The organism is Kutzneria sp. 744 (genome assembly GCF_000568255.1).
In the GTDB taxonomy this organism is placed as follows: domain Bacteria; phylum Actinomycetota; class Actinomycetes; order Mycobacteriales; family Pseudonocardiaceae; genus Kutzneria.
The window spans coordinates 11,065,401-11,121,713 of sequence record NZ_KK037166.1 but is presented as its reverse complement, the minus strand read 5'-3'; the positions used below and the strand labels follow the sequence as shown (position 1 = coordinate 11,121,713).

The 56,313-nt window shown below is 70.3% G+C and carries 57 protein-coding genes and 1 pseudogene (1 of these 58 cut by a window edge); 37 read left to right on the top strand and 21 right to left on the bottom strand.

Features of this window, described 5'->3' with window-relative positions:
- Both KUTG_RS50395 and KUTG_RS50390 read left to right on the top strand, forming a co-directional pair.
- Positions 1–3,481, top strand: partial view of an ATP-binding protein gene (locus KUTG_RS50395; RefSeq protein WP_043727129.1) — the 3' portion only. 1,958 nt of this gene lie to the left of the window's left edge; 3,481 of the gene's 5,439 nt are visible here — the last part of the coding sequence; its start codon lies beyond the left edge, outside the window; it ends in the stop codon at positions 3,479–3,481.
- A gap of 133 nt (positions 3,482–3,614) precedes the next feature.
- Positions 3,615–3,881 (top strand): DUF6247 family protein, encoded by a 267-nt coding sequence (locus KUTG_RS50390; RefSeq protein ID WP_043727127.1) that lies wholly within the window; start codon positions 3,615–3,617, stop codon positions 3,879–3,881.
- A 201-nt stretch (positions 3,882–4,082) separates the two neighbouring features.
- On the opposite strand, the gene KUTG_RS50385 is transcribed toward KUTG_RS50390, so the two are convergent.
- Positions 4,083–4,919: an SDR family NAD(P)-dependent oxidoreductase gene (locus KUTG_RS50385; protein ID WP_043727124.1), complete on the bottom strand. Its 837-nt coding sequence runs from the start codon at positions 4,917–4,919 to the stop codon at positions 4,083–4,085.
- Positions 4,920–4,956: 37 nt separating this feature from the next.
- Here KUTG_RS50385 and KUTG_RS50380 point away from each other — a divergent pair, with 37 nt between their 5' ends.
- The 5 genes from KUTG_RS50380 to KUTG_RS50365 all read left to right on the top strand — a co-directional run bounded on the left by KUTG_RS50380 (position 4,957) and on the right by KUTG_RS50365 (position 8,258).
- The gene (locus KUTG_RS50380) at positions 4,957–5,394 is read left to right on the top strand and encodes a MarR family winged helix-turn-helix transcriptional regulator (RefSeq protein ID WP_052396407.1); all 438 of its coding nucleotides are present in this window, start codon (positions 4,957–4,959) and stop codon (positions 5,392–5,394) included.
- Positions 5,395–5,514: 120 nt separating this feature from the next.
- On the top strand, positions 5,515–5,961 hold the full coding sequence (locus KUTG_RS50375; RefSeq protein WP_043727123.1) for a VOC family protein: 447 nt from the start codon (positions 5,515–5,517) through the stop codon (positions 5,959–5,961).
- A gap of 2 nt (positions 5,962–5,963) precedes the next feature.
- Positions 5,964–6,116: a hypothetical protein gene (locus KUTG_RS62730; RefSeq protein WP_198047650.1), complete on the top strand. Its 153-nt coding sequence runs from the start codon at positions 5,964–5,966 to the stop codon at positions 6,114–6,116.
- Positions 6,113–7,465 carry a dihydrolipoyl dehydrogenase family protein gene (locus tag KUTG_RS50370; protein ID WP_232241376.1) on the top strand — a complete coding sequence of 451 codons (1,353 nt, stop codon included), beginning with the start codon at positions 6,113–6,115 and terminating at the stop codon, positions 7,463–7,465. The genes KUTG_RS62730 and KUTG_RS50370 overlap by 4 nt, the downstream gene beginning before the upstream one ends.
- A 43-nt stretch (positions 7,466–7,508) precedes the next feature.
- Positions 7,509–8,258, top strand: a complete 750-nt coding sequence (locus KUTG_RS50365; RefSeq protein ID WP_043727122.1) for an SGNH/GDSL hydrolase family protein — start codon at positions 7,509–7,511, stop codon at positions 8,256–8,258.
- Here KUTG_RS50365 and KUTG_RS50360 read toward each other — a convergent pair.
- Positions 8,244–8,657, bottom strand: coding sequence for a low temperature requirement protein A (locus KUTG_RS50360; RefSeq protein WP_198047649.1), 414 nt, complete (start codon positions 8,655–8,657; stop codon positions 8,244–8,246). The genes KUTG_RS50365 and KUTG_RS50360 overlap by 15 nt on opposite strands.
- Positions 8,658–9,021: 364 nt before the next feature.
- The gene (locus KUTG_RS50355; protein ID WP_043727117.1) at positions 9,022–9,654 is read right to left on the bottom strand and encodes a DUF4360 domain-containing protein; all 633 of its coding nucleotides are present in this window, start codon (positions 9,652–9,654) and stop codon (positions 9,022–9,024) included.
- Between the two features lie 408 nt (positions 9,655–10,062).
- Between KUTG_RS50355 and KUTG_RS50350 the strand changes: the two genes are divergently transcribed.
- The 3 genes from KUTG_RS50350 to KUTG_RS50340 all read left to right on the top strand — a co-directional run bounded on the left by KUTG_RS50350 (position 10,063) and on the right by KUTG_RS50340 (position 14,210).
- Entirely contained in the window at positions 10,063–10,494 is a 432-nt protein-coding gene (locus tag KUTG_RS50350) for a Fur family transcriptional regulator (RefSeq protein ID WP_043733642.1), read from the top strand.
- A 30-nt stretch (positions 10,495–10,524) separates the two neighbouring features.
- The gene (gene katG, locus KUTG_RS50345; RefSeq protein ID WP_043727115.1) at positions 10,525–12,729 is read left to right on the top strand and encodes a catalase/peroxidase HPI; all 2,205 of its coding nucleotides are present in this window, start codon (positions 10,525–10,527) and stop codon (positions 12,727–12,729) included.
- Positions 12,730–12,809: 80 nt separating this feature from the next.
- On the top strand, positions 12,810–14,210 hold the full coding sequence (locus tag KUTG_RS50340; protein WP_369794607.1) for an amidase family protein: 1,401 nt from the start codon (positions 12,810–12,812) through the stop codon (positions 14,208–14,210).
- Here KUTG_RS50340 and KUTG_RS50335 read toward each other — a convergent pair.
- Positions 14,201–14,848 (bottom strand): hypothetical protein, encoded by a 648-nt coding sequence (locus KUTG_RS50335; protein ID WP_043733641.1) that lies wholly within the window; start codon positions 14,846–14,848, stop codon positions 14,201–14,203. The two genes, KUTG_RS50340 and KUTG_RS50335, sit on opposite strands and share 10 nt — an antisense overlap.
- A complete protein-coding gene (locus KUTG_RS50330; RefSeq protein ID WP_043727113.1) occupies positions 14,845–15,633 on the bottom strand; it encodes a class I SAM-dependent methyltransferase in 789 nt (262 codons plus the stop codon). The genes KUTG_RS50335 and KUTG_RS50330 overlap by 4 nt, the downstream gene beginning before the upstream one ends.
- A 331-nt stretch (positions 15,634–15,964) precedes the next feature.
- On the opposite strand from KUTG_RS50330, the gene KUTG_RS50325 reads away from it, so the two are divergent.
- Positions 15,965–16,954 (top strand): LacI family DNA-binding transcriptional regulator, encoded by a 990-nt coding sequence (locus KUTG_RS50325; protein ID WP_043733639.1) that lies wholly within the window; start codon positions 15,965–15,967, stop codon positions 16,952–16,954.
- A gap of 75 nt (positions 16,955–17,029) precedes the next feature.
- Positions 17,030–18,616, top strand: coding sequence for a Na+/H+ antiporter (locus KUTG_RS50320; RefSeq protein WP_043727111.1), 1,587 nt, complete (start codon positions 17,030–17,032; stop codon positions 18,614–18,616).
- 97 nt (positions 18,617–18,713) lie between these two features.
- Here KUTG_RS50320 and KUTG_RS50315 read toward each other — a convergent pair whose 3' ends face one another.
- Together KUTG_RS50315 and KUTG_RS60115 are read right to left on the bottom strand one after the other, a co-directional pair.
- Positions 18,714–19,214, bottom strand: a complete 501-nt coding sequence (locus tag KUTG_RS50315) for a PDZ domain-containing protein (protein WP_157495373.1) — start codon at positions 19,212–19,214, stop codon at positions 18,714–18,716.
- Positions 19,215–19,462: 248 nt separating this feature from the next.
- Entirely contained in the window at positions 19,463–19,630 is a 168-nt protein-coding gene (locus KUTG_RS60115; RefSeq protein ID WP_157495372.1) for a hypothetical protein, read from the bottom strand.
- 51 nt (positions 19,631–19,681) lie between these two features.
- On the opposite strand from KUTG_RS60115, the gene KUTG_RS50310 reads away from it, so the two are divergent.
- Positions 19,682–20,206, top strand: coding sequence for an alpha/beta hydrolase (locus KUTG_RS50310; RefSeq protein ID WP_157495371.1), 525 nt, complete (start codon positions 19,682–19,684; stop codon positions 20,204–20,206).
- 413 nt (positions 20,207–20,619) lie between these two features.
- On the top strand, positions 20,620–21,693 hold the full coding sequence (locus KUTG_RS50305; protein WP_052396406.1) for a GlxA family transcriptional regulator: 1,074 nt from the start codon (positions 20,620–20,622) through the stop codon (positions 21,691–21,693).
- A 96-nt stretch (positions 21,694–21,789) separates the two neighbouring features.
- On the opposite strand, the gene KUTG_RS50300 is transcribed toward KUTG_RS50305, so the two are convergent.
- Positions 21,790–22,596, bottom strand: coding sequence for an SAM-dependent methyltransferase (locus KUTG_RS50300; RefSeq protein ID WP_043727107.1), 807 nt, complete (start codon positions 22,594–22,596; stop codon positions 21,790–21,792).
- 110 nt (positions 22,597–22,706) lie between these two features.
- Here KUTG_RS50300 and KUTG_RS50295 point away from each other — a divergent pair, with 110 nt between their 5' ends.
- The 4 genes from KUTG_RS50295 (at position 22,707) to KUTG_RS50280 (ending at position 28,004) form a co-directional block, all read left to right on the top strand.
- Positions 22,707–23,576, top strand: coding sequence for a LysR family transcriptional regulator (locus tag KUTG_RS50295; protein WP_043727105.1), 870 nt, complete (start codon positions 22,707–22,709; stop codon positions 23,574–23,576).
- Positions 23,577–23,646: 70 nt separating this feature from the next.
- Positions 23,647–24,702: a tartrate dehydrogenase gene (locus KUTG_RS50290; protein WP_043727103.1), complete on the top strand. Its 1,056-nt coding sequence runs from the start codon at positions 23,647–23,649 to the stop codon at positions 24,700–24,702.
- On the top strand, positions 24,699–25,583 hold the full coding sequence (locus KUTG_RS50285; protein ID WP_052396405.1) for an alpha/beta fold hydrolase: 885 nt from the start codon (positions 24,699–24,701) through the stop codon (positions 25,581–25,583). The genes KUTG_RS50290 and KUTG_RS50285 overlap by 4 nt, the downstream gene beginning before the upstream one ends.
- A 1,290-nt stretch (positions 25,584–26,873) precedes the next feature.
- Complete coding sequence (locus KUTG_RS50280) at positions 26,874–28,004, top strand: GDSL-type esterase/lipase family protein (protein WP_043727101.1); 1,131 nt, start codon at positions 26,874–26,876, stop codon at positions 28,002–28,004.
- Here KUTG_RS50280 and KUTG_RS50275 read toward each other — a convergent pair.
- Entirely contained in the window at positions 27,987–30,248 is a 2,262-nt protein-coding gene (locus KUTG_RS50275; protein ID WP_043727100.1) for an FtsX-like permease family protein, read from the bottom strand. The genes KUTG_RS50280 and KUTG_RS50275 overlap by 18 nt on opposite strands.
- Positions 30,248–30,949, bottom strand: a complete 702-nt coding sequence (locus KUTG_RS50270) for an ABC transporter ATP-binding protein (protein ID WP_052396859.1) — start codon at positions 30,947–30,949, stop codon at positions 30,248–30,250. The genes KUTG_RS50275 and KUTG_RS50270 overlap by 1 nt, the downstream gene beginning before the upstream one ends.
- 92 nt (positions 30,950–31,041) lie before the next feature.
- Between KUTG_RS50270 and KUTG_RS50265 the strand changes: the two genes are divergently transcribed.
- Together KUTG_RS50265 and KUTG_RS50260 are read left to right on the top strand one after the other, a co-directional pair.
- Positions 31,042–32,133, top strand: coding sequence for a sensor histidine kinase (locus KUTG_RS50265; protein WP_198047648.1), 1,092 nt, complete (start codon positions 31,042–31,044; stop codon positions 32,131–32,133).
- Positions 32,130–32,783, top strand: coding sequence for a response regulator (locus tag KUTG_RS50260; protein ID WP_043727096.1), 654 nt, complete (start codon positions 32,130–32,132; stop codon positions 32,781–32,783). Before KUTG_RS50265 ends, KUTG_RS50260 begins: the two co-directional genes overlap by 4 nt.
- On the opposite strand, the gene KUTG_RS50255 is transcribed toward KUTG_RS50260, so the two are convergent.
- Together KUTG_RS50255 and KUTG_RS66885 are read right to left on the bottom strand one after the other, a co-directional pair.
- On the bottom strand, positions 32,771–33,151 hold the full coding sequence (locus KUTG_RS50255) for a dienelactone hydrolase family protein (RefSeq protein ID WP_052396404.1): 381 nt from the start codon (positions 33,149–33,151) through the stop codon (positions 32,771–32,773). The two genes, KUTG_RS50260 and KUTG_RS50255, sit on opposite strands and share 13 nt — an antisense overlap.
- A gap of 29 nt (positions 33,152–33,180) precedes the next feature.
- Positions 33,181–33,444, bottom strand: a pseudogene (locus KUTG_RS66885) (dienelactone hydrolase family protein); the annotation flags it as partial.
- Positions 33,445–33,566: 122 nt separating this feature from the next.
- On the opposite strand from KUTG_RS66885, the gene KUTG_RS50250 reads away from it, so the two are divergent.
- Positions 33,567–34,424, top strand: a complete 858-nt coding sequence (locus KUTG_RS50250) for a helix-turn-helix domain-containing protein (RefSeq protein ID WP_063753666.1) — start codon at positions 33,567–33,569, stop codon at positions 34,422–34,424.
- Positions 34,425–34,428: 4 nt separating this feature from the next.
- Positions 34,429–35,445, top strand: coding sequence for an AAA family ATPase (locus tag KUTG_RS50245; RefSeq protein WP_043727091.1), 1,017 nt, complete (start codon positions 34,429–34,431; stop codon positions 35,443–35,445).
- Here KUTG_RS50245 and KUTG_RS50240 read toward each other — a convergent pair.
- Complete coding sequence (locus tag KUTG_RS50240; protein WP_232241560.1) at positions 35,442–35,996, bottom strand: prepilin peptidase; 555 nt, start codon at positions 35,994–35,996, stop codon at positions 35,442–35,444. The genes KUTG_RS50245 and KUTG_RS50240 overlap by 4 nt on opposite strands.
- Before the next feature lie 94 nt (positions 35,997–36,090).
- On the opposite strand from KUTG_RS50240, the gene KUTG_RS50235 reads away from it, so the two are divergent.
- From KUTG_RS50235 to KUTG_RS50215, 5 genes are all read left to right on the top strand, one after another.
- Complete coding sequence (locus KUTG_RS50235) at positions 36,091–36,726, top strand: response regulator transcription factor (protein ID WP_043727089.1); 636 nt, start codon at positions 36,091–36,093, stop codon at positions 36,724–36,726.
- Positions 36,727–37,085: 359 nt separating this feature from the next.
- Entirely contained in the window at positions 37,086–37,589 is a 504-nt protein-coding gene (locus tag KUTG_RS50230) for a hypothetical protein (RefSeq protein ID WP_052396402.1), read from the top strand.
- Between the two features lie 7 nt (positions 37,590–37,596).
- Complete coding sequence (locus KUTG_RS50225; protein WP_043727088.1) at positions 37,597–38,142, top strand: hypothetical protein; 546 nt, start codon at positions 37,597–37,599, stop codon at positions 38,140–38,142.
- Entirely contained in the window at positions 38,139–39,218 is a 1,080-nt protein-coding gene (locus KUTG_RS50220) for an MAB_1171c family putative transporter (RefSeq protein WP_052396401.1), read from the top strand. The genes KUTG_RS50225 and KUTG_RS50220 overlap by 4 nt, the downstream gene beginning before the upstream one ends.
- Positions 39,215–40,387, top strand: a complete 1,173-nt coding sequence (locus KUTG_RS50215; protein WP_043727085.1) for an FAD-dependent monooxygenase — start codon at positions 39,215–39,217, stop codon at positions 40,385–40,387. The genes KUTG_RS50220 and KUTG_RS50215 overlap by 4 nt, the downstream gene beginning before the upstream one ends.
- Here the strand turns inward: KUTG_RS50215 and KUTG_RS50210 are convergent.
- Positions 40,377–41,183 carry an oxygenase MpaB family protein gene (locus KUTG_RS50210; RefSeq protein ID WP_198047647.1) on the bottom strand — a complete coding sequence of 269 codons (807 nt, stop codon included), beginning with the start codon at positions 41,181–41,183 and terminating at the stop codon, positions 40,377–40,379. The genes KUTG_RS50215 and KUTG_RS50210 overlap by 11 nt on opposite strands.
- A 314-nt stretch (positions 41,184–41,497) precedes the next feature.
- Between KUTG_RS50210 and KUTG_RS50205 the strand changes: the two genes are divergently transcribed.
- Positions 41,498–42,670: an LLM class flavin-dependent oxidoreductase gene (locus tag KUTG_RS50205; protein WP_043727082.1), complete on the top strand. Its 1,173-nt coding sequence runs from the start codon at positions 41,498–41,500 to the stop codon at positions 42,668–42,670.
- A gap of 36 nt (positions 42,671–42,706) precedes the next feature.
- A complete protein-coding gene (locus KUTG_RS50200; protein ID WP_043727080.1) occupies positions 42,707–43,522 on the top strand; it encodes an SAM-dependent methyltransferase in 816 nt (271 codons plus the stop codon).
- Here the strand turns inward: KUTG_RS50200 and KUTG_RS50195 are convergent.
- Positions 43,495–44,526: an FAD-dependent monooxygenase gene (locus tag KUTG_RS50195; protein WP_043727079.1), complete on the bottom strand. Its 1,032-nt coding sequence runs from the start codon at positions 44,524–44,526 to the stop codon at positions 43,495–43,497. The two genes, KUTG_RS50200 and KUTG_RS50195, sit on opposite strands and share 28 nt — an antisense overlap.
- 85 nt (positions 44,527–44,611) lie before the next feature.
- Between KUTG_RS50195 and KUTG_RS50190 the strand changes: the two genes are divergently transcribed.
- Complete coding sequence (locus tag KUTG_RS50190; protein WP_043727077.1) at positions 44,612–45,097, top strand: TetR/AcrR family transcriptional regulator; 486 nt, start codon at positions 44,612–44,614, stop codon at positions 45,095–45,097.
- On the opposite strand, the gene KUTG_RS50185 is transcribed toward KUTG_RS50190, so the two are convergent.
- Positions 45,087–45,920: an alpha/beta fold hydrolase gene (locus KUTG_RS50185; protein WP_043727076.1), complete on the bottom strand. Its 834-nt coding sequence runs from the start codon at positions 45,918–45,920 to the stop codon at positions 45,087–45,089. The genes KUTG_RS50190 and KUTG_RS50185 overlap by 11 nt on opposite strands.
- Here KUTG_RS50185 and KUTG_RS50180 point away from each other — a divergent pair, their 5' ends adjacent.
- The gene (locus KUTG_RS50180; protein ID WP_052396400.1) at positions 45,921–47,882 is read left to right on the top strand and encodes an AfsR/SARP family transcriptional regulator; all 1,962 of its coding nucleotides are present in this window, start codon (positions 45,921–45,923) and stop codon (positions 47,880–47,882) included. It begins immediately after the preceding gene.
- On the opposite strand, the gene KUTG_RS50175 is transcribed toward KUTG_RS50180, so the two are convergent.
- The gene (locus KUTG_RS50175) at positions 47,870–48,262 is read right to left on the bottom strand and encodes a helix-turn-helix domain-containing protein (protein ID WP_043727075.1); all 393 of its coding nucleotides are present in this window, start codon (positions 48,260–48,262) and stop codon (positions 47,870–47,872) included. The two genes, KUTG_RS50180 and KUTG_RS50175, sit on opposite strands and share 13 nt — an antisense overlap.
- A 249-nt stretch (positions 48,263–48,511) precedes the next feature.
- Positions 48,512–48,859: a hypothetical protein gene (locus tag KUTG_RS50170; RefSeq protein ID WP_043727074.1), complete on the bottom strand. Its 348-nt coding sequence runs from the start codon at positions 48,857–48,859 to the stop codon at positions 48,512–48,514.
- A 79-nt stretch (positions 48,860–48,938) separates the two neighbouring features.
- Between KUTG_RS50170 and KUTG_RS50165 the strand changes: the two genes are divergently transcribed.
- Positions 48,939–49,604, top strand: coding sequence for a TetR/AcrR family transcriptional regulator (locus tag KUTG_RS50165; protein WP_043727073.1), 666 nt, complete (start codon positions 48,939–48,941; stop codon positions 49,602–49,604).
- Here the strand turns inward: KUTG_RS50165 and KUTG_RS50160 are convergent.
- Positions 49,552–49,839 carry a GNAT family N-acetyltransferase gene (locus KUTG_RS50160; RefSeq protein WP_052396399.1) on the bottom strand — a complete coding sequence of 96 codons (288 nt, stop codon included), beginning with the start codon at positions 49,837–49,839 and terminating at the stop codon, positions 49,552–49,554. The two genes, KUTG_RS50165 and KUTG_RS50160, sit on opposite strands and share 53 nt — an antisense overlap.
- Positions 49,840–49,970: 131 nt before the next feature.
- On the opposite strand from KUTG_RS50160, the gene KUTG_RS50155 reads away from it, so the two are divergent.
- Together KUTG_RS50155 and KUTG_RS50150 are read left to right on the top strand one after the other, a co-directional pair.
- Positions 49,971–50,201, top strand: a complete 231-nt coding sequence (locus KUTG_RS50155; protein ID WP_043727072.1) for a hypothetical protein — start codon at positions 49,971–49,973, stop codon at positions 50,199–50,201.
- Positions 50,202–50,208: 7 nt separating this feature from the next.
- Positions 50,209–51,276 carry a Gfo/Idh/MocA family protein gene (locus tag KUTG_RS50150; protein WP_043727066.1) on the top strand — a complete coding sequence of 356 codons (1,068 nt, stop codon included), beginning with the start codon at positions 50,209–50,211 and terminating at the stop codon, positions 51,274–51,276.
- On the opposite strand, the gene KUTG_RS50145 is transcribed toward KUTG_RS50150, so the two are convergent.
- Complete coding sequence (locus tag KUTG_RS50145; RefSeq protein ID WP_043715403.1) at positions 51,273–52,313, bottom strand: IS630 family transposase; 1,041 nt, start codon at positions 52,311–52,313, stop codon at positions 51,273–51,275. The genes KUTG_RS50150 and KUTG_RS50145 overlap by 4 nt on opposite strands.
- Before the next feature lie 204 nt (positions 52,314–52,517).
- On the opposite strand from KUTG_RS50145, the gene KUTG_RS64945 reads away from it, so the two are divergent.
- Positions 52,518–52,622 (top strand): hypothetical protein, encoded by a 105-nt coding sequence (locus KUTG_RS64945; RefSeq protein WP_369794606.1) that lies wholly within the window; start codon positions 52,518–52,520, stop codon positions 52,620–52,622.
- A 14-nt stretch (positions 52,623–52,636) separates the two neighbouring features.
- On the opposite strand, the gene KUTG_RS50140 is transcribed toward KUTG_RS64945, so the two are convergent.
- Positions 52,637–53,830 (bottom strand): alpha/beta hydrolase family protein, encoded by a 1,194-nt coding sequence (locus KUTG_RS50140; RefSeq protein WP_043727065.1) that lies wholly within the window; start codon positions 53,828–53,830, stop codon positions 52,637–52,639.
- A gap of 98 nt (positions 53,831–53,928) precedes the next feature.
- On the opposite strand from KUTG_RS50140, the gene KUTG_RS50135 reads away from it, so the two are divergent.
- Entirely contained in the window at positions 53,929–54,501 is a 573-nt protein-coding gene (locus KUTG_RS50135; RefSeq protein WP_043727064.1) for a TetR/AcrR family transcriptional regulator, read from the top strand.
- Between the two features lie 282 nt (positions 54,502–54,783).
- The coding region (locus KUTG_RS50130) for a substrate-binding domain-containing protein (protein ID WP_043727063.1) at positions 54,784–56,313 on the top strand (1,530 nt) is incomplete at its 3' end.

Genomic DNA, 56,313 nt, shown 5'->3' with positions numbered 1-56,313 from the left:
GGAGCCCATCGCCGACGACGAGGCCGAGCAGGCCGCCGAGGTCCAGGCAGTCGAGCTGGACCTGCCCGCGGCCGCCATGACCGAGCCGGCGCTGGACCGCCTCGCCCGTGGCCAGGAAGACCTCCGCAACCTGCTGCTGGGCTTCGACGTCGACCCGCTCGACGAGCGCCGCGTGCTGGCCGACTACATGGCCGCGCGCACCGAGGCCACCGAGGACGGCCACCGGCCGCTGGCCGACGAGCTGGCGCTGCTGGACGTCTTCGCCGACCTGGCCGAGCTGACCCGCAACCGCCCCACCGGCGAAGCTGACGGTCACTCCTACAGCGCCCGCGAGTACTTCCACACCTACCTGCAGAGCCTGGACGTGGAGCGCGCCGGCCTGCCGGAAGCGTTCCAGGCCAAGCTGTCCAAGGTGCTGGCCCACTACGGCGTCACCGAGCTGGACCGCACGCCGGAGCTGGAGACGGCGGTCTTCCGCATCTTCCTGGCCCAGCAGCGCGCGTCCTCCGACGCAGGCGTCGTCACGACGCTGCTGCGCTCGTGGCTGCGGGAGCTGCCGCCGGACGAGGCGCTGCGTGAGCCCACCGGTCTGGCCCTGGAGCGGCTCGTCGCCGCCACCCAGGTCCGCTTCCCGGCGGTCTCCGACCTGGCCCGCGGCGTCGTGTTCGCGTGGTTCGGCCAGCCGCTGCTGCGCCGCAACCGGGCCCGCGTGTACGCCGCCGTGCGCAACCACCTGCGGCACCTCGACGCCCACCCGGACTCGCCGGACCGCGCCGAGCGCGTGGCCGAGATGGTCGCCAGCACCGAGCCGCTGGTCCGGCTGCTCGGGCAGCGCCTGATCCGCGCCGATCTCGACAACGCCACCATGCTCGAAGTGCTGATCCGCCGCTACTACGGCAACAAGGGCACCACCGACGTGCGCCGCAGCGAGGTCGCCGGCTGCACGTTCGTGGTCGCTTCCCGTGCCGGGGCGCGGATCGCGTCGGCCGCGGTCAGCTTCGACGCCCTCGGCGGGGCGCTGCGGGGCCTGGCCGAGCTGGCCGCCGGCGACGAGGCCGTCGACGCCGACATCTACCTGGCGTGGGAGAAGCAGCCCGAGGACCACGACGCCATGGCCGCGGAGCTGCTGGAGGTCATCAGCGCCCACCCGCTGCCCACACAGGTCCGCCGGGTCACCGCGACCGTGGCCGGCCGCGGCGGCGCCGTGATGCACCACCACTTCACGTTCCGGCCGTCCACCGCGGGCCTGACCGAGGAGCGGCTGATCCGCGGCCTGCACCCGTACATCGCGCAGCGCATGCAGCTGGAGCGGCTGCGCAAGTTCGAGCTGACCCGCCTGCCGTCCTCCGACGAGGAGGTGTACCTGTTCCAAGCCGTCGCCCGGGAGAACCCGGCCGACGACCGGCTGGTCGCCTTCGCGCAGGTGCGGGACCTGACCGAGCTGCGTGAGCACGACGGCCGCCTGGTCGCCCTGCCCACCGCCGAGGACGCGGTCGCCACCTGCCTCGACTCGATCCGCCGCGCGCAGTCCCGCCGCCCGTCGAAGAACCGGTTCACCACCAACCGGATCGTCATCTACGTGTGGCCGGCCAGCGAGATGACCCGGGCCGAGCTGGAGATGATCGCCGGGCGCGTGCTGCCGACCACGGCCGGCGCGGGCCTGGAGGAGATCCTGCTCATCGCCCGGCGGCGCGACCGGGAGACCGGCGCGCTGACCAAGATCGCGGTGCGGATCGCCTTCGACGCCACCGGCGGCACCACGCTGGACGTCGTCGAGCCCCCCGTCGACGTGGTCGAGCCGCTGGACGACTACCGCCTGAAGGTGATGCGGGCCAGCAGCCGCAACACCGTCTACCCGTACGAGCTGACCGGCCTGCTGGGCGAGTTCACCGAGCACGACCTCAACGCCGACAACGCGTTGGTCCCGGTGGACCGGCCCAAGGGACAGAACAAGGCGGCCATGGTCGCCGGTGTGGTGAGCACGCCGACCGAGCGCTACCCCGAGGGCGTCAAGCGCGTGGTGCTGCTCGGCGACCCCACCAAGTCGCTGGGCGCGCTGTCCGAGCCGGAGTGCCGCCGCGTGATCGCCGCGCTGGACCTGGCCGAGCAGATGCGGGTGCCGGTGGAGTGGTTCGCGCTGTCCTCGGGCGCGCGGATCTCGATGGACTCCGGCACCGAGAACATGGACTGGGTGGCGGCCGCGCTCAAGCGGATCGTCGAGTTCACCCAGGACGGCGGCGAGATCAACATCGTGGTCACCGGCATCAACGTCGGCGCGCAGCCGTACTGGAACGCCGAGGCGACGATGCTCATGCACACCAAGGGCATTCTCGTCATGACGCCGGACTCGGCGATGGTGCTGACCGGCAAGCAGGCGCTGGACTTCTCCGGCGGCGTGTCGGCCGAGGACAACTTCGGCATCGGCGGCTACGACCGGGTCATGGGCCCCAACGGGCAGGCGCAGTACTGGGCCCCGAGCCTGAGCGGCGCCCGTGACGTGCTGATGGCCCACTACGAGCACACCTACGTCGCGCCGGGCGAGGCCACCCCGCGGGCGGCCGGCAGCACCGACCCGGTGGACCGGGACATCTCGTCGTTCCCGCACACCTTCGGCACCGACTTCGCCACCGTCGGCGAGATCTTCTCGGCGGCGGCCAACCCGGACCGCAAGAAGCCGTTCGACATCCGCACGGTGATGCGGGCCGTGGCCGACCAGGACCACGCCGTGCTGGAGCGCTGGGCCGGCATGGCCGACGCCGACACCGCCGTGGTGCAGGACGTGCACCTGGGCGGGCAGCCGGTGTGTCTGCTCGGGATCGAGTCGAAGTCCGTGCAGCGGCGCGGTTTCCCTCCCACCGACGGCCCCGACACCTACACCGCCGGCACGCTGTTCCCGCAGTCGTCGCGCAAGGCGGCCCGGGCCATCAACTCGGCCAGTGGGAACCGGCCACTGGTGGTGCTGGCCAACCTGTCCGGCTTCGACGGCTCCCCGGAGTCGATGCGCAAGCTCCAGCTGGAGTACGGTGCCGAGATCGGCCGCGCGATCGTCAACTTCCAGGGCCCGATCGTGTTCAGCGTGATCTCCCGTTACCACGGCGGCGCGTTCGTGGTGTTCTCCAAGGCGTTGAACCCCAACATGACCGTGCTGGCCGTGGAGGGCTCCTTCGCCTCGGTCATCGGCGGCGCGCCGGCCGCGGCCGTGGTGTTCACCGCTGACGTCAACCGCCGCACCTCCACCGACACCCGGGTGGCCGACCTGGAGGCCCGCATCGCCGAGACCTCCGGCGCCGAGCGGGCCGAGCTCAGCGCCAAGCTGGCCGAGGTCCGGTCGTCGGTGCGGACCGAGAAGCTGGGCGAGGTCGCCACCGAGTTCGACCGGGTGCACAGCGTGCACCGGGCCGTCGAGGTCGGCTCCGTCGACGCCGTCGTGAGCGCCGCCGAGCTGCGGCCGCGCATCATCGAGGCCATTCGCAAGGGCTAGAGTCCGTTTCGGTCGAAAGGCCCGGGAGGCTCCGTCTCCCGGGCCTTTCCCGTCCGACCGTCCGTGCCCTTTCCGTTGCCTCCCGACACCGGTCAGCTAGCGCCACTTTTCCTTGCCCGTTACCGTCCTTGGCATGCTTCCGTCCACCGTGGACATGACGGCCGCCGACCTCTCGGCCGAGCTCTCCGCCCTCGGTCCCGCGCTGCCGCCTCTGCTCCGTCCCGAGTTCGAGAACGAGCTCGCGGTCGTCCGCCGCGAGGCCGCCCGCTCCGGTGACCTCACCAGCACCCGCGTCCTGCTGGCCAAGTGGCGCGGCGTCGCCGCCGCCGAGCAGAAGGACCCCGGCATCTCCCACCGGGTGTTGGCCGAAGCCGCCCAGTTCCTGAACCGCGAGTCCTAGAGCGGCTTCGCCCTGCCGTTGTCTCCCCGCCGGCATTGTCCTAGGCCGACTTCATCCGTCCCGCCGGTCCCTCAACATCGCCAGCGCGCCAAGCACTTCCGCCCTTTCCGCCAATTCCCCACACGTCACCCGCCGTGTCCACGAACGGACGACAACCCGACGGAGGGCGTGCCGCCGCCGGCACGCCCTCCCCCGCAACACTCACGACACCCAAGCAGCCGTCATGTTCTGGACGGCGGAGCCGTCGAGGTCGGAGAGCTTGGTGGCGCTGAAGGTCCTGGCGTGATCCGAGGTCTGGACGCGGAAGGGAGGCTTGTCGGCGGTGAGAGTGGAGACGATGGATGCGGCGGCGTCGTCGGAGGACTGGGCGGCGGCGAAGGCGCCGCCGATGTGGTCGAGGACGTTGCGGAGCTGGGGAGCGTAGGGGCCGAAGGACTCCAGCTGCGCGGGGTCGAAGGCGACGTTGGTGACGAACTCGCTGGCGACGGCGCCGGGCTCGACGACGGTGACGCGGACGCCGTGGGCGCCGACGGTGGGCGCGAGGGATTCCATGTAGCCCTCGACGGCGAACTTGGCGGCGCAGTAGGACTCGCTGAAGGGCTGCCCGACGACACCGCCGACGCTGGTGACGGTGAGCAGGCGGCCGGCGGAGGCGCGCAGGTGGGGCAGGGCGGGCTTGGTCACGTTGAGCACGCCGAAGAAGTTGACCTCGAACACGGTGCGGACGTCGTCGACGGTCTCCTGCTCCAACGTGCCGAGGTGGCCGACGCCGGCATTGTTGATCACGGCGTCGAGACGGCCGTGGTCCCGGACGATGCCCTCGACACAGGCGGAGGCGGCCGCGGCGTCGACGACGTCCAAGGGACGGATGTCGATCAGGTCGACGACGCCGGCCGAGAAGGCGGCGGCGCGCAGTGCCTCGGCCTTGCCGGTGTCGCGCATGGTGGCGACGACCCGCCAGCCGGCCTTGGCGGCGGCGATCGCGGTGGTCAGCCCGATGCCGGAGGATGTGCCGGTGATGAGAACGGTGTCGGTCATGTCGCCCTACTCTCGTTAGTTATCTACCATAACCATTATGCTTCATAACGACCTGGAGGGAGACGTGGCCCTGGACACAACCGCCGAAGTGGTCGGCCTCATCGCCGCCATCACCCGCCGCTACACGGTGGAAGCCCAGGCCGCGGCCGCTCGGCACGGGCTGACCCCGATGCAGGCCAAGGCCCTGCTGGCGGCCCGGACGCCGGTGCCGATGCGCCGCATCGCCGAGGTGCTGCACGCCGAGCCGTCCAACGTCACGCCGATCGTGGACAAGCTGGCCGAGTCCGGGCTGCTGGAGCGCCGCCCCAACCCCGAGGACCGCCGCGGCAGGCTCGTGGCGGCCACGGACGAGGGCCTGGCGGTCATCGCCGACCTCGACGACAACATGCCGTTCGCCCGCGATCCCCTGGCCACCCTGCCCGTCGACCAGCGGCGGGAGCTGCGCGACCTGCTCAAGCGCGTGCTCGACGACTAGGGCCCAGGGACCCTGGGGTCCCCGGGACCAGGGTGTTACACGGGTGCGAGGGCCCTCGCCGGGGGCGCAGCCTTGGGCCAGCGGTCATCACGGGATGGCCCCGAAACAGGGAGTCCGACCATGGACATGAAGCTTGAGGTCGTGGTTCTGCCCGTCTCCGACGTCGACCGGGCCAAGGCCTTCTACACCCGGCTGGGCTGGCGCGAGGACGCCGACTTCCCCGGCAAGGACGGCTTCCGCGTGATCCAGCTGACGCCGCCCGGGTCGAAGGCCTCGGTGATCTTCGGGGCCAAGATCAGCAGCGCGCGGCCGGGCTCCGCCCAGGGCCTGCACCTGGTCGTGGACGACATCGAGAAGGCCTACGCCGAGCTGACCGGCCGGGGCATCGAGGTCAGCGAGGTGTTCCACGACGCCGACGGCGTCTTCCACCACGCCAACGGGGAGAAGGACGTCGCCGGCCCGGACCCGGAGCGCCGCACTTACTCCTCGTTCGCCCGCTTCAGCGACCCCGACGGCAACGAGTGGGTCCTGCAGGAGATCACCAGCCGCCTGCCCGGTCGGGAGTGACGATGAGCGCGACGTACGAGGACTCGACGGAGCTGGCCGAGGCGCTGCGGCGGGCCGCCGCGGCGCACGGCGAGCACGAGAAGCAACTCGGCCATGAGGACGCCGACTGGCCGTCGTGGTATGCCCAGTACCTGGTTCAGGCGCAGCAGAAGTGAACGCCGGCAGCCGATTCGACGCGATGGTCCTCGGGGGTGGTGCGCCCGGAGAGCACTGCGCGGCCGCCATCGCCGAGGGCGGTCTGCGGGTGGCCATCGTGGAGCGGGAGCTGCTCGGCGGCGAATGCTCGTACTGGGCCTGCATCCCGTCCAAGACACTGCTGCGCCCCGGCGAGGCCGTCGCCGGGACGCGGCACGTGCCGGGCGCGCGGGAGGCGGTGACCGGTCCCGTCGACGCGGCCGCCGTGTTGGCGTGGCGGGACTTCATGGTCTCCTCCTACGACGATGCCGGCCAGCAGAAGTGGGCCGAGGGCGCCGGCATCGAGGTGCTGCGCGACACGAACCGGCTGGCCGGCCCGCATACGGTGGCGGTCGGCGACCGCACGTTCACGGCCGAACATATCGTCATCGCCACCGGCTCGGACCCCGTGATCCCGCCCGTTCCCGGCCTTCGTGAACTGCACGGAGTGTGGACCAACCGCGAGGCCACCGGGACCAAGGAGATCCCGCGCCGTCTGCTGGTGCTGGGCGGCGGCCCGACCGGCGTGGAGCTGGCCCAGGCGTTCCACCGCCTCGGTTCGCAGGTGACGCTGGTCGACGGGGCCGACCGGGTGCTCCCTCGCGAGCCCAAGGCGCTGGGCGAGGCCCTGGCCGAGGCGTTGATCGCCGACGGTGTTGAGCTGGTGCTGGGCCAGCACGCCAGCGGGGCTCGCATGGAGGGCGACGAGTATGTGCTGGACCTGCCCGACGACACCCAGCTCCGCGCGGACAAGCTGCTGGTCGCCACCGGCCGCAAGCCTAGGGTGGCGGGCATCGGCCTGGAAACCGTTGGCGTGGAAGCGAATCCGCACGGCATCCCCGTCGATGACCGGATGTCGGCCGGCGACGGGCTGTGGGCCATCGGCGACGTCACCGGGCAGTGGAACCTCACGCACGTCGGCGAGTACCACGGGCGGATCGTGGCCTCGAACATCCATGGACGCCCGCGGACGATCAACTACGACGCCGTGCCGCGCGTGGTGTTCACCGACCCGCAGGCCGCCGCCGTCGGAGCCGCCGAGGGGACGTTCACGTCGACCATCCAGCTCTCCGGCGTGCCACGAACCTCCACCTACACGCGGGCCTACGACACGACTCCCGGGTTCCTCACGCTGGTTTCCGACGGCTCGGTGCTCACCGGCGCCTACGCCCTCGGCCCGGAGGCCGGGGAATGGCTCCAGCAGGCCACCGTGGCCATCCGGGCCAAGGTGCCGCTGGAGGTCATGCTCGACGTGATCCAGCCGTTCCCGACGTTCTCGGAGGTGTTCCTGCACGCGCTGCGGGACCTCGATCGGCAGCTGCGGGCCTGAGATTCACCGGTCCGGGTGACATGGTGTGTGGTACTCACATTCCATGCCTGGACTCACGGCGTTGCTGATCGGATCGTTGATCATGACCGGCCCGCACGGGTCGTTCGCGCCGGAGTACGTGGCGCTGGGCGACTCCTACGCGGCGGGGGTGGGCACCTCCGGCTCCACCGGCCAGTGTGGACGGAGCCCGGAGGCCTACCCCAGCCTGTACGCGGCACAGCAGCACCTGGTCAACGCCCACCTCGCGGCGTGCAGCGGGGCCGGCACCGCCGACGTCGTCAACGACCAGCTCGGGGATCTGACTCCGGCCACGTCGCTGGTGAGCATCACCGTCGGCGGCACCGATGTCGGGTTCTCGGACGTGATGACGACGTGCGTGCTCAGCGGCGACGAGGCCTGCGTCGACAAGGTGCGGCAGGCCGAGGTGGTCATCGACGGGCCGCTAGGCGACAGCCTGTCGTCGACGTTCCAGGCGATTCACGCCAAGGCTCCCAATGCCCGGCTGGTGGTGTTGGGATATCCGCATGTTGTAGAGGACAACGGCCCGTGTCCGCTGAGCACGGACAAGCGACGGGCGTTGAACGAGGGCGCCGATCGGCTCGCGGACGTGATGCGGGACCGGGCCGTGAAAGCCGGGGCCGTTTTTGTCGACGCGCGGCCGGCCTTTGCCGGGCACGGCTATTGCGGCCGCGAGGAGTGGATCAACGGCGTGCTGTTCCCGGACGTGTCGGGGTCGTTCCACCCCAACGCGGCCGGGCAGCGCGACGGGTATCTGCCGCTATTGGCCGGCTGACGCGTGGGCGGTGCGCCTGGCCCGCGGCAGGGTCTCGGCGGTCAGCACGAGCGTGATCAGCAACAGCGCGGCGGCCGGCGGCAGTTCGTCGGCGAACACCGTGAGCAGCACCAACACGACGATGTTGGGCGTGAGCCAGCCCAGCACGCGCCGGATCGACCAACGCATGGCCGTCCGCCCGATGACGGCATTGTCGATCAGATAGACGGCCAGCGTGGCCGCGCACAGCCGGAGGAGCTCGCCGGCGTCATGGCCCTCCGCCCCGGCGGCGACCAGGCCGTTGAGGCCGGCGGCGAAGGCGACCAGGGTCACCACCGGCAGGAAGTGCCCGACCACGAAGATCTGCACGGTGAGCCGGTACGACTCGTCGCGGCGGGCGCTCATGGTCTTCTCGGCCACCCAGCCACGGCACATAGGCCAGCGGCGGTTCGAGGAAGATCGGGCCGACCCACAGGACCGCCGAGACCAGCAGCGGCCAGTTCGCCCCGCCGGCCGGCCACTTCCGCCCGGCCACGATCCGGAATACGATCACCGCCAACCGGCACGCGGTGTACGCGCCGGCGAACAGCGCCGGATCCTCGACGACGTAATGGGCCAGCTGGGCGATGAGCACCACGAACGGCAGGTCGTAGAACAGCTCCAGCCAGCCGGCGTGCCGCTCGGAATTCTCCGCCAGGGCGGGATTATGGCCAGCGACCGTGCCCGCCGCGGAACTGAGGGCGGATCCCCGCCGGGAATCCGCCCCCGAGACATGCGGCTCCGGTCAGCACTCCTTCCAGGCGAACTGGTAGATGGTGCTGACGCTGGCGTGCGAGGTGTCCATCTCGATGAAGCTGCCGGCACTGCGGTCCGAGGTGCCGACGCCGGCCCGCAACTCGGCGTTGATGTTCAGATTCCGGTCGACGCCACAGGGGGCGTAGACGAGGGCGGCCACATCGGTGACGTCCTTGGTCTGCCACTGGCCGTCGAACGGGCCGGTCAGCGTGTGCGGAACCCGGGCCGTCGCCGCGGTGCCGGCGAAGTAGTAGTTGGCCTGTTCCAGCGCCGTCGCGCCGGCGGCGAGATGGGCGAATCCGGAGTAGTCGGCCTCCGCGATCGCATAGGTGAAGCCCTGCGGAACGTGGACGAGCACGTTGATCTGGCAATTCTTGCGTTGGTCGATCGCCGAGGCGCCGCCACCCGTGCGGGCGACGAAGTTGTTGTAGGTGACGGTGAACGACGTGTTGTCGGACGAGACCACGGCGGCGGCGTCCGCGGTGCCGGCCGGGCAGCCGGAACCGTTGATGGTCTTGATATCGAGCGTGATCTTTCCGGGCGGCGGCGACGAAGTCTGCGAATCGGTCACGGGTGTGAACAACGACAGGACGAGGCCGGCGATGGCCAACGCACCACGCATAATTCCCTCCGAAATGCGCGACAATTCGGTCGCACTGCGGAGATGAGGCTATATCATTGCCGGAGAATCCGAGCCGACTGAACGGAGTAAAAGGTCGGCGTGCTGCCGCGAAGGGCTCATCGGATGACGGGAGGATGGGCAGTGCCCGCTTATTGACGGTTGCTCGTCGAGACGAATTAACCGCATTCGGCGAGATCGAATTCCCGATCGGGCCGACACCCCGCGGCGGCCGCTGCCGGCCGCTGCGCTAGGTTCAAGATCGACTGGACGGGTCAACCCCGCCGTCGGACGCGATACCCGTCCGATGCGGACGCACTACCCCGTCCGGCCCACTGGCGACACGCCTGTCCACCTGCTAGAAGCCCACAAAAACTTGATTGATTCCAGAAAGTGGGCCAGACTGCCGGCGTGCCCACCTCCTCGGACTACGAGCGGATGCTGCGCCGGGCCGCGCTGCGGGTGACGCGGCCCCGGGTGGCGGTGCTGACCGCGGTGCACGCCCATCCCCACGCCGACACCGACACGATTCTCGGCGCCGTGCGCACGGATGCGGGCGAGGTGTCCCACCAGGCCATCTACGACGTGCTCAAGGTCCTCACCAACGCGCGGCTGATCCGGCGCATCCAGCCGGCCGGCCACGTGGCCCGCTACGAGTCCCGGGTCGGGGACAACCACCACCATGTCGTGTGCCGGGCCTGCGGAGTCATCGCCGACGCGGACTGCGCCGTCGGCTCCGCACCCTGCCTGACCGCCTCCGACGAGCACGGTTTCGTGATCGACGAGGCCGAAGTCATCTACTGGGGCCAGTGCTCCGACTGCGCCGCGGCGCCCATCTCGTAACGCCGTACCTCAAGTTCCGGAAGGATTCCCGTGTCTGACAAGCCCGACGCCGTTGTTGGAGAGATGAACGACCCCAGCGCTGGCGGGTGCCCGGTCACCGGGCGCTTCAAGCACCCCACCGAGGGCGGCGTGAACAGCGACTGGTGGCCCAACCAGCTCAACCTGAAGATCCTGCGCAAGCACCCCGCGGTCGCCAACCCGCTGGGCGAGGAGTTCGACTACGCGGCCGCGTTCGCCTCCGTCGACCTGGACGAGCTGGCCCGCGACGTGGACGCGGTCATCACCACCTCGCAGGACTGGTGGCCGGCGGACTTCGGCCACTACGGCGGCCTGATGATCCGCATGGCCTGGCACAGCGCCGGCACGTACCGCACGCACGACGGCCGCGGCGGCGCGGGCGCCGGCATGCAGCGCTTCGCCCCGCTCAACAGCTGGCCGGACAACGCCAACCTGGACAAGGCCCGCCGTCTGCTGTGGCCGGTCAAGCAGAAGTACGGCCAGTCGATCTCCTGGGCCGACCTGATGGTCTTCGCCGGCAACCGCGCGCTGGAGACCATGGGCTTCAAGACCTTCGGCTTCGCCGGCGGCCGCGCCGACGTGTGGGAGCCGGACGAGGACGTGTACTGGGGCCCGGAGACCACCTGGCTGGGCGACGACCGCTACACCGGCGACCGCGACCTGGAGGCGCCGCTCGCCGCCGTGCAGATGGGCCTGATCTACGTCAACCCCGAGGGCCCCAACGGCAACCCGGACCCGCTGGCCTCGGCCCGCGACATCCGTGAGACGTTCGGCCGGATGGCCATGAACGACGAGGAGACCGTCGCGCTGATCGCCGGCGGCCACACCTTCGGCAAGACACACGGCGCGGCCGACGCGGATGCCAACGTCGGCCCCGAGCCGGAGGGCGCGCCGCTGGAGGAGCAGGGCCTGGGCTGGCGCAACGCCTTCGGCTCCGGCAAGGGCCGCGACACCATCACCTCCGGCCTGGAGGTCACCTGGACCGCCACGCCGGCCCAGTGGGACAACGGCTTCTTCGACAACCTCTTCGGCTACGAGTGGGAGCTGACCAAGTCCCCCGCCGGCGCCAACCAGTGGAAGCCGAAGGACGGCGCGGGCGCGAACACCTTCCCCGACCCGGAGACCGGTGAGCTCAACCGCACGCCCACGATGCTCACCACCGACCTGGCGCTGCGCTTCGACCCGATCTACGAGCCCATCTCGCGCCGGTTCCACGAGAACCCCGACCAGTTCGCGGACGCGTTCGCCCGCGCCTGGTTCAAGCTGACCCACCGCGACATGGGCCCGATCCAGCGCTACCTCGGCCCGCTGGTGCCGCAGGAGGAGCTGATCTGGCAGGACCGCGTGCCGGCCGTCGACGGCGAGCTGATCAACGACGCCGACATCGCCGCCCTCAAGGCGCAGATCCTCGGCACCGGCCTGTCGGTGTCGCAGCTGGTGTCCGTGGCGTGGGCGTCGGCGTCCACGTTCCGTGGCAGCGACAAGCGCGGCGGCGCCAACGGCGCCCGCATCCGCCTTGAGCCGCAGCGCAGCTGGGACGTCAACGAGCCCGACAACCTGGCGCAGGTCCTGCGGGCGCTGGAGGGCGTGCAGTCCTCCTTCGGCAAGAAGGTCTCGCTGGCCGACCTGATCGTGCTCGGTGGCGTCGCCGCCGTCGAGGCCGCGGCCAAGGCCGCCGGTCACGACGTCACGGTGCCGTTCACGCCGGGCCGCACCGACGCGACGGCCGAGCAGACCGACGCCGAGTCGTTCGCCGCCCTGGAGCCCACCGCCGACGGTTTCCGCAACTACCGCGGCAAGGGCAACCGGCTGCCGTCCGAGTACCTGCTGGTCGACCGGGCCAACCTGCTCACGCTGAGCGCGCCCGAGATGACCGTGCTGGTCGGTGGCCTGCGGGTGCTGGGCGCCAACTTCCAGCAGTCCCCGCTGGGCGTGTTCACGTCGAACGTCGGGTCGCTGACCAACGACTTCTTCGTGAACCTGCTCGACATGGGCGTGCAGTGGCGCAAGGGCTCCGACGAGGAGACCTACGAGGGCGTCGACGCCGCCGGCGACGTCAAGTGGACCGGCAGCCGCGTGGACCTGCTGTTCGGCTCCAACTCCGAGCTGCGGGCCGTCGCCGAGGTGTACGCCAGCGACGACGCCAAGGCCAAGTTCGTGGCCGACTTCGTGCAGGCGTGGGCCAAGGTCATGGACCTGGACCGCTTCGACGTCTGAGTGTGACGGTTTTTCGGTCCGGGCCGGCCGCCGCTGCGGCGGCCCGGACCGCTTTGCGCGGGATTCCCTAGGCTGGGCCGGTGAATCTCGACGCGGCGACGATCCCCGACCTGCAGGCTCGGATGGCCGACGGGGCCTTGACCTCGGTGCGGCTGACTGAGGCGTACCTGGAGCGCATCCGGGAGCTGGAGCCGAAGGTGAGCTCCATCGTCTTCCTGGACCCGACCGCGCTCGCCCAGGCCGAGGCTGGCGACGAGCGGCGGCGGTCCGGCCGCGCGCTGGGGCCGCTGGACGGGATTCCCTTGCTGCTCAAGGACAACATCGACACCCACGACATGCCGACGACCGCCGGGTCACGGGCGCTGCTCGGCATGAATCCGCAGCAGGATGCGCCGTTGGTGCGGCGGCTGCGGGAGGCGGGGGCGGTGATCCTGGGCAAGGCGAATCTGTCGGAGTGGGCCAACTTCCGCTCCACGAAGTCGACGTCCGGCTGGTCGGCGGTGGGCGGCCAGACGAACAATCCCCATGTGCTGGACCGGAATCCGAGCGGTTCCTCGTCGGGGTCGGCGGTCGCGGTGGCGGCGGCGCTGGCCCAGGTGTCGATCGGTACGGAGACCGACGGCTCCATCGTGTCCCCGGCCGGCGCCAACGGGATCGTCGGCATCAAGCCGAGCCTGGGCGTGGTCAGCGGGGAGGGCATCGTGCCCGTCTCGCACGAGCAGGACACCGCCGGCCCGTTCGCCCGGCACGTCGTCGACGCCGCCATCACCCTGTCGGTGCTGGCCGGCCGCGACTACGTGCCGGCGTCAATGTCGTTGCAGGGCAGGCGGATCGGCGTGTGGACCATCGCCGGCGTCGAGGAGGTTTGGCAGCACACCTTGGACACCCTTCGCGGCGCCGAGGCCGTTCTCGTCGACGTGGCGGTGCCCAACCTGGACAAGCTCGGCGGCTTCGAATGGTCGGCGCTGGTCGCGGAGTTCAAGCACGACCTCGACGCCTATCTGGCGACCCGGCCGGGCGGACCGCAGACCCTGGACGAGGTGATCGCGTTCAACGAGGACGACCCGGTCGAGCTGTCCGAGTTCGGGCAGGAGCTGTTCTACCAGGCGCAGACCGCCCCGCCGCTCACCGATGCCACGTACCGCCAACAACGGGCCACCGCAAGCGATCTGGCGCGGCACCTCATCGACGATCTGGTCGCCGCCCACCAGCTGGACGCGATCATCGCTCCGACCAACGGCCCCGCCTGGCCCACCGACTACGTTCGTGGCGACGGGTACGAGATCAGCTCGTCCACGCCCGCCGCCGTCGCCGGCTACCCGAGCATCACCGTGCCGGCCGGTTTCGACGGCCCGCTGCCTGTCGGCGTGTCATTCATGGCCGGCAAGGACAAGGACGCGGAGGTCATCGCCCTCGCCACCGCGTTCGAACGCCTCGCCGCGGCCCGGCGGGCACCGCGTTTCCTGCCCACTCACCAATGATCGGTGCAGCACACGACATGCAGTAGTTCCGGCGCGTTTCGACGCTCGACCGGCGAGCCGCTGCCGGACCATATGCCGACGACGATCTCCGCGCAGGTATGGAAGTCCGGGGTCACGTCGAGCAGCTCCGACATCCCGTGGCCTTCGAGTTCGAACGCGTGCCGGCTGCCGGTCAGGAACAGCGTGTCGGCGGCGAGCTTGTGGTGGAGGTGGTCCCGGAACTCGCGGTGGTGCATGCGCAGGTAGTCGGGGCGGCCGAAGGCGGGGAACGGCTTCTTCGGCAGCGTGACCTTCTGCAGGCCGGTCGGCGTGAGGCGGCCCCGGACGTCCTTCCAGCGGGCGGGCCGGAAACCGAGGCTGTGGTGCATCAGCACCAGGTCCAGCTTCCGCTCCAGATAGTCGGGGGCCGCCTGGCAGCCGCTGGCCCGCAGGGGCAGGTACACCAGCGTCCGCGGCGAGCGAGCGGCCAGCCACCAGGCCACCGTGAGGTCGACGACGCCGGCCCGGCTCACCAGCATCTCCGTGCCCGACCAGGCCTCGTACAGCGGGCCGTGGGCGACCGGTTTCGCCGGGTGCATCACCCGGAACGTGTCGGGGCCGAGGCGGACCTCGTTGACGTAGTACTGCCGTTGTCTCATGGCCGCCACACGTCGAGCGCGATGTCGCCGAACCGCTCGTGGAACGGCTGTGGGCCAAGGAGTTCACGCAGCGCCGCCTCGAACTCCTGTGCCCGCTCGCCGAACAGGTGCGGGGCCGAGCTGGACGTCGAGAAGACGGCCGCCACGATGTCGTCGGCGTCGCGCGTGACGGCCGGGCCCGGGAGCTCGATGCGGTGCGGCCCTTGGAATCCCGCCGCCCGGTAGAACTCGCTCTCGCCGCCTGGGGTGCCGTTCGGCAGCGTCCCCTGGCCCGCGCGCTGCACCGGCCCGAGGAAGCTTCGCACCAGCTCACCGATCTCGTCATACGGCACACCACCGTCGATGCCACGATGCGTCGTGGCGTGGACGTGCACCAGGGCCCCGTCCGCGGTCAGCATGCCGTGGGCCGCGGCGGCGACGAGGGCGCGATCCATCCAGTGGAACGACTGGGCGAAGGTGATCAGCCGGAACTCCCCCAGCCCGGCCGGCAGCTCCTCGGCCCGCATCAGCCGCCACTCCACGTTCGCGACGCCGGAACGGGAGGCCTCCTCGATCATCTCCCGGTCGGCGTCGATCCCCACCGCCCGCTCGAACCGGTCGGCCAGGTGCGGCGTGAGCGTTCCCGGCCCGCAGCCGACGTCCAACCACCGGCCCGTTCCGTCCAGACCGAGCTCGTCGGCCAGCGCCGTGCCGAGCGCCGTCGGGTAGGGCGTTCTTCCGCGCGCGTAGTAGGCGGCGCTGCCCGCGAACAGCGTCGCGTCCCACTTCCAGCTCGTGTCGACCACCCGATCAGCCTAGGAACGACCGCCACCGAATTTCGGGCGAACGGGCGCGCCGCGACTCGACTGAACCGGTTCGAACGCCCACGCCAGCGACTGCGAATTGAATGGGGCGGGTAACACAGAGCAATTGTGCAGACCTGGGCCGACAAACGCGCATTTCAGTATCGATTCAGATGTCCTCTACATGCCCGTTCGACGGATTCGACAACCATTTTCAGTGGCCGTTCATCGAATGTTTCGAACGTGTCGAATTGCTTCTTGCACAGGCGGGATCGCGTGTTCTAGCGTGAATAGAACGTCGATGCGCTCCAACCTGTGCGAGGGGACCAATTCCGTGGTGACCATCATCGATGTCGCACGGGCGGCGGGCGTCGCGCCGAGCACGGTGTCCTACGTGCTCAGCGGCAAGCGGTCGATCTCCCCGCAGACCCGCCGGGTGGTGGAGCAGAGCATCCGCAAGCTGGGCTACCACCCGCACGCCGGCGCGAGATCCCTGGCCACCAGCCGCACGAACGTGCTGGCGCTGGTCGCGCCGCTGCGCGAGGACCTGACCGTGATGGACTTCGTGGCCGCGGTGGCCACGTCCGCCCGCGACCGCGACCAGGACCTGTTGCTGCTGACCAAGGACGAGGGCCCGACCGCGCTGCGCCGGGTGATCTCCTCGGCCATCGCGGACGCCCTGATCGTGCTGGACGTGGAGTCGGCCGACCCGCGCCTGCCGACTCTGCTGTCGCTGGGCCGTCCGGTGGTGCTGATCGGCGCCCCGGACCAGACCGCCGGGTTGACCTGCGTGGACCTGGACTACGAGACCGCCGGCGCCCGTTGTGTCGAGCACCTCGCCGACCTCGGGCACCGGTCGATCGCGCTGGTGGGCCCGTCTCCCGCGGCCTACCAGCGCGGCGCCAGCTCCGCCGGCCGATTCCTGCGAGGCATCACCAACGCCGCCAACAGCCACGGCACGCACCTGCGGGCCCGGCCGTGTGCGCCGAACTACGACGCCGTCCGCGACTGCCTGGACACCCTGCTCGCCGGCGAGCCGACCGCGCTCGTCGTGCACAACGAGGCCGTGCTGCCGATCGCGATGGCCGAGCTGCACCGGCGGTGGCTGCGCGTGCCGGACGACCTCTCGGTGGTGGCGGTGTGTTCGGACACCGCGGCCATCAGCGGCGCCGTGCCGCTGACGACCGTCCCCGTCCCGGCGGCGGAGCTGGGCGGGATGGCGGTGGAGATGGTCCTCCGCCAGGTGGCCGGCCACACGCAGCCGGAAATCCGGCTGCTGCCGCCCCGGCTGACGCCCCGGGCGAGCACGGGTCCACGCCTCTGAACCTCCCCGTAACCCTCCACAGTGCACCGAGTGCGTCGACAGGCGGCATGATTACCGCGGTCGAAGGAGGTCGACGTGCTCGGTCTTGAACTCGTGGTGGCGCTGGGCGTGGCGGTGCTGGTGTCCGGTGTGGTCGCGCAGCGCTTCCGGGTCGCGCCGCCGGTGGTGTTGCTGGCCTGCGGGGTGTTGCTGGGGTTCGTGCCGGACGTGCTGAGCGTGCAGCTGCCGTCCGAAGTGGTGCTGCTGCTGTTCCTGCCGGCGTTGCTGTACTGGGAAAGCCTGTCCACTTCGCTCCGCGAGATCCGTAGCAACCTGCGCGGCATCGTGCTCGTCAGCACGGTGCTGGTGGTCGTGACGGCCGGAGCGGTGGCCGCGGCCGCGCACTGGCTGGGCATGGAGTGGGGGCCGGCGTGGGTGCTCGGCGCGGCGGTCGCGCCGACCGACGCCACGACCGTGGGCGTGCTGGCCCGAATGCTGCCGCGCCGGTTGATCACCACGTTGCGGGCGGAGAGCCTGGTCAACGACGGCACCGCTTTGGTGATCTTCGCGCTGGCCGTGGGCATCACCGTCGGCCGGGAGGAATTCACCGTCCCGCACGTGGGCGGGCTGTTCGTGCTGGCCTACGTCGGCGGCATCGCGGCCGGTGTCGTCACGGCGGCGGTGACGATCCCGATCCGCCGGCGGATCGAGGACCCGCTGCTGGGCAACGTGGCGATGATCCTCACCCCGTTCCTGGCCTTCCTGCTGGCCGAGGCCGTCCACGCGTCCGGGGTGCTGGCCGTGGTCACCGTCGGGCTGATCATGAGCCAGGTCATGCCACGCATCGGCCGGGCCGAGACCCGCCAGCTGTCACAGGGTTTCTGGGGCCTGGCCACGTTCCTGCTCAACGGGGCGCTGTTCGTGCTGGTCGGACTGCAGTCGCACGCCGCCGTGCGCGGGCTGGCCAGCGGCAGCCTGCTGCGCGGCCTGCTCACCGTGGCCGTGGTGTGCGTGGTGTTGGTGGCCGTGCGGATCGTGTTCCTGTTCGTCAGCGTCTACATCATCCGGGCCGTCGACCGACGGCCGTCGCAGCGGCTGCGCCGGGTCAGCCATCGCAGCCGCATCGTCAGCGGCCTGTCCGGGTTCCGTGGGGCGGTGTCGCTGGCGGCCGCCCTGGCCGTGCCGGACACCGTCGTGTCCGGGGCGCCCTTCCCCGGCCGGGACATGATCGTGTTCGTCACGGCCGGCGTCATCATCGTGACGCTGGTCGGGCAGGGACTGGTGCTGCCCGGTGTCGTGCGCTGGGCCCACCTGCCCGACGACAACGCCGTGGCCGAGGAACGCCGGCTGGCCCAGCGGATCGCCACCGAGGAGGCGCTGGCCGCCATGCCGATCGTGGCCGACGAGCTCGGCACCGACCCGGACGTCGTCGATCGGCTGAACCGCGAGTTCGAGAAGCATCTTCACGTCCTCCACGACGGCGACGAGGACGAGGCCGACGCCCCCGCGCTGCGTCATGACCAGCACTACACCGCCCTGCGGCTGGCGCTGCTGGCCCGCAAGCGCGCCACCGTCGTGCGGCTGCGGGACGAGAGCCGCATCGACGACACCGTGCTCCGTCAGCTCCAGGCCCGCCTCGACATCGAGGAGGTCCGCCTCTCACAGCGTGAACTGGTGGACTAATTCCCGCGCGGTTGGTGGTTTGAGCCGCCCGGGAGGGGCTATCCTGATCGTGCGGTCCCTGGCCTCCCTCCCCCCTGAGGTCAGGGACCGCCCTGTGTCAGCCGGCGGGGCCGAGGGTCAGCGAACAGACCTCGTACTTGCCCGCTTCGTTGCTGTAGACGTACAGCCGCAGCTTCTCGCCCTCCTTGTGCTCGGCCAGCTCGGCGATGAGCGCGTCGGGGTCGGTCAGCAGCGCGGAGGCGTCGTTGCCCTTGGTGTTGGCCAGGCCGAGGATGGTGTCGTGCTTGCGCAGACCCTCCTTGTAGCCGAGGCCGTTCTTGCCGATCCTGTCGATGATGGTGCCGCCGCCGTGCTCACAGCTGTCGCAGGGCGGGCGCTCCTCCGAGGTCTCGGTGAGGCCGAGCCGAGGGATCGCGCACAGCCCGGACAGGGGGTCGTCGGGGTCGCCGAGCGGGGCCTTCCGCACGCAGGAGTCGGCGGCCGGGCCGTCGTCGCCGCCCGTCGGGGGCGGTGTGATGTCGGCGTGCGCCGACGCGGCGAACACTCCGGTGAGTACGATGGATGCCGCGAGCATCGCGACGGTGCGTCTGGTGGACACACAGGCTCCTATGCAGAGTCGAATGTGGACGGCGCGACGCACCGGGAGCGTTGGCACATCCCCGTTTGCGCCGTGGTTCGCTGCTGATCTGACCATCGGCCACATCGGACACCGGCTCAAGCCGGTTCACCTGTACGTGAGAGCGACTCGCTTTCGGCCACGCCGCCGCTGCGCCGAACGGGTCGCACCTTCAGGCGTGCCAGCGATGCCGCGCGGATGCGTGAGGTGTGCGCCGGGGCGGCGGCGATCTACGAGGCGATCCGGGCGCTGGTCGCGGCGGCCGGGGCCAACGACGCGATGCCGGCCTTCGCGGACGACACCTGGATGCACGGCCGCGTGTCGGGACCGATGACCGAGAACACGCCGGCGCGGCCCTCGCACGCTTGGCGGGCCCTGCGGGTGTACACAGTGGACACTTGCGACCTTCTTCGGGTGTCACCCGAGGGCATGAACTGTTGGGAGGCCGGGTGGTCCGGTTCGGACGCCGTCGTGGCCGTCAGCTGGAGTTGCCCGTCGGTTCTCCCGACGGCCGTCATGTCGCTGTGGTGCAGGCCGGCTCTATCTCCGTCCCCCATGGCACGGTCACCGAGCTGTTGGCCGCATCGTCCGACTGCGGCGGCAATTCCTTCTACCCCCATGGGGCTTTCACCGCGGACGGCGGGTTCTTGACCATCCGGGACGACTACGAGTTGCCGCAGCAGGTGATGCTCGGCGACGAGGTGTTGGCGTCCATCGCCCACCCCGGCACCGACTTCCCGCGTTCCGCCGCCGGCTCCACGGCGGCCCGATCTGGGCGTTCCCGCAACCAGTGGGCCATGTGGCTCAGTTGGGCGCCTCTCCTGGTGTCACGGGGCAATGCCGTGCTGAACCCCAACTGTCGCGGTAGCAGCGGCCGCGGCCAGGCCTTCGCCGAGCACGTGTACGGCGACCCCGCCGTCACCGACTTCCTCAGCCGCGTCGTCGGCTGGTTCGAGCGCCACATGCCCAGTTAGCCGCCCCGACCGCACGGGCGATCGCACACATCCGGCCAGATCACACGCCGACGCCACGAAGAAGGCGGGATTCGCTCTGGCCGGACGCTTATCCCGCCTTTATGCTACGGGAAGTTGAAATGCGAACGTTCTCCTTCACGGCGACCTCACAACGCCGGGCGGAACGGCATTCAACACGGGGTGTTCGATCGCCCAGCGTGCGCCACATGCGCCACGGACACCGCCAATTCGCCGGATGACGTAATGGCCTACCTACACATCCACCGTCGGATGACTGATGCTCATTCCCCGCCCGGATGGGTAGGTTCTCGACAACCCCCGCAAACCCCGTAGGAGCGTGCGCCGATGCGCGACGGTGCGAGAGCGGCCGACGCCGTGCGAGCCTGCGTCGACACCTCGAAAGGACGGCGACCATGGCGACGCCGATGCAGGTGTATCCGGCCTACACCACCTTCGCGACCAGTCACGGCAAGGTATGGCGGGCCAGTCCGCACGGGCAGCAGGCCGTCGTGATGCGCACCGACGCCGGCCGGCCGGCGCTGTCCCGTGGCCGCTACCGGCACGTCATCGCGCTCGTGGCGCCGAACGACGCCGTTTCGCTCGATATCGACGTCGTGCGCCAGGTGTTCGGCCCGAGAGCCAGCGCCGAGTCCGATGTCGCCGGGCAGTACGAAGTCGTGCTGTGCGGCGAGCAGAACGGCGGGGGCGAGTTGGCCCCGCTGGAGACATTGGTTACCGCCGACACCGTCATCGTGCCCGGCGTCGAGAATCCGCTCACGCCGCGCAGCCCGGCGCTCATCGACGCTTTGCGGGCCGCCTATGCAGCCGGCGCGCGAATGGCCGGCTTCGGCACCGGCGCATTCCTGCTCGGCCAGGCGAGAGTGCTCGACGGCCGCCGGGCAACCACACATTGGAAGTACGCCCGCGAATTCCACGAGCTCTTCCCTTCCGTTCGCCTCGACGGCGACCACTCGTACGTCGACGACGAGCGGGTGCACACCGGCGGAGGCATGCTCTCCGGCATCGACCTGGCCCTGCACCTGCTGGCCATGGACGTCGGACGGCCCCGGGCCGAGGCGGTGGGCCGGGCGGTCATCGCCGCCCCCTGGCGCGGCGACGCCCGTTCACGCCGCGACGACGACCGGGAACCCATGGCCACGGTCATGGCCTGGCTGCGTGAGCACCTGCACGAGCCGCTGTCCCTGGCCAAGGTGGCCGAGCAGTCCTACATCAGCGAGCGCAGCCTGGTCCGCAAGTTCCGCGCCGCCACCGGGACCACCATCTTCGACTGGGTCAACCGGGAGCGCATCGACCGGGCCAAGCTGCTGCTGGAGACCACCGACCACCCGGTGGCCGAGATCGCCGCCATGGTCGGCTTCGGCTCGCCGGAGACGCTGCGCCGCAACTTCCAGCGCCACGTCGGCACCACCGCCCGCTCCTACCGGCACAAGTTCCGCCACGCCGCCGCCCGGGCCGACCGCGACTGACCACGGTGCTGCGCCAACACCCCGCAGGCGCAGCACTCCAAAGTGTCTATCGGCTTTCCCGATGGATTAAGCCGTCGTCGCCGATGCCCCGGCGGCCTAGGGCTTGCGGCCGACCCCGACGAAGGCGCCGCTGCGGTCGGGCCGCTCGCCGACGTCCTCGGGCGACTCGGGATGCCACAGGGGCGTGAACACGACGCCGGGGTCGACCACGTCGAAACCCTCGAACAGGCCGGTGATGTCGTCCTTGCTGCGCGGGGTGATGGGGTTCTGGGACTGGGCGTAGAGCCGCATGATCTGGTCCACCTGATCACTGCCCACGTCGCGGGTGAGGTGCGACAGGGCGAAGTAGCTGCCGGCCGGCAGGGCCCGGCGGTACTCGGCCAGCACTGCGTTGGGGTCGACGCCGGCCGGCAGGAAATGCAGCACGGCCACGGCCAGCAGGCCGATCGGGCGGCTGAAGTCCAGCAGCCCCCGGGTCTTCTCGTGGCCGAGGACCGTGGCGTGGTCCTGCAGCTCGGCCTCGATGGCCACCGCGTTGGGGTTGTCCTCCAGGATGAGGTCCGCGTGCGCGACCGCCACCGGCTCGTTGTCCACGTAGACGACGCGGGCGTCCGGGTTGGCGTTCTGGGCGATCTCGTGCACGTTGCCCGCGGTCGGGATGCCCGAGCCGAGGTCGAGGAACTGGTCGATGCCCTGCGCCAGCATGTAGCGCACGGCCCGCCGCAGGTAGGCGCGGTTGAGGAAGGCGAACTCCGGCACGCCCGGCGCCGCCTGCTCGATCTGACGCCCGAGCGCCCGGTCGACCTCGAAGTTGTAGCTGCCGCCGAGGAAGTAGTCGTACAGCCGCGCGGCGCTGGCCTTCTCGATGTCGACGTCCTTGGGGGCCCAGTCCGGTCGCTCCACCCGTTGCCACCTCTTCCTCGAAGTCGCCGACCAGCCTAGTGATCACCGCTGGTGCGTCGACATACCCCGGAACGGGTGATAGGTCACGCTCAGGTGAAATACTGGCCACTGTGGACGCTCGGCAGCTGGAGTACTTCCTGGCAGTGGTCGACCACGGCGGCGTCGGCCGGGCCGCGGCGGTGCTCTACGTGGCGCAGCCGTCGCTGTCGCAGGCGCTGAGGACACTGGAGAAGGACCTGGGGCAGCCGCTGTTCCACCGGATCGGCCGAAGGCTCATGCTCAACGACGCCGGCCGGGCGCTGGTGGAGCCGGCGCGGCAGGTGGTCCGGGGGCTGGCGGCGGCGCGGGCCAGCGTCGAGTCGGTGTCGGGGCTGGCGGTGGGCCGGGTGGAGATGGCGGCGACGCCGTCACAGGCGGTGGAGCCGCTGCCCAGCCTGATCGGGGCGTTCACGGCGAAGCATCCGGGCATGTCGGTCGCGGTGCGGGCGGCCTTCACGGCGTCTTCGGTCATCGACATGGTGCGGGCCGGCGCGGTGGAGGTGGGCCTGCTGGCCTCGACGGAGGAGCCGAGGGCCGCCGGCGTGCACTTCACGTCGCTGGGGCGCCAGCGGTTCGTGCTGGTCACGCCGCCGGACGGCCCGTTCCCGGCCGGGCACGTCGTTCGGCACGAGGAGCTGGCCGGCCACCGGCTGATCGTGGGCCAGGTCGGCAGCGGCATGCGGCGGCTGGTGGACCGGATCCGGGACAGCGGCGTCGACCTCGCGGCCGTGGTGGACACCGAGCACCGGGAGGCGATCCTGCCGCTGGTGCTCAACGGCACCGGCATGGCCGTGCTGTCGGACGCCTGGGCCGGGCTGGCCCTGCGCAGCGGGGCGCGGGTGCACGACCTGGAGCCCGAGGCGTACCTGCACATCTCGCTGGCCACGAGGTCGGCCGGGCTGAGCCCGGCGGCCGCGGCGTTCATGGCCATGCTCTCATAGGCAACGCCTATCACGCGGGCTGGGATCCGGTCTTGGACCGCGCGTCGGCAGTGGTGCTGTGATCGGACGTATGGTCACCCATCGGATCGCGCTCATCCCCGGCGACGGCATCGGCCACGAGGTCACGCCGGCGGCCCGGCACGTGCTGGACACCGTCGGCGCGCGGCACGGCGTCACCTTCGCCTACGACGAGTTCGACTGGTCCTGCGCCCGCTATCACGAGACCGGCGCCATGATGCCGGCCGACGGTCTGGACCAGATCCGCCACCATGACGCCGTTTTCCTCGGCGCGGTGGGCGATCCGTCGGTGCCGGACCACGTTTCCCTGTGGGGGCTGCTGATCCCGATCCGCCGCGGCTTCCGCCAGTACGTGAACCTGCGGCCGGTCAAGGTGTTCGAGGGCCTGCCGAGCCCGGTCCGCACGGCGCTGCCGGGCCAGGTCGACCTGGTGGTGGTGCGCGAGAACGTCGAGGGCGAGTACGGCGAGATCGGCGGCCGGCTGCACCGGGGCTTCCCGGAGGAGATGGCGGTGCAGGAGGCGGTGTTCACGCGGGCCGGCATCTCCCGGGTCGCCGAGTACGCGTTCACGCTGGCTGACAACCGCCGCGGGGTGCTGACCTCGGCCACCAAGTCGAACGGGATCGTGCACACCATGCCGTTCTGGGACGAGGTGGTGGCCGAGGTCGCCGCCAGCCACCCCGACGTGTCGTGGCGGTCCGAGCACGTGGACGCGTTGGCGGCCAAGCTGGTGCTGGACCCGACCCGTTTCGACGTGATCGTCGGCTCCAACCTGTTCGGCGACATCCTCAGCGACCTGACGGCCGCGGTGGCCGGCGGCATCGGCATCGCGCCGGCGGCCAACCTCAACCCGGAGCGGGACTTCCCGTCGATGTTCGAGCCGGTGCACGGTTCCGCGCCGGACATCGCCGGCCGCGGCATCGCGAATCCGTTGGGGGCCATCTGGACCGCATCGCTGCTGCTTGACCACCTCGGTCACGCCGAGGCGGCGGCCCAGGTCGAGAACGCCATCGCCGCCTGCCTGGCCAAGTCGCCGGTGCGCACGCCGGATCTCGGCGGGACCGCGTCGACCGTGGAGTTCACCAAGACCGTGTTGGAGTTCGCGTGAGCCTGTTGGCGGATTCCTTTACCTACCAGGACATCGACACCGGTGACGCCCGGATCCACTGCGCGGTCGGGGGCGAGGGCCCGCCATTGCTTCTGCTGCACGGGTATCCGCAGACGCATCTGATCTGGCACCGCGTGGCGCCTTTGCTGACCGCCGGCCACACCGTGGTTCTGGCCGATCTGCGCGGTTACGGCGACAGCGACAAGCCCGCGCCGACCGAGGGCGACCCCGAGTACACCAAGCGGGCCATGGCCGCCGACCAGGTTTCCCTGATGCGCCAACTGGGTTTCGACCGTTTCGGCGTGGTCGGGCACGACCGTGGCGGGCGGGTCGGGCATCGCATGGCCCTGGACGCGCCCGATGCCGTGGAACGCCTGGCCGTGCTGGACATCGTGCCGACCCGATACGCCTTCGAGCATGTTGACGCGGCGGTAGGGCTGGGCTACTTCCACTGGTTCTTCCTGGCCGCCGGCCACGGGATTCCCGAGCGGCTGCTGGGCGCCGAGCCCGAGTTCTGGATCCGCTCGCGGATGAACTCCCGGCACAGCGGCGGCACCGCCTTCGACCCGGCCGCCGTCGACGAGTACGTACGTTGCTTCTCCGATCCGGCGTCGATCGCCGCTTCCTGCGCCGACTACCGGGCCGCCGCCGGCGCGGATCTGGTGCACGACAACGCCGACGTCGACCGGCGGATCGAGTGCCCACTGCTGGTGCTGTGGGGAGAGCACAGCTTCGTCGGCGCCACCTACGACGTGCCCGATGTCTGGCAGGGATACGGCGTCGACGTGACGGGGCGGGCGTTGCCCAGCGACCACTACCTGCCGGAGGAGCAGCCGGAGCTGGTCGCGGCGGCGGTGCGGGAGTTCTTCAAGCCGACGTGATCCCCCCGCTCGGGGGTGACAGGGGGACCACGCGGCACCGGGTGGAGACTTGGGAATCCCGGCACGAGGCTAATTCGCGGCGGCGACGCTGATCGTTAGCCTTTCGGGCACGACTTCTGCCCAACGGCTCCTTTCCGCCGCTCAGCGGCGGCTCGACGGCGGCAAGCGGTCGCTTTTGTCCTACGTGAGTGGCTCGGCAACGTATCTGAGTCAGTGAGGACTAGAAAGGAGTTCTGTTCTCAACTTTTCCAGAACAACGGGACCGCTCAAACCAGATGTATTTATAAACTGTTAACCAGCAGGCGACCGCGGACGACGAGCGGCGGGTGCATTGAGTGTCTCTTGCTTATGCGAGAGCACGAACTATGGTTCATCTAAGAAAGGAAGTCGATTACGAAATTTAAGCTTGCTGGCAGGGCTCCTACAGGAGCACCAATTTCAGTGATCGCGCGAAGCAATCGACAGCACATGACCTCAATCGCAGCGAGTTTCAACGCCTCACCGGATGATTTATCCGCTCCGGCGATTCGAGTGACGTTTGGGGGTAACTCGGTTATGACAATTGTACGTACCGTTCTTGTAACATCTCCACGTAAGACCTCGCTCACCATAAACATGACAAGGATGGTATTCCACTAGAACACCCCCTCGTGACGTAATAAGCCGGAGAATGAATCCACTGACTGTGGTCGTTTCCGCAGGTAGTAAAACTTCAGTTACTGTGCTTTCCTTTGACCACCAGCTACCTCGCAAAGCTGAATTAGCATGACAATCATGCTTTATTAGCAACATCACGAACACCCCGCAAGTAGTTCACGACAAACCCTCGAGTCTATACAGAAAATGACAAGAATCCACTGCCGTAGGATGGAGTAGCATCACGAATGCACTGGCCGATGTGATATTGATCGTTAATTGAATAGCCTTCGCCACACCATCTCTTATTTTCATAACCCAATGCATGAATATCAAATAAGATTAGTATACTAACCAATCATCAACAAACAGCTCCCACAAGTATCCTCCAGCCGACCGTGGTCAGCTGAGACTTCGTCTCACGGATGTCGACAACCGGCTTTGTCCAATATGGACACCAGTCCGGTGATCAGGGGCTGGCCGACGTAGAGCCCCATCCCACGGCGATGGCCACGGGCAATACCTCACCGATTTCGTCGTTGAAATGATAAGTGGTGTCGTTTATCGCACGCGTTAGGACACCTGACAAGCAATTCCGTCGGCACCGGCCGATATGAGTCCACTTTTCCCGCGGCTTTGTGACAGGGTGGGGTCATGAACGACTGGATCACCACGCCGATCACCGCCGACCTGGTGCGGGGCGCGCTGGCCATGGAGCCGACCGAGCACGGCGTGCAGCCGCATCGGCTGCCGGCCCGCGCACGCGTGCAGATCCCCGACGGGCAGCTGATGATGGCCGAGGCACAGACTTCGGGCGTCCGCCTGGTATTCCGCACCTCCGCCACGGCAGTGGAGCTGGACACGCTCCGCACCAAGAACGTCTACCTCGGCGCGCCCGCGCGCCCGGACGGCCTGTACGACCTGCTGGTCGACGGAAAGCTGGTCGGCCAGGCCAGCACGACGGGCGGCAACGAGCTCCGCATCGACATGTCCACCGGCGGCGCCGAGACCGTGTCCGGCCCGGTCGGCACCGTCCGCTTCGATCTCCCGCCGGGGTCGAAGGAGGTGGTGATCTGGTTGCCGTACAACGAGATCACCGAGCTCGTCGCCCTGCGCACGGATGCGCCGGTGGAGGCCGTGACGACCGATCGCCGGATCTGGCTGCACCACGGCAGCTCGATCAGCCACGGCTCGAACGCCGCCAGCGGCAGCCAGACCTGGCCCGCCCTCGCCGCCACGGCGGCCGGCGTGGAGCTGATCAACCTCGGCTTCGGCGGCAGCGCGATGCTCGATCCCTTCACCGCGCGGGCGATCCGGGACACCGCCGCCGATGTGATCAGCCTCAAGCTGGGCATCAACCTCGTCAACGGCGACGTGATGCGGCTGCGCGTCTTCGGCCCCTCGGTGCACGGCTTCCTCGACACCATCCGCGAGGGCCACCCGGACACGCCGCTGCTCGTGGTCTCGCCGATCTTCTGCGCCATCCACGAGCAGACCCCCGGCCCGGCCATGCCCCTCATGGACGGCGACCAGGTCCGCTTCCGCGCCACTGGCGAGCCGGCCCCCGGCAAGCTCACGCTGTCGGTCATCCGCGAGGAGCTGGCCCGCATCGTCAAGCAGCGCTCGGACGACGACCCCAACCTGCACTACCTGGACGGCCGCGAGCTCTATGCCGAGGGCGACCCCGAGCTGCCCGACAACCTCCACCCCGACGCCGAGACCCATCGCCTCATGGGCGCCCGCTTCGCCAAGGCGGCCGGCGGTTTGCTAGCCGGCGATCGCTGACAGCACGTCGGTGCGGGCCGCCCGCTGCGCGGGCCAGAGGGCGGCCAGCACCCCGGCCAGGACGATGCCGACCAGCGACAGGCCGATGGCGTCGACCGGGACGGAGAAGGTCAGCAGCTCCTGCCCGAGCATGGCGTGCTGCATGACCGCCCCGACCGCGACGCCGACCAGGATGCCCAGCAGGGCCCCGAACAGCGAGATCACCAGGCTCTCCACGGTGATCATCCGCCGGATCAGACGACGGCTCGCCCCGACGGCGCGGGTGAGGCCGATCTCACGGGTGCGTTCCAGCACGGACAGCACGAGCGTGTTGACCACGCCGAACACGCCGATGACGATGGCCACGCCGAACATGGCGTCAATGACCACGAAGGCGAGGGCCTGCGCCGCGATGTCGGCGGCAACCAGGTCGTCCCGCCCGGCGACCACAACGTCGGGACGGCCGCGGAAAGCGGCCTCCACGGCGGCACGAGCGTTGGGACCGGCCGCGTAGATCAGCGACGGCCGGTCCCGCACCTCGGCCGGTGCGCGGGCGACGTCGAAGTACAGGCTGGACTGCAACTCGGTGGCCCGGTACACGCCTTCGACCACGGTCCGAACCGTCGAGGCGCCCAGCCCGAGGGTCAGGGTGTCGCCGGTTCGCACGCCCATCATGTCGGCCTGGTTCTGCGAGATCACAACGCCGCGACGCAGGTCGGCGGTGCCGGCCGTGAGCTGCGGCGTCAGCACGGTGCCCAGTGCCGACGGTTCGATGGCCGTCACCCGGAACCTGGTGGTGCCGCCCGCGTAGCCCACATCGGCGATGGCGTTGCGGGCCGCCGCGGCCTCGGTGACGCCCGGTAGTGCTCGCACGGTGCCGAGATCGGCAGCGTCCACAGTGGCCGATCTGCCCGCGGCGGGCTCAAGAATCGTGGTGGTCACGGGAATGTTGACGCGGTCCGCGGAGCCGATCAACGCCGTCAGGGTCGCGCTCAAGGTGCCGAAGGCGCAGACCAGCCCGAGGCCGACGGTGATCGCCGTGGCGGTGCCGGCCGTACGCCGGGGATCGCGGGCCGCGTTCTGCACGCCCAGCCTCATCGCCGGGCCGGCCAACCGCCGGGTCAGCGCGATCAACGGCCGCAGCGAGGCACCGGCCAGAACGGGGGCCAGCAGCAGGATTCCCACCGCGCCGACGATCGCCCCGCCGATGGCGACGATCCGTTCGGTCGTGTCGGCGCCGGGATCGAGCGTGGCCATTACGGCAATCACGCCCGCGACCAACGCGAGCAGGCCGAGAAGACCACGCCGAAGCTCGGGTCGGCCGGCGTCGAGCCGCAACGCGGCGACCGGCGGCACCGTGGCGGCCCGGCGCGCGGAACCGTAGGCCGACAAGGTGGTCACCACCAGCGCGACGGCCTCGACGAGCACGCTCCGCCGCACCTGACGGCGATACGCGCCGACCGCCCGCAGCAGCGCGTACTGGCGCGTCCGCTGCGTGATCAACATGGTGAAGGTGTTGGCGATGACGAAGGTTCCGACCAGCAACGCCACCGCGGCGAACGGCAGGAGGGTCTCGCGCAGGTCCTCGGCGTCACCGGCTGCCTGCTCCTGGGCCGCAAGCGCCAACTCATTCCCGGTGGCCGCCTTCGGATAGAGCGCCCGCACCGCAGCAACGTCAGCGCCGGTGACCTCGATCCGTGAGTAGGTCGCGCCGAGCACTGTCGACGCCGGTGAGAATGCCACCACAGGACTCGGCTCATCGGGCCCGAGCGTCCGATAGCGGAACACGCCGACCACGGTCACCGGGTTCTGCTGCCCCCTGGCCAACAGAACCCGAGTCCGGTCGCCCACCGGAACGCCGGCCTCCGAACTCACGGCGATCTCCCCGGCCCGAGCCGGCGCACGTCCGGCAACGAGCACGAACCGCCCGCTGTCGTCCCAATCCGTGCCGGCCTGCTCGGGCAGCGTGCCGACATCGACCAGCTTGCCGGTCGGGCCCACCAGCCCGGCCCGGCCGCTGACAACACTTGTTGTCCGCGTGACGCCGGGCAACGCGGCCAGCCGGCCTCGATCGACATCGTTCAGCGGCCCCGGCACCGAGATCCCGACATCCGTGCGGATATCGGCGTGGACCAACGTGGCCGCGACGGAATCGCTGACGACCCAGCTCGCCACCGTGGCCGCGACGCCCAGCGCGACGGCCACGATCGTCATGGCCACCCGCCCCTTGTGCGCGAACAGATCGCGCAGCGTGGCCTTCAACATCAGTTCCCCACCTTCACCCGGTCGGCCACGATCGTGCCGTCGGCCAGGTGCACGACCCGGTCGGCGTACGCGGCGGCGGCCGGATCATGAGTCACCATCACCACCGTCTGCCCCAGCGCGTCGACGCTGTGCCGCAGAAACCCGAGCAGCTCGGCCGACGCCACCGAGTCCAGCGCCCCGGTCGGCTCGTCGGCGAACACCACATCCGGCCGGGTCACCAGCGCCCGGGCCACCGCGACCCGCTGCTGCTGGCCACCGGAGAGCTGGCTCGGCCGGTGACCGAGGCGGTCGCCCAGCCGCACCACGTCGACGACGGCGTGCACAGCGTCCGGGTCGGCACGGCGGCCGGCCAGGTCGAACGGCAGGGTGATGTTCTCCAGCGCCGTCAGAGTCGGCAACAGGTTGAACGACTGGAACACGAAACCGATCCGGTCGCGCCGCAACGCCGTCAGCGCGTCGTCGCGCAACCCGGTGAGTTCCGTGTCCCCCAGCCAGATCCGGCCGTCGTCGGGCCGGTCGAGCCCGGCCAAGCAGTGCATGAGCGTGGACTTGCCGGAGCCGGACGGCCCCATGATCGCGGTGAAGCCGCCGCGTGCGAACGTCACATCGACGCCGTCGAGCGCGACCACCCGGGCGTCGCCGGCCCCGTAGATCTTCCTCAGTCCCGCCGCGCGCACGGCGGCGGTTGTCGTGTCGGCCATGGCAGTCATCGTCATCGCCCGACCGGGTGCGACACGTCGGCCGAAGTGCGACGGCCGGCCCCTACTTTAGTTGTAGGGCTATGGTGTTCGGCGTGACCGAAGGTCGGGGGGCGGTTTCACGGCGCACCAGGGCGATCCTGGCCGCGCTGGTGTTCGCCGGCTCACTGCTGCCGGCCGACGCCCGCTCTGCCACCTACTTCCACCTTCCCGTGCCCGATCTCGTGCCGGCCATGGTGCTCGGGATCCTGGGCGCCGGCGCGGTGTTGCTCACGCCGCGCCGGCTCTGGCCGCTGTTCGCGGTCACGGTCCTGGCGTGGCTGCTGCGGTCGACCTGGCCGACGCTGCTCGTCACGTCCTACCTGGCCGCCTCGACCTATCGCCGCTCGCCCCGCGTCCTCGGCTACGTCATCGCCGCCACCGCACTGGAATTCGCGCCGGTCACGGCGTCCCCCGATCCGTACGGCCTGCTGGGCGGGGCGGCGTTGTTCGTGTGGCTGCCTGTGGCGGTCGGCCTGTGGCTGGACGAACGAACCGCGCAGTTGACCCGTGAACAGGAGGCCAGGACCGGACGGGCCCGGGCCGAGGAGCGGGCCCGGATCGCCCGGGACATGCACGACGTCGTGGCACACCGGGTGTCGCTGATGGTGCTGCACGCGGGCGCGCTGGAGATGAACGCCAAGGACGACTACACGGCCACCGAGGCCGAGCTGATCCGGCTGACCGGCAAGGAGGCGCTTTCCCAGCTGCGCCAGGTGCTCGGCGTGCTGAAGTCGACCGATGTGGACGGTTCGCAGGCCACCATCGAGGACCTGGGCCGGCTGCTCGACCAGTCCCGGTCGGCCGGCGTCGAGGTCACGCGGCGAGACGAGGGAACGCCACGCGAGCTGTCACCCATGTCCGCCGCCACCGTGTACCGCGTCGTGCAGGAGGCATTGACCAACGTCCACAAGCATGCCGGCCCGACCCCGACGACGGTCGTCCTGCGCTACCGGCCCGGCGCCGTCGAGGTCACGGTGACCAACGGCCGCCCGCCGCACGCGCCGGATCCGTTGCCCGGCAGCGGAATGGGCCTGGTCGGACTGCGCGAGCGGGTCGAGCTGATGGGCGGGCGGTTCGAGGCGGGCCCGCGCGACGGGGGCTTCGCCGTTGTCGCCGACGTTCCGGACGAGAGGGAGGCCGAGTGATCCGCGTGGTGCTCGTGGACGACGAGGAGCTGGTCCGCGCCGGGTTCCGGATGATCCTCCAGCCGGTGGACGATATCGAGGTCGTGGCCGAGGCCGCCGACGGCGCCGAGGCGCTGACTGTCGTCCGCGCGCACCGGCCCGACGTCGTGTTGATGGACGTGCGGATGCCGGGCATGGACGGCCTCAAAGCCCTTGCCGCGCTTCAGGAACTCCCGATGCCGCCGGCGGTCGTCATGCTCACCACGTTCGACATCGACGACTACGTGCACACCGCCTTGCGCCACGGTGCCGTCGGCTTCCTACTCAAGGACACCTCGCCCCGCGACCTCGTCGCCGCCGTCCGCACCGTCGCCGCCGGCAGCGCCATGCTCGCACCGACCGTCACGAAACGGCTGATCGAGGCCTTCGCCGGGCAGCGCCGCCCCGACGCGGCCAAGGCCCGCACCAGGCTGGCCATGCTCACTCCACGCGAGGGCGACGTCGTACGGGCCGTCTCGCGCGGGCTGTCCAACGCCGAGATCGCCCGTGAGCTGGTGATGAGCGAGGCGACGGTCAAAGCGCACGTCAGCCGCTGCCTGACCAAGCTGGGCCTGACCAACCGGGTCCAGGTCGCGCTGCTGGTCCGCGACGCCGGCGATCAGCCCAGGTGATCGGCCAGCATTGACGTGACGCGGCTGAAGGCATCCGCAGCCTCCGCGGGTCGGTAGGAGTCGCGTTCGTCGCAGAAGAAGCCGTGCGGGGTGTCGGGGTAGACGACGAAGTCGTGGTCGATGCCGTCGTCACGGAGGCGGGCGGCGATCTCGTCGCGCTGGGACGGGGTGAAGAGGTTGTCGCCGTCGCCGACGAGGAAGAGCAGGCGGCCCTTGATGCCGGGCGTGAGGTCGAGGGTGGGCGTGGGGCGGCCGAGCGGGATGGTGGCGTCGGTGAGCCAGCCGGGATAGAACGTGGCCACGGCAGCGAACGGGAACCGGGCGGCGGCGTAGTAGCCGATGTGCCGCCGACGCTGAGGCCCGACCATGGCGTGCGGGCCGGGCAGCTGGTCGAGCAGGGCTTCGATGTCGCGATCGACGCCGTCCCCGGGGTGACCTCCGACAGCAGCTCGAAGCCCCGCGTTCGGCCGTCGGCGGTGGTGGGCAGCGCGATGCGGCGGCCGGAGCGGTGGTAGAAATCCGGCACGACGGCGGTGTAGCCGAGGGCGGCGACGCGGTCGGCGACGGCGCACACGTAGTCGGTCACGCCGAACAACTCGAAGCCCACCAGCACGGTCGCGCGCGGACCGGGCTCGGTGGGCTGGGCGAGGTAGGCGGACATGGGCTCGGGCTCGCCCGCCACGGGCACGTCGAGCCAGCGGTTCTCGATCTTCACACGGCGACGCTATCCGGCGGCTAGGCTGCCAACCAGCTGCTGTTCTTGCTAGTAAGACGGGTACCAGGATGAGTGAGCTGGCCGATCTGCTGCGCACCCGGAGGGAGGCGCTCCAGCCGGCGGAGGTGGGTCTGCCGCCGGTCGGTCGGCGCCGCACGCCGGGCCTGCGGCGCGAGGAAGTGGCCCAGCTGGCCGGGATCTCGACGACGTACTACACCTTCCTGGAGCAGGGTCGGGACGTCAGCCCGTCGCCGCAGATCCTCGACGCCCTCGCCCGCGCGCTGCGGCTCACGCCGGCGGAACGTGACCACATGCGAGCCCTGGTGCACGGCACGCGGGAGGATCGCCCGCCGGAGGTTCTCGTGGCGGGAGTGGCGGATCTGGTCGACAGCCTCGATCCGCATCCGGCCTACGTCAGCGGCCGGCACTGGGACGTGTTGCACGCCAACAAGTCCGCGTGTGCATTGTGGACGAACTGGCCGGCGCTGCCGCCGGCGGACCGCAACATCCTGTGGTGGACCTTCGCCGATCCCCGGGCGCGGACCGTGCTCGTCGAGTGGGAGGCGGAGGCGCGGGCGCAGCTGGCCCGGTTCCGGGTGGCGGCCGACCGGCATCCCGAGGACCCGGCGTACGAGGCGTTGCTGGCCCGGCTTCGCCTGTGCAGCAAGGAAGTCCGCGACTGGTGGCGTGACCACGACGTCGCGCCGCTCAGCTCCGGCCGGAAGGTCCTGCACCACCCGACACTGGGCCGGCTCGACCTGGCGCTGCTGGTGCTTCAGGTCGCCGACGACGCCGAGCAGAAGGTCGTCACCTTCCGCGCCGACCCCGCCGACGCCGCGCGAATCGGTGGGCTGCTGTCGGCCGTTCGGACGACACCTGTCGGGCGTTCACCCTCTGTGACGATCACCGGTGAACGCTCACGCTGAGCACATGACGCTCCTCTACGAACCCAACGCCGTGCTCGCGGTCCGCCTGCTCACGGTCATCCCGGACCCGCGCATCGCCACCCGGCGCGAGGCGGCGACCGGGGCGCTGACCAACGGCCTGGAGTCGGTGGTGGTCATCGGGCCGAGCCTGCCGATGAGCCTGGCGCTGGAGTACGCGGCGGAGGCGCGGCTGGCCCGCCCCGGGGTGGGCATCGTGTTGCTGCGCAGCGTGATCGACGACGACGTGCTGGCACGGTCGGTCCGTGGCGGAGTGCTGGTCGTCGTGGACGCGAACGACCGGACGGCCGTGGCCAACGCCTGCCAGCGGGCCCATCCGTCCGAGGTGTCGTACCGGCCGGGGCAGATCACCGTGGTGCTGGGCTCGACCGGCGGCTGCGGCAAGACCACCGTGGCCATCAACCTCGCCTCCGTGCTGCGGGCGACCGGGGCGCAGGTGTGCCTGGTCGACCTGAGCCTCGACACCAGCGGGCTGGCGGCGCAGCTGAGGCTGGACGCCGTGTCGCCGCTGGTGACGCCGTACGAGCCGGGCCTGGACTGCGCGCTGACGCAGGCCAAGCCGGGTGAGCTGTTCTCCCCCACCTTCGTCGCCGAGTTACTGGTGGCGTTGGAGGGCGAGTACGACCACGTCGTGGTGGACACGCCGACCCGCTTCACCGAGCAGGTCCTGACCGCGCTGGACTCCGCCCGCCATCACATCGTCGTCGGCACCGCCGAACGCCCGTCGCTGAAGGCCATGCGGCTGGCCCTGGACATGCTCGACCTGCTGACCTACGACCCGCGCGGGCGCCGGATCGTGCTCAACCGGGTGGATCCCGAGGTCCGGCTCAGCCCGCGCGAGGTCGACGCCCTCGTGCACAACCGCGTGGACGGCGAACTGCCGGCGACCAAGGCCGTTCCCGCGTCGATCAACCAGGGCGTGCCGCTGGCCGCCGCGATCCCGGACCACCCCTTCGCCAAGGCCCTGCGCCGGTTCACCGACACGTCCATCGACCACGTCTAGAGCAGAACCCCGAGCAGCGCGCCGGCGATGAGGAACGGCCCGTACGGCAGCGACACGTCCCGGCCCCGACCGCGGGCGGCCAGCACCAGGGCGGCGATGCCGCCCAGCAGGATCCCGGCGAAGGCCCCGACCAGCAGCGCCGTCCACGACAGGTAGCCGAGGGCGATCCCGATGAGACCGGCCAGTTTGACGTCGCCGAGGCCGATGCCGGCCGGCTGCGCGGTGGCCAGCACCAGGAAGAACACGATCAGCAGCACCCCGCCGAGGCCGGCCCGGGCCAGCGGCCAGTATTCGCCGCGCCACAGCGAGGACCCGGCCAGCAGCGCCGCGACCACGGCATACGACGGCAGCACGATGAGGTTGGGCAGCCTCCGCAGCTCGATGTCGATCACCGCGAGCAGCACGGCCACGGCCGTGAAGTAGAGGTAGGCCGGCAGCGACGGCATCGGGATCCTCAACGCGGTGGCGACCAGCAGCAGCACCCCGACCGGCGCCGCGATCCAGCGCAGACGAACGCTCATGTCGGGCTTGGGCAGCGAGCCGATGACCATGTCCAGCACCCCCAGTTCACCGTCCGGTGTAGCACAAAACGGCCGTCCGCGATGACATAGGCAGCAGGCACCACCCGACAGGACGGCACGGCCCATGGCGATCGCAGTGGCAGTCATCGAGGAACACACACTGACCCGCTACGGGCTCGCCCGTCTCGTCGACGAACAGCCGGACATGGCCTTCGCCGGCGAGGCCTGCTCGGGCGCCGAGGCGCTCCGGCTCGTCGCGACGCGGCGGCCCACCGTCGTTACGCTGGCCGTCACCCTGCCCGACATCGACGGCATCCGGCTGGCCCGCGAGCTGCGGGACCGCTACCCGGGCCTGGGCATCGTGGTGTTGACCTCACGCGGCGTGGACGACGTGCTGTTCCGGGCCATGGAGACCGGGGCCTCGGCCTTCGTGCCGAAGACCGCGCCCACCGCCGAGGTCCTCGGCGCCATCCGGCACGCCGCCGTGGCCGCTTCCTCTTTCACCGCAACGGGTTTGGCCAGCGCCTTCGCCCGTCGGCAGGAAGCCGGGGCGCGTGTCGGGCTCAGCCCCCGCGAACGGGAGACGCTCCAACTGCTCAGCCGCGGGCTGTCCGTCCCGGCCATCGCGGAGCTCATGCACGTCACCCAGTCCACTGCCAAGACGTACGTGACGCGCCTGTACGACAAGCTCGGCGTCAGCAACCGGGCCCAGGCGCTGATGACCGCCGTGCACCACGGCCTGATCCAGAGTGTCGCCTGACCCCCGCCCGATCCCCACATGTGGCGCACATGTGGGTCCGAATGCGGAGTGTGGGCCACATGTGGCAGAGAAGTGGAGTGCGTGGGGGCGGCCCCGCGCGCCTCCCTCCCCACCGAGTCGGCCAGCGGCTACCCCCCGGAGCAACCGGCCTGGTGCGCGCGGGACCGTCGGCGGGTCTACCCCCAGCCAACCCGCGCGCCGCCGGTGAAACCGGCCGGCCCCAACGCCGATCACGCTACATTATAATTAACGGGAGTCACGTGATCCGGCTCGAATCACCCTCTCGGCGCAACGGCCTGTACCCGGTGGCGCAGTTCCGGTTAACATCGGTGCGTTCCACGCAACGAGGGAGGGCTGCCGTGGACGCCACCAGCGCGGGGGCTGCCGCGGCCGAGCATGTCTTGGCGCGCCGGCTCAACCACCTGTTCAACACGACCGTGAAGGCCGTGGACAAGCGCGGTCGGCCGGTCCGGTTCTCGACCCCGGAGGTCGCGGCCGCTATCACCGAGGATCCCTCGCATGCGATCTCGATCTCCCGCGTGACGCTGTGGAAGGTCCGTGAGGGCAAGGCGAATCCGACCATGGAGAAGGTCAGGGCCATCGCCAAGTTCTTCGACGACCACCGCCCCGAGGGCGCGCCGCGGGTGACCGCCGCCTGGCTGCTGGCCGAGGGCGACGACGTGCCGGAGCAGCGCCAGGAGGCCCTACCGGTTCACGGGGCCTTGCCGGAGCGGGCCGAGCAGGTGCGGGCGATCGCCATGCGGGCCGGCCGGATGAGCCCGGAGCGGCTGCGCATGCTGCTGGAGATGATCGAAGTGATCGACCCGGGCGGCGGCCACGCGCTGCCGGGCGCCGGGAGCTGAGCCGAGAATGCGATTCGCCCGCCGCGACGCCGGGACCAGCGAGCGCGCGCTGCGCAGGCGCTGCCGGGGTCTGCTGCGCGAACTGGATGTGCAGCCGCCCCTGGACGTGCACGAGTTCTGTGCCCGCCTGGCCATGGTGCGCGGCCGGCCGATCCGGCTGGTGCCCTACCCGCTGTGGGCCGACGGGCCGTTCGGGCTGTGGTTCAAGGGCCGCAGCACCGACTTCATCGTCTACCAGGAGCACACCACCAAGCCGCACCAGCGGCACATCATCCTGCACGAGGTCGGCCACATCCTGGCCGACCACCCGTCCGACGAGGGCGCCGAGGACCTGTGCGACCTGCTGGCCGGTCCGGCCGGCGAGCTGCCCGAGCCGCCGGAGAGCCTGCGCTGCCGCACCGCCTACGAGGAACGCGAGGAGCGCGAGGCCGAGACCGTGGCCACGATCATCCTGGAGTGGGCGTCCATTTTGGACGCCATGCGGCTGCCGCAGAGCGACGACGCCGCCGAGGGTGTGGACGCGGCGCTGAGCGACCGGTTGGGGTGGCTGTGACTCTTCAGGTCTTGGCCGCGATCGGCATCGGCGTGTGGAAGGCGTCCCAGCTGGCCCGCACGCCGAAGCGGATCTCGTTGTGGTGGGTCGTGGCCTGCTTCGCGTTGTCGGCGGCGGCGTTCGGCGTGGCTCCGTCGGCCGGCGCCGGCGTGGAGGGCGGCGTGTCGGGGGCCGGGCCGATCTGGTTGATGTGGCTGGCCGAGGCGCTGCTGCTGACCATGTTGTACGCGCTGATCTGCGTGTTCGTGTTCTCGGCCGGGCAGGGTCGACCGGCCTGGCGGCAGGCGGTGCGCGAGGCCGTGCGGCTGGCGATCACGTTGCTGGTGCTGGGAATGCTCGCCGCAACGGTGCCGCAGCGTCTGGTCCCGACCGAGTACCCGCGGGCCACGCTGGACGCGTTTCGCTTCGTCGCCAACACCTACACCGTCTACGGCGTGATCACGTGCATCGTCTGGATGCGCCGACACTCGAAGATCACCCAGCGCTGGCTGGCCCGCGGCCTGGCCATCGCCTCCGCCGGGCTGGCCCTGATCGGCCTCGGCTCGGCGCTGATCGCCGTGTCGATGGTGATCCGCCTGGCCAACCCGGACACGGCGATGGCCCTGGAGCTGCCGATGCCCGTGGTGATGACGGCGAACCTGCTGGTGCTGGTCGGTTTCATCATGCCGGGCGCCCGCGTGCGGTGGGCGGCCGGCCGGGTGTGGTGGCGGCACCTGCGCGACTACCACCGACTTCGTCCACTGTGGACGATGCTGCACGAGGCGTTCCCCGAGGACGCGCTCAGCCGGGCCCCGGCCAGCGTCTGGCGGGACACGCTGAGCCTGCGCGCGGTCAATCGTCGCTTCTACCGCCGGGTCATCGAGTGCCGCGACGGCCTCGTGCGGGCCAGCGGCCGACTGCCGGCCGACTGCCCGGAAGACCCGGCGGCCATCGCGCTGTGGCTGCGCGGGGCACTGCGGACCACGCCGCACGAGGACGATGTCGTTGCGGCGCAACCGGTGGCCGTGCCGGCCGACGGCGGGCTCGAAGCCGATGTCCGCGAACTGGTGGCGCTGTCCCGGGAACTGCGCGTATGAGCCGCGTGCTGGTCGTCGGCGGGGGCATCGCCGGCCTGACGACGGCGATAGCGCTGCGCCACGCGGGCCTGGAGGCCACCGTGTCGGAGGCGCACCCGATCGGTGCCGACGGCAAGGGCGCGTTCCTGACGATCATGGCCAACGGGCTGGACGCGTTGCGCGCCATCGAGGCCGAGCATCTGGTGCTGGACCGGTCGTTCACCTCCAACGAGGTGCGCATGCGCAACGGCCACGACCGACGGCTCGGGGTGCTCAGCATTCCCAGCCCCGACCCGGAACACGGCCCGCGCACCATACGCCGCGCCGACCTGTACCGGGTTCTGGTCGAGGAGGCGCGGCGGCGGGGCGTGGAGATCCAGCACGGCAAGCGACTCGTCGGAACCCGTTACCACGGCAGCGTCACGGCGTTCTTCGGCGACGGCACGCGCCTCGGCGGCGATCTGCTGATCGGCGCGGACGGCGTGCGCTCCACCACCCGCACGCTGATCGACCCGAACGCCCCGCAGCCGGCCTACACGGGCTGGAACATCGCGATGGGCGCCGTCCGCGACGCGCTGACGGACAACCACCGGGACTGCTACTACATGTACTTCGGCCGCCGGGCCACCTGCGGGCACATCACATCGCCGGACGGTGAGACCTGGTGGTTCGTCAATGTGCCCTGCGGCGAACGGGATCTGGCCGACGCGTCGCCGGCGCAACTCAGGCAGCGCCTCGGCGACCTGTTCGCCGGCGACCGGATCGGGACCGTGCAAGCGATCCGTGCCACCGCCGACGAGAACCTCACCGCGACCGCCTGCTACCAGCTGCCGACCGTGCCGACGTGGTCCCGCGCCGGCATGACCCTCGTCGGCGACGCGCTGCACGTGGCGTCGCCGTCCACCACACAGGGCGCGTCCATGGCCATCGAGGACGCCGTCACCCTGGCACAGTGCCTGCGTGACGTGCCAGACACCACTGCGGCGCTTCAACTGTACGAACGGCTGCGCCGGGAACGGGTGGAACGTGTTGTGCGCTCAGGGTTCCGCAAGCTCGGGCCGCGCGTGCCCGGGCCGGTGCAGCGGCTGCTGCGGGACCGGGCCGTCACCCGCCGGACGCGTCATCCCGACATCGACTGGCTGCACCTGCACCATATCGACTGGGACAGCGACCTGAGCGCTACCGGCTGAGAAGCGCCAGGGGCAGCAGATCGTCCTCGGTCACCGTCGCGAGGTCGATGCGCGGGAGCTCCACCGCCGCCGACCGGTCGATGCCGAAGACCTCCGCCACCTCGGGGTCGAGCAGGCCGGCGGTCGCCGCCACCAGGTCCTCCATCGCCACGTCCTTCACGCGCAGCGACCGGTTCTCCTGGAACACCGCCACCGCCTCGGCGTTGGCGGTCAGCTCCTTGGCGATGATGCCTTCGTACTCTGTGGACAGTTCGGCGAAGGTGGCCGGCAGCGCCGGCGTGGTGCCGAAGACGTGGCCGACCGTCAGCACCGCGTCCGCACAGTAGGAGTCCCGATCGGACTCATCCAGCTGGCCGATCATCTTCTCCTGCGCGGCAAGCAGATGCCACATCAGCACGGTGTAGACCCGGGTGGTCAGGTCCGGGTCGTTGGCCGTCCACTCGCGACCGGTGGCGTCGACGCCGCGCAGCCGGGCGTGCGCCTCGTAGGCGCCCTTGCGCTGCGCCTCAACCTGTTCGGTGTCACCGAAGATGGCGACCAGCATGCCGCGGGTGAGCTGGCGGAACTCGTTGAAGTTGGGGCGCCGCTCCATGGCCATCGTTATCGACTGTCTCATGTGGTCGACCAGCACCAGCGTGGTGAACGCCGACCAGCCTCCGAGCACCATCGGCAGCCAAGGCGCGCAATACCGGCGCAGCACCGAATCGTCGCCGACCAGCCCCTCGTCGGCGCGGACACGCGGCGTGTCGAAGCCGTCACGCAGCGGACGCAGGGACTCCGGCGTCACTCTGGACATGGCGGCAGGCAGGTTGACCGGCGACAACGTTGGGCTCCTTATGGTGGGGACCTCGACCGGCGCACGGTGGTGCGCGGGCCGACACGACGATCTCCGGACACCCCTGTCCGCTAGTCGTTCCCCCAGTAGCCCGAGCTTCGCAAGTCGGCGGGGAAGACCGTACCTTCGCCACCCGCGCGGAGTCGAGTCATTCCCAGGCAACTCTGCGGGAGCGTTCCCGGATGTCCCCGCAGGTGAAACGGCTGGGTGTAACGACCACGCTCGGTCGGCAGACATCAGCGTGCAGTGACCGTCGCGACGAAGGGGCGTCCGCCGTGAAGATCGATCTGTTCAACGAGATCCAGAATCCCCGCCCGTGGCCGGCCGGTCACGAACAGCAACGCTTCCGGCGGGCCATCGAGCAGGCGAAGCTGGCCGACGAATTGGGTTACGGCTGCTGGTGGCAGGTCGAGCACCACGGGGCGGGCGAGTTCAGCCTGTCCTCGGCGCCGGAGCTGATGCTGGCGGCGATCGCCCAGCACACCGAGCGAATCCGGATCGGCCACTCGGCCGTGCTCGCGCCGGGACGCTTCAACCACCCGATCCGCGTGGCCGAGCGGGCGGCGACGCTGGACCATCTCAGCGGCGGACGCGTCGAGCTGGGCCTGACCAGGTCGACGATCCCGGAGTGGCGGCTGTTCGACATCTCCCCGGAGCAGGCCCGGGCGCAGACGCAGGAAGCGTTCGGCATGATCCCGCGGATGTGGACCACGGACGAGTTCTCGCACGACAGCGAGAACTACCAGATCCCCACCATCTCCATCGGCCCCAAGCCGTTGCAGCAGCCGCATCCGCCGCTGTGGCAGGCCGCGGCCAGCCCGACCTCGTTCGAGGACGCCGGACGGCGCGGTGTGGGCGTGTTGGGCACGACGATGTGGGAGTCGCTGGAGCGGGTCGGCCGGATGATCAAGCTGTACCGGGCGGCGGCCGAGTCCTGCACCGACCCGGTGGGCTCGTTCGTCAACAACCAGGTCGGCTACTTCACGTTCGTGCACTGCGCCGAGACCGACGAGCAGGCCATGCGCAACGGCGCCGCCGCGGCCGCCGCCTGGTACACCGTGACGGCTCTGCGGTTCTTCGAGGCCGCCACCGAATTCGCCGCCACCATGCAGCGCCACCAGGATCTGCTGGACTCCCCCGACGGCGGCGGGCTCACCGGCGAGTTCCTGCGCGGTGAGATCGACAACGCGCCGACCGACGCCCAGCTGCTGATCGGCCGGGTGCTGCAGGGCGAGGACATCCCCGAGGAGGAGGTGTTCACGGTGCTCAGCGCCCAGCAGTCGCTGATCGTCGGCAGTCCGCAGACGTGCCGCGAGAAGCTGCGCGCCTACGCCGATCTGGGGATCGACCGGCTGATGTGCCTGCACCAGATCGGCAGCATCCCCGACGAGGCGGTGACCACCAGCATCCGCCTGATCGGCGAGCTCATCCCGGAGTTCGACCGTTAGCTCGGGAACGTCCGGCGGTGTTCTAGGGTGACGGGCATGGAACGACCCGCCTGGGCGCCGCCGGACGTGGACATCGACCAGCCGAGCATCAGCCGGATCTGGGACTGGTTCCTGGACGGCTCGCACAACTTCGCGGTGGACCGCGAGGTGGCCAAGCAGATGCTCAAGCTGATGCCGGAGGGGCCGCGGATGGCCCAGGCCAGCCGCGCGTTCCTGCGCCGCGCGGTGCGGATGTGCGCCGACGCCGGGGTCACCCAGTTCCTGGACATCGGCTCCGGCATCCCGACCGTCGGCAACGTGCACGAGATCGCCCGCGCCGCCGACCCGCAGTCGCGCGTGGTCTACGTGGACACCGATCCGGTGGCTGTGAGCCACACGCGGCAGATGCTGGGCGGGGATCCGACCACCACCGTGCTGCGGGGCGACCTGCGGGAGCCGCAGGCGATCCTGGACAGCCCTGAGGTGCGCGGGACGCTGGACCTGGACCGTCCGGTGGCGGTCATGCTGATCATGATCCTGCATTTCATCCACGACGAGGACGACCCGGCCGCCGTGCTGGCCCGGTTCCGGGAGGCGCTGCCGTCGGGCAGCATGCTGGTCGTCGCGCACGGCAGCCAGCACACCGAGAACATGCCGGACGAGCACCTGCACGGGGCCCGCAAGATGTACGAGAAGTCGGTGGCCCAGGTGCGGCTGCGGACCCGGCCCGAGGTCCAGGCCCTGTTCGGCGGCTGGAGGCTCGTGCCGCCGGGCGTGGTGTGGATTCCCGACTGGCGGCCGGATCCGGCCGACGCGGTGCCGGCTTTCGACATCCCCAACGCCGGTTACGCCGGCGTGGCCGTCAAGGTCTGAGCCACCTGCCGGCCCTTCTCCTGGTTCTCGGTGACATAGGGGCGAAGTTCGGCCTCGTACGCCCGGTACGCCGCCTCGTGATCGTCGGTGGCGATCAGATGCCGGGCCAGCGACCGCGCCGCGATGAGCGCCTGCGAGGTGCCCATGCCGCTGGTCGGGGCCGCGCAGTAGCCGGCGTCGCCGAGCAGCGCCACCCGGCCCCGCGACCAGCGGTCGAGCCGGATCTGGCAGGTGGAGCCGAAGTAGTAGTCCTCGGCCGCGCTCATCGCGTCCAGCAGGCGCGGGATTTCCCAGCCGTGGCTGGTAAACGCCGCCCGGACCGCTTGTTCCTGCTCGTCACGGGGGCTGCGGTCGAGCTCGGGTGATTCGGTGGCGAACGACATGCTCACGGTCATGCGCCTCGGGTCGCCGGAGCTGTACAGGTAGATCGCTGCGCCGCCGTGCTGCCAGAGCAGTCCCTTGTGGTCGAGGCCGAGGTGGTTGGCCAGGCTGAAGCCGACGCCGGACATGCCGAGGTGGGTCAGACCCTGCTCGTCGAAGGCCAGCCGGCGCACGTTGGACCACACGCCGTCGGCCCCGATCACCAGGTCGTACTCGGCCTTGTCGCGGCGTTCGAACTCCACGTGACGACCGTCGACGGCGGTGATCGAGTCGCCGAACACGTAGTGCGCGCGGTCCTTGGTGATGTCGTGCAGGAGGCGGGTCAGGTCGGCCTTGGGCACCTCCAGCTCGCCCGAGAAGACCTCGGCCGGCAGCTCGGCGATCGTCGCGCCGGTCTCGTCGACCAGCGTGGTGCCGCGCATCTTCGTGTCGAGGGCGCGGACCCGCTCCTCGATGCCCAGCTCGGCCAGCACGTCGAAGGCCGCGCCGCGGAAGTCCACGTTGTAGCCGCCGCCACGCGGCTCGGGCGCCCGCTCCACGACGGTGACGTCGCAGTGCGCGGACAAGAAGTACGCGAGGGCGGGGCCGGCCACGCCCGCTCCGGAGATCAGCACCTTGGTCATGGCACCGACTGTAGATCCGTCTTATCCATTTGGTCAATCCAATTGGATAAACCACCTGGTTAACTCCTGCGCTAGGCTCGTGCCCATGGGCAACCGTGAGGATCTGCTGGCCGGGGCCAAGCAGTGCCTGATCGAGCGCGGCTGGGCGCGCACCACCGTCCGCGACATCGCGGCGGCGGCCGGCGTGAACCACGCGGCCATCGGCTACCACTTCGGCTCCCGCGAGGCGCTGCTCACGCAGGCCGTGATGGCGGTGATGGACGAGCTCGGCGACGAGATGGCGGCTCGGCTGGCCGACGTCGACCCGGAGCACCGGTGGCAGGTGCTGATCGACACCTTCACCACGCACCGCACGCTGTGGGTGGCCCAGCTGGAGGCGATCGTGCAGGCCGAGCACAACGAGGAGATCCGCGAGCACCTGGCCGCCGGGCAGCGCGAGGCCCGGGAGGGGCTCGGCGGCTCCGTGCCCAACGCCATCCTGACCGGCCTGATGCTGCAATGGCTGGTGGATCCGGCGACCGCGCCGTCGGGCGCGGAGGTCGTCGCCGAGATCCGCGACCTCAAGCCCTGAGCACGTCCGCGATCAGCTTCGGGTCCTCCTCGGCCATGAAGTGCCCGCAGTCGACGGTGCGGTGGTCGAGCTTCGGGACCCAGGCCCGCCACCGCTCCTCGCCGCCGAAGCCCCAGTCCTGTTGCAGCACGGTGACCGGCATGTGGAACTGCTTGCCCCGGTCCGCGGTGTCGTGCTGGACGTCGATCGTGGCTGAGGCCCGGTAGTCGGCGACGATCGAGGGCACGGCGTTTCGGCTGGCGTTCAGGTAGTGGGAGCGGACGTCCGGCGGGATGGCCTTCGGGTCGCGGGTCCAGGCGTCGAGGAAGTGGCCGAAGAACAGGTCGGGGTCGGCGGCGATCATCCGCTCCGGCAGCCCGGGTGGCTGGGCCATCAGGTACAGGTGGAAGCCGACCGCGGCGGTCGTGCCGCGCATGACGTCCCACATGTCCAGCGTGGGCAGCACATCCAGGCAGGTCAGGCGGGTCACCTTGTCGGGGTGGTCGAGGCCGGCCCGGAAGGCGACCAGGGCCCCGCGGTCGTGGCCGGCCAGCTCGAACTCCTCGTGGCCGAGATGCCGGGCGACGGCGACGATGTCGGCGGCCATCGTGCGCTTGTCGTAGCCGTGGTCCGGCTTGTCGCTGGCCCCGTAGCCGCGCAGGTCGGGGCAGATCACCGTGTGGTCGGCGGCCAGGTCCGCGGCGACGTGCCGCCACATCAGGTGGGTCTGCGGGAATCCGTGCAGCAGCACGATCGGCCGGCCGGCGCCGCCCGTCGCGACATGCAGGGCCACGCCGTCGGCGACGGGGATGCGGTGCGTCTCGAAGCCGGGAATAGTGGTCATGTGCACGAGCCTGCCGGCGGCGAATCAGCAACGGATCAGCAAGTCCGGTTCTCAGTCCTCGGCCCCGTCACCGCCGATCTCTCTGGCTCTGGTTTGCAGCTGAAGGGTCCTCGCCACCGCGCCGTACTGGCCCGCCTGCTCATCGCACGCCGCCGTGTGGTACCGGTCTCGCGGCTCGTGTCCGACCTGTGGGACTCGCCGCCGGTCGGGGCTGTCGGCGCTGTCCAGACGTTCGTCGCCGACCTGCGCCGTGCGCTCGAACCCTCGCGCCCACCACGCACTCCTCCCCGCCTGCTCGTCACCCGCGGTCCCGGCTACGCCCTGTTGGCCACGTCGGTCGACGCCTGGGAGTTCGAATCCCTTGTGCCCGAACGGATTCCCGAGGCTCTGACGTTGTGGCACGGTCCCGCCTACGCCGAGTTCGCCGACGCCTCCTGGGCTCGCGCCGAACGCTCACGCCTGGCCGAGCTCCGTTTGCAGGCCGTCGAACTCCTTGCCGCCCAACGGCTCTCCGCTGGTTCCGCCGCATCCGCCGTACCCGATCTCGACGCCCACGTCACCGCTCATCCCTGGCGCGAGGAGGGATGGCGGCTGCTGGCGCTGGCCCTCTACCGATCCGGCCGCCAGTCCGACGCCTTGGCCGTGCTCCGCCGGGCCCGAGCGATGTTGGCCGACCAGTTGGGCTTGGATCCCGGCCCTCGGCTGCGCTTGCTGGAAGCTGATGTGCTGGCCCAGGATCCCCGGCTCGACCCACCCGGACTGCGGAGCCACGCCACCGAGGTGCAGATGGGTTCGGACCCCGATTCTCGGCTCCACCGGCTGGAGGCCGATGTGCCGGCTCAGGATCCTCGGCTCGACCCATCCGGGCTGTGGACGCGGGCGGCCGAGGTGTACGACCGGACCGTCGCAGTCGGTTCTCGCGCGCGGCTGCAGTCGACGGTGGGCCTGCTCCGTACCCTGGCCGTCACCGGTGGCCTTCGGGCCGCGCAGGAACACCGCCTCTCGGCCATCACCGCCGCCGAGGAGTTCGGCGATCCCGCCCTGACGGCCCGGGTCATCGGCGCCTACGACGTGCCGGCGATCTGGACCCGTAGCGACGATCCCGTGCAGGCGCAGCAGATCGTCGCCGCCGCCACACGGACCTTGGCCGCCCTGCCCGACCTTCCCGCATCGCGGTGCCGCCTGCTGGCCACCATCGCAATGGAGATGCGTGGCACCCGATCGCCCCTCGGGCCTCAGGCCGCCGGCGAGGCCGAGGAGATCGCCCGCTCACTAGGGGATCCCGCGCTGTTGGCGTTCGCCCTCAATGCACGGTTCATGCAGTCCTGCACCCGCGCCGGCCTGTCTCCTCAGCGTGACGCCACTGGGGTGGAGCTGATCTCCCTCGGCGCCCGCCACGACTTGCCCACCTTCACCGTGTTGGGCCACCTCATCCGCGTCCAGGCCCTCGGCGCCGTCGGCGACTTCGCCGCCGCCTCCTCCCATGCCGACGCCGCCGACCTCCTTGCCGCCCAACACGAACTGCCCCTGGTCGGCGTCTTCACGACCTGGTACCGGGCCATGCTTTCCCGCTCAGAAGCCGCTTACCGCGAGGCGTTTCTGGTACTTGCCGGCACCGGAATGCCCGGTGTGGAACAGGGTTTGCTGCCACTCGCCCTGTTCTCCCTTGACCACCAGGCCGATCCCGCCGCCGACTGGGGCCCGTACCGGCCGTGGATCGAGCCGTTCCTGCTGCTGGACGACCGCTCCGCCGCCCGCGACGCCCTGCACGCCGCCCCCGAGCCGCCGGCCGACCTGATGTACGAGTTCCTGACCTGCCTCCAGATCACCGCCGGCCGCCGCCTCGATGACCAGGCCCTGCTTCCCACACTCCGCGCCCGGATCTCCGCCGCCGCCAAGGAATTCGCCGGCGCCGGAAGCGGTCTCGTACACCTGGGGCCGGTGGCCGACTACCTCAGCTGATCCCGCTGCCCCGCCATCCGGGCGATCTCGACCCGTGACAGCGCGCCGAGTTTGACCAGGATGTACGAGACATGGGTCTGAACCGTCCGCCGGGACAGGAAAAGACGGTCGGCAATGTCCGGATTGGACAGTCCGTCGGCCACCAGCACGGCGACCTTGAGCTCGGCGCCGGTGAGCGCCTCCCAGCCGGTCTCGGGCCGGCTGCGCTGGCCGCGGCGGACCCCGTGCTTGCGAACGCGGGCATCGGCCCGCATGACATCCCAGGTGGCGCCCAACGACAGGTAGACGTCGACGGCCTCGGTCAGCGTCGCCAACGCCGAGGCGGGGTCCTCATCGGCCATGAGCACGGCGGCGTCTTCGAGGCCGTTGCCCAGTTCCAACGGCCGCTTCGCGCGGCGGAAGTACTCCGCCGCCCGCAGAACCTCGCCGGATGGCGGACCGCGGTCATCGCCACCGTCGACATCCCGTCCGGCAAGCAGGTGCCGAAGGAATGGATCCTGCCCCAGCCGGTGATCGCCGAGGACACACTGACCCAGTTCATCACACCGGGAATGCCACCGTTGTTCTATTCCACCTGCGGCTGCCAGAAAATGCCCGGCTTCCCGCAGAACTGGGGCGGGAAACAACTGTCACAGTGCAACGGTGACGTTGACGCGGTTCTTCCCGACCCGCTTCGCGACGGCCTGCCCGGTCACCGGCCCACCGGGCAGGTCCAGCGTGAGCGGGCCGCCGTCGCCGGTGAAGTTCCGCCACCAGTTCTTGGCGTCGGCCACCATTACCTTGATCGTCACCACGTCGCCGGTCCGCTTGTACCCGACCGGGGTGCTGAAGGTGCGCCCGGAACGGCGGCCGGTGTAGCTGACAACGGTGATGTACCGGCCGATGAGTGGGCCGAACAGCCGAGAACCGCGCATTCGATCCATCGACCGGTTGACCACGCCGACATAACGTCCGAATGCTGTGTCCTGAAAACTCATCGGTCCTCCAGATCGGCGATTACCGGAACTCTATCACCGGAAGTGGAGCACCTAGTCCACTTGCGTTAAAGTGAGAGTCATGAGCACCGAGACGTCTCACCTGCGCTCGGACGCCGCCGAGAACCGCGACCGCATCCTCGCCGCCGCCCGCGAGCTGTTCGCCGAGCGCGGTCTCGACGTGCAGATGGCCAGCGTCGCCCGCCGGGCCGGGGTCGGCGTGGCCACCCTCTACCGCCGTTTCCCCACCAAGGAGTCGCTGGTCTCAGCCGTGTTCGCCGGTCAGTTCCGCGCGTGCGTGGCCAACATGGACGAGGCCATAGCCGATCCGGACCCGTGGCGTGGGCTGACGCGCGTGATCGAGGGCATCTGCGCCATGCAGGCTCACGACCGGGGCTTCAGCGCCGCGTTCCTGGAAGCCTTCCCCACCGGCGCCGAAGACGACCGCGCCCGTGCCGTGCACGACATCACCGTGCTGATCGAGCGGGCCAAGCAGTCCGGGCAGCTACGCGCCGACTTCGAGCCCACCGATCTGACGCTCGTGCTGATGGCCAACAACGGCATCGTCGCCGACACCCCCGAGGCCGCCGAGGCCGCGTCCCGGCGGCTGGTCGCCTACCTGCTCAACTCGTTCCGCGCCGGGCACGCCCGCCCGCTCCCGCCGCCCGCCTCGGTCGATCTGCTGGCCGCGCTGGCTAGCCCTTCTTCGCGAACTTCTCCTCAAGCCAGTCCATGGTCTCGTCCGTGACCGGATCCGTCATGTCGGCGAACCCGCCGTGCTTGCCCAGAAACGCCGCCACCGCCGGGCACACGGCCACGATCCGCCTGCCCTGCGCCTTGGTGTCGGCCAGCGCCTGCTCGATGAGCACAGTGGACAGTCCCTGGCCCCGGTAGGCGTTGTTGACCTCCGTGTGGTGGAAGACCCGCTGCTCGCCCCGGTCGAGGAAGGCGGCCAGCCCCGCGAGCTTGCCGTCGATCCGCAGCTCGTAGCGATTGTCCTAAAAAAACACCTCGGTGTCGGTCACACCCATGATCCTATGTCCGCCACGGGCCGTTCGGGTGATCCGGCGGCAATGCCGGCCCCGCCCGGCCGCGGCGGGGCGACGATGGACCGATGGCGCAGCACGTGAACAAGGGCATCCAGATGTTCGGCGGCTCCATCAACGCCGACAACATCGCGGTCGGTGACAACGCGCAGGCCGGCACCACGACCGGCGAGCCGGACCGCACCGACAACACCTTCGACGGGGACGCGCACACGGTGATCCAGGCCGGGCGGATCGATTCGGTCACCTTCGCCGGCCCCGAGCAGCAGACTGGCGGCGAGCCCCACGGCGACGCATAGTGTTCGAGTGACATCGAACAATGCGATCGGGGTCGGGATCGTCGGGCTCAGCGCCCACGGCGGCTGGGCGGCCGGGGCGCACGTGCCGGCGCTCAGGGGCGTCGAGGGTTACGAGCTGAGGGCGCTCAGCGCCAGCTCACCCGAGTCCGGGAAGGCGGCGGGCGAGGCCCACGGCGTGCCGCTGGTCCTCGACACCGCCGAGGAGCTCGCCCAGCACCCGGATGTGGACCTCGTCGTCGTGACGGTCAAGGTGCCCTTCCACGACGAACTCGTCAAACCGGCGCTACAGGCCGGAAAGATGGTGCTCAGCGAGTGGCCGCTGGCGGCCGACCGGCAACGCGCCGAGGCGCTGACCGCCGCCGCGCGGGGCGTCCGCACGGCCATCGGCCTCCAGGCCCGGTCCGCGCCGGCCGTCCGCTACCTCCACAACCTGATCGCCGACGGCTACCTCGGCACCGTGCTGTCGACCACGATGGTCGGCTCCGGCGGCGGTTGGGGCGCCACCTACGAGACGGACAGCAAGTACCTCATCGATGCCGCCAACGGCGCCACCCTGCTGTCCATCCCCACCGGCCACAGCCTCGACGCCCTGACCGCGGTGCTGGGCGACGTCACGGACATATCCGGTCACACCGCCACCCGACGCCCCGAGGTGCACCACGCCGTCACCGGCGAAGCGGCCACGATGACCTCTCCCGACCAGGTCGCGCTCACGGCGATCCTGGAATCCGGCGCGGTCGCGGTCGTGCACGTGCGGGGCGGCATGTCGCGGGCGACGAACTTCCGTTGGGAGATCAACGGAACCGACGGCGACCTCGTGATCACGGCCCCGCCCGGGCTGTGGTGGATGAACGCCGTCACCATCCGCGGCGCTCACGGCGCGGAGACCGAGCTCGCCGAGCTGCCCGTGCCCGCGCGCTACGAACGTGTACTGCCCGGCCGGGCCGCCGAGCCCGCGTACAACGTGGCCCACCTCTACGCGGACCTGCGCGACGACATCACCGCCGGCACGAACGTCGTCCCGGGCTTCGCCCACGCCACCCGCCTGCACGAGCTACTTGAGGGAATCCGCTAAGCACCTGGCCAAAAGTCTTGTCCGTAACCTTCGGGTAGCCAGGGGCTGGTCCAGGGGGCGGCGGTGATCAGGTTCTGCTCGGTGGTCCGGTGGCGGAAGTAGGCGTGTGCTTGGCGGACGCGGCCGGCCATCGTGGTTGGCGCGGTGTTGGCGATGTGGTGTTTGAGGCCGGCCCAGACGCGTTCGACGGGGTTGTCCTGCGGGCTGTATTTGGCGCCCTCGATCAGGGTCAGGCGTGGGTGCTTGGCCAGCCAGCGGCGGGTGATTGCGCTGTGGTGGGTGCTGCCGTTGTCGCAGATGACCGCGACGACGGGTGCGTGGGGGTAGGCGTTGAGTAGCTGGTGCAGGAAGTAGCAGAACACGACGGAGACGTTCTTGACGGAGACGTGGTGGTGCCAGGCGCCGGTGGCGAGGTTGACCGCGCCGTGGAGGGTGCGGCGGATGTTGCTGCCGGGGGTCAGGATGTGGTGGCGCAGGCCGGTGGGCATCCAGCACGATCGGACGCGTGGTAGCAGGTCGAGGTGGGTTTCGTCTTCGGCCAGGACGATGGATCCGGTGGGGAGTGCGGCGACGCGGGCGGCGATGGCGGCGCAGGTGGTGTCGTGGTCGGGGTCGCCTTTGGCGATCAGGCGGGGGCGTCGCCAGCTGGCGTGTTCACGGAGGCGTCGGTAGAAGGTGCGCAGGCTCATCTCGGGGCGTCGGGCGGCGTGCCAGAGTCGTGCGGTGGTCCAGGCTTTCGGGGTTTGTAGCAGGGTGTGGATGCGTTGCCCGAGGGTGGGGCTGCCGAGGCGGGGGCGTCCGCTGCGGGCTCGGTCGGGTAGTCCGCTGATGCCTTCGTTGGTGTGTCGTGTGATCCAGCGGCGCACTGTGACTGGCTCGTAGTGCAGGAGTTGCGCGATCTCGGGCGTGCTCATTCCGGACGCGGACAGCATGACGATGACGATGCGGGTGGCGACTCGGCAGGGTCCGTGCAGCGCGGCGACCAGTTCGAGGTGTTGGGCGGGGGTTATGTCGGCGTAGACATGCGCGGGGCGCATACTGGTGGTGGCCTCGTCGGGTCGGTTGTGTGTGGTAACTCAATCCAACCCGACGGGGCTCTTCGCGTTCGCGGCAAGGTCAACTCATGGGGTTACAGACACAACTTCTGGCAACCTGCTTAGGGCCAAGTCCGGATCCACCTGCGAGGCCAGGCTCTCCCCGGCCCACGCCGGCGTCCGCGGCGACCTTGAGCGTCATTTCGCGTGACGCTAGCCTTCCTGGACTGCCACCGGGTCGCGGCGTTCCGACTGTCCGCAGTGGACGGTGGCCGTTACCGGCCTTCGTGTCGCCGCGTGGGCAGTTGCTGAACCAGAGCCCGGAACTACGCGACTGCCGAGTCCAGCCAGTCGAAGATCACCTGGTGCGCGCGGGACATCGCGCCCATGTGGCAGTGCTCGCCGGCGCCCTCGGCCTCCCGCAGGGTGACCAGCGTGGTCGGCGCGTTCACCAGCGCCGCCGCCACCTTTTCCGGCTGTCCCTTGAGGAACTGGTCGTTCTCCGCGTCCAGGACGAGCGTCGCCGACGTGATCCGGTCGGCGACGCCGTCGAGGGTGTAGCGGCGGAACTCTCGCGCCAGCTCGGCGTCGTTGTCGACGCCCATCGCCCAAACCCCGTTGCGCATGGCCCACCGCACCTGGGTGTTGAACGCCCGCAGCATCGCCAGCACGGGAATCGCGGCGTCGTCGCGGCTCTCCTCGATCCAGCGGGTCAGGAACGGCGGCAGCGAGTTCTTCATGGCGGCGTAGAAGTCGAAGATGCCGTCGTCGAGGATGATCGCGGCCGGCCGCTGGTCGAACGCGGCCGCGCGGGCCACGAGGTAGCCGCCGAGGCTGTAGCCGAACAGGGCGATGCGGTCGGGCGCGACCTCCGGCCTGGTCAGCGCGAAGTCGATCACCGGCGTGACCACGGCCTCCCAGTCGGGCCGGAACACCAGCCCCTGCTTGCGCAGCGCCGCGCCCTGGCCGGGGCCGTCGAACGCCAGCACGTTGTGACCACGGGCCAGCGCGGCGCCGGCGACCGCGAAGTACGACTCCTCCAGCGTGGAGTCGTAGCCGGAGTTGTAGATCACGGTCGGCCGTGGCTTGTCGTCGACGGTGTACAGGTAGCCGGGCAGAGTCGTGTCCTCGTAGGGAATCTCGATCTGCTCGAAGCCGAAGTCGAACAGTCCGGCGGCGGTGACGAAGGTGTCGCGGGAACGCTCCGACAGCTCGGCCACCTCGGGGTCGTTCTTCGGGTCGTCGCGGCGGTAGAACTCGGCAGTGCGGAAGTAGTTGGACGCCCGCAGCAACGCCTCCCGGGCGCTGACCTCGCGGCCGGCGGCCAGCGACGCCCGGCCCAGCGCCTCCACCCGCGTGGCCGTCGCCTTCCACTCGCGATGCCAGGCGGCCTCGTCGCCCTCGGGGATGGCCCGCACGGTCGTGAGGATCTCGCCCAGGTCGGCGCCGCCGTAGTTGGCGAAGCCGGCGGCCCGCAGGGCCTCGAAGGAGAACGACTCGTCTTCGAACAGGAACATCATGACCTGCGCCTTTCACCGGAACGGATCGGTATCGTTCCATCAAGATAGCGCCGCCCCTGACGAGACGCAACCGTTCCGTTCCGTGTTAGGCTGGCGGCATGACGGTGGGCAAGGCGCTGCACGACGACGTCACGGACGCCATCAGCGCGGCCTTCTTCGAGGAGCTGGCCGCGACCGGCTACGGCCGGCTGTCCGTCGACGCCGTGGCCAAGCGGGCCGGCGTGGGCAAGGCCGCGATCTACCGCCGCTGGCCGTCCAAGCAGCGCATGGCGGTGGAGCTGACGTCATCCGTCGCCGTCTCGGCCATCGACGCCCCCGACACCGGCAGCCTCCGTGGCGACGTGCGCCAGTTCCTGGCCAACGCGCGGGCGGCACTGTCGCATCCGCTGGCGTTGGCGATCATCCCCGACCTGCTGGCCGAGGCGCGGCGCAACGTCGAGCTGGCCGAGGCCCTGCTCAGCAGTGTTCGGGATCCGCGCCGGGCCAGCTCCGGCGACATGGTGGCACGGGCGATCGAGCGCGGCGAGCTGCCGGCCGACACGGATGTCGAGCTGTGCCTGGACTTCCTGGCCGGCCCCCTCTACTGGAGGCTGACGGCGATCAACTCCGAGCCGGCCCCCGACTACCTGGACCGCCTCACCGACAAGATCGTGGCGGCGTTCCGCGCCTGAGTCACGACGCAGACCACGTTCGGCGAGGACGCGGAGACCGCCGCAGGCTGAAGCACGTCGCGGCCGGGGCCATGCTGTGGGTGCGGTCTCGGCCCTGCATGGCTTGCTGCGGCTGATGATCGCCGACTACCTCTATGACCGTTATGTCGAGGATCCACGATGGACCGTCACCGTTGACGCGGCGGCAAAGGCCCTGGCCACGCTGAGCGCCTGAACCGACTGCGGCTCCCCCGCGTAGTAGAGCGTGGAGATCCACGTCCACGCACTCGCGAGGAGAGGCACATGGCGGCCCGTCACCACTCTCGCACCCCGCAGCATCCGCTGCGGCCCTTCCTGCTTCCCCTGCTCGTCGGCACGCTGGCGGTCACGGGCCTGGTCGTCGCGAACGCCGCCGCCGCGTCGCACTGCCACGGCTCGGACATCCCGCTGCGCATCGCCGTCACGCCGGCGATGCTCGCCCCGGTTCACGCCATCGCCGACGCCTTCAACCACGACGCCGCCGACAACGACGGCCAGTGCGCCACTGTGGACGTCACCGCCGAGCCGGCCGCGCAGGTCGTGCAGGACCTTCCGGTCAACCCCGTCGACCCGCCCGCGCTGTGGATCCCCGACTCGGCGCTCTGGGTCCCGACCGCGCAGCAGCTCGAAGGTCGCGTCACCGGGCCGACGCCCCGGCTGGCCGAGCATCCCTCGATCGCCTCGTCGCCGCTCGTGATCGCCGCGTCGCCGCAGCAGGCCGGCAAGTTGACGTCCTGGCAACAGCTGGTCACCGGCAACGCCATGATCGCCGACCCCCTCAGCAACACGGAGGGCATCGCGACCCTGGCCCTCGCGCAGCGCCTCTCCCCCGCACCCACCGCCGCCCCGCCGCCGGAGCTCATTGCCGTGCTGCTGAAGCTCCGTAATGCCACTGTGGACAGCACGGCGGCGGCTTTCCAGGCGCAGCAACAACACTCGGACGCGGTGTTCACCACCACCGAGCAGTCCGTCGTCGCCCACAACGCCAATGGCGGCGCCAAGGCCGTGGCCGTCTACCCCACCGAGGGCAGCGTCCTGTTCGACTATCCCGTCGTGCGCGTCACCACGTCCACCGAGCCGGCAGGAACCGACGCCGCGGCGACGGCCTTCGAGGCCGAGCTCCACTCGGCCCGGTCCATGGGCATTCTCAGCGCCGCCGGCTTCCGCGACCCGCGCGCCGTGGCCTCGTCGTCGTGGGGCGGCAAGGACGGCGTGCGCTCCCAGACGCCGAAGCTCATCCCCGCCCCGACCGCCGACCAGGTCGCCACCGTGATGCGGGCGTGGAGCGTCGTGCACCTCGACGGCCGCACCCTGGCCGTGATCGACACCTCCGGCTCCATGAAGGACCCGATGCCCGACGGACAGTCCCGCATCCAGGTCGCCCGCGACGGGGCGCTGGCCGGGCTGTCGCTCATGCCGGACAGCACGTCCGTCGGCCTGTGGACGTTCTCGCTCACCACCTCCGAACTCGTGCCGCTGGGGCCGCTCGGCGGCCTGGACAACGGCGTTCCGCAGCGGCTTGCCCTACAACAGGCCGGCGCGACCCTGCCCGGCCGCGTCGGCGGCAGCACCGCGCTCTACGACACCGCCCTGGCCGGCTACGAGGCGTTGAAGAACGGCTTCGACCCGACCAAGGTCAACGCCGAGGTGCTCATCACCGACGGCCGCAACGAGCGGGCCGGCGGCCTCGACCTCAACGGCCTGCTGGCCCGGCTGCGCGCGGAAGCCGACCCCAGCCGCCCTATCGAGATCATCGGCATCGGGCTGGGCCCGGACGCCGACATGGGCGTGCTC

Excerpts from the sequence above, each read along its gene's own strand:
- KUTG_RS50235 (WP_043727089.1), top strand. The coding sequence starts at position 36,091 with ATGGCGATCGCAGTGGCAGTCATCGAGGAACACACACTGACCCGCTAC.
- KUTG_RS50305 (WP_052396406.1), top strand. The coding sequence starts at position 20,620 with ATGGCGACGCCGATGCAGGTGTATCCGGCCTACACCACCTTCGCGACC.
- KUTG_RS50245 (WP_043727091.1), top strand. The coding sequence starts at position 34,429 with ATGACGCTCCTCTACGAACCCAACGCCGTGCTCGCGGTCCGCCTGCTC.
- KUTG_RS50185 (WP_043727076.1), bottom strand. The coding sequence starts at position 45,920 with ATGACCACTATTCCCGGCTTCGAGACGCACCGCATCCCCGTCGCCGAC.
- KUTG_RS50210 (WP_198047647.1), bottom strand. The coding sequence starts at position 41,183 with ATGTCCAGAGTGACGCCGGAGTCCCTGCGTCCGCTGCGTGACGGCTTC.
- KUTG_RS50390 (WP_043727127.1), top strand. The coding sequence starts at position 3,615 with ATGCTTCCGTCCACCGTGGACATGACGGCCGCCGACCTCTCGGCCGAG.
- KUTG_RS50140 (WP_043727065.1), bottom strand. The coding sequence starts at position 53,830 with ATGATGTTCCTGTTCGAAGACGAGTCGTTCTCCTTCGAGGCCCTGCGG.
- KUTG_RS50145 (WP_043715403.1), bottom strand. The coding sequence starts at position 52,313 with ATGCGCCCCGCGCATGTCTACGCCGACATAACCCCCGCCCAACACCTC.
- KUTG_RS50270 (WP_052396859.1), bottom strand. The coding sequence starts at position 30,949 with ATGGCCGACACGACAACCGCCGCCGTGCGCGCGGCGGGACTGAGGAAG.
- KUTG_RS50195 (WP_043727079.1), bottom strand. The coding sequence starts at position 44,526 with ATGACCAAGGTGCTGATCTCCGGAGCGGGCGTGGCCGGCCCCGCCCTC.
- KUTG_RS50255 (WP_052396404.1), bottom strand. The coding sequence starts at position 33,151 with ATGGTCGGGCCTCAGCGTCGGCGGCACATCGGCTACTACGCCGCCGCC.
- KUTG_RS50200 (WP_043727080.1), top strand. The coding sequence starts at position 42,707 with ATGGAACGACCCGCCTGGGCGCCGCCGGACGTGGACATCGACCAGCCG.
- KUTG_RS50135 (WP_043727064.1), top strand. The coding sequence starts at position 53,929 with ATGACGGTGGGCAAGGCGCTGCACGACGACGTCACGGACGCCATCAGC.
- KUTG_RS50375 (WP_043727123.1), top strand. The coding sequence starts at position 5,515 with ATGGACATGAAGCTTGAGGTCGTGGTTCTGCCCGTCTCCGACGTCGAC.
- KUTG_RS50275 (WP_043727100.1), bottom strand. The coding sequence starts at position 30,248 with ATGTTGAAGGCCACGCTGCGCGATCTGTTCGCGCACAAGGGGCGGGTG.
- KUTG_RS50240 (WP_232241560.1), bottom strand. The coding sequence starts at position 35,996 with ATGGTCATCGGCTCGCTGCCCAAGCCCGACATGAGCGTTCGTCTGCGC.
- KUTG_RS50365 (WP_043727122.1), top strand. The coding sequence starts at position 7,509 with ATGCCTGGACTCACGGCGTTGCTGATCGGATCGTTGATCATGACCGGC.
- KUTG_RS50385 (WP_043727124.1), bottom strand. The coding sequence starts at position 4,919 with ATGACCGACACCGTTCTCATCACCGGCACATCCTCCGGCATCGGGCTG.
- KUTG_RS50225 (WP_043727088.1), top strand. The coding sequence starts at position 37,597 with ATGCGATTCGCCCGCCGCGACGCCGGGACCAGCGAGCGCGCGCTGCGC.
- KUTG_RS50290 (WP_043727103.1), top strand. The coding sequence starts at position 23,647 with ATGGTCACCCATCGGATCGCGCTCATCCCCGGCGACGGCATCGGCCAC.
- KUTG_RS50190 (WP_043727077.1), top strand. The coding sequence starts at position 44,612 with ATGGGCAACCGTGAGGATCTGCTGGCCGGGGCCAAGCAGTGCCTGATC.
- KUTG_RS50280 (WP_043727101.1), top strand. The coding sequence starts at position 26,874 with ATGAACGACTGGATCACCACGCCGATCACCGCCGACCTGGTGCGGGGC.
- KUTG_RS62730 (WP_198047650.1), top strand. The coding sequence starts at position 5,964 with ATGAGCGCGACGTACGAGGACTCGACGGAGCTGGCCGAGGCGCTGCGG.
- KUTG_RS50165 (WP_043727073.1), top strand. The coding sequence starts at position 48,939 with ATGAGCACCGAGACGTCTCACCTGCGCTCGGACGCCGCCGAGAACCGC.
- KUTG_RS50335 (WP_043733641.1), bottom strand. The coding sequence starts at position 14,848 with ATGAGACAACGGCAGTACTACGTCAACGAGGTCCGCCTCGGCCCCGAC.
- KUTG_RS50380 (WP_052396407.1), top strand. The coding sequence starts at position 4,957 with ATGCTTCATAACGACCTGGAGGGAGACGTGGCCCTGGACACAACCGCC.
- KUTG_RS50170 (WP_043727074.1), bottom strand. The coding sequence starts at position 48,859 with ATGAGTTTTCAGGACACAGCATTCGGACGTTATGTCGGCGTGGTCAAC.
- KUTG_RS50215 (WP_043727085.1), top strand. The coding sequence starts at position 39,215 with ATGAGCCGCGTGCTGGTCGTCGGCGGGGGCATCGCCGGCCTGACGACG.
- KUTG_RS50155 (WP_043727072.1), top strand. The coding sequence starts at position 49,971 with ATGGCGCAGCACGTGAACAAGGGCATCCAGATGTTCGGCGGCTCCATC.
- KUTG_RS50355 (WP_043727117.1), bottom strand. The coding sequence starts at position 9,654 with ATGCGTGGTGCGTTGGCCATCGCCGGCCTCGTCCTGTCGTTGTTCACA.
- KUTG_RS50250 (WP_063753666.1), top strand. The coding sequence starts at position 33,567 with ATGAGTGAGCTGGCCGATCTGCTGCGCACCCGGAGGGAGGCGCTCCAG.